Raw genomic sequence first — 57,671 nt, 5'->3', positions numbered from 1 at the left:
CAATCAGCCCGCAATCAGCCGTTGAGTTTGAATAAGGCCGACGGTACACTGCCTCGGATTATCCCGGTGGAACTCGGCGCTTGATCTCTTAATGGGGGGACTCATGAACCGACGAGGCGTGGGTGTAGCGGCGGGCGTGATGGCGGCGGGAATGATGATCTTCGTAGGCGCCCTATCCTTCGGCGCCGAGCCGGTCAAGAGCAAGGATGGTCCGATGATGCAGATTCCCGAAGGGGCCTTTACGATGGGCAGCGACGACGGGCTCCCCAATGAGCGTCCCCAGCATCAGGTGACGCTGGATACCTTCTATATCGACCAGTATGAAGTGACGATCGCCCAATATGCCGCCTTTCTGGAGGCGGCCAAGCGCCGGCCTCCCCCGACCTGGGATGAAGAAGCTGTCACGGCGGCGGGCGATCGGCCGGTAGTCGGCGTCAGTTGGCACGATGCGGATGCCTATTGCAAGTGGGCCGGGAAGCGGCTTCCGACTGAAGCGGAATGGGAGAAGGCGGCGCGCGGCACAGACGGCCGGCGATACCCCTGGGGACATATGCAACCGTTCGTCGATATTGCCAATTACAACCGGGGGCTTTGGGTCAGCGAAGCCATCACGTTGGCGGCGGTCACGAGCGGCGGCGAGGGCATGAGTGTGCGCCATGGCCTCAAGGAAGGGGGCAAGAGTCCCTATGGGGTGGCCCATATGTCCGGGAATGCGGCGGAATGGGTGGCGGATTGGTATGACCGTGAATACTACGCCAAGAGTCCCGCGAAAAATCCTCCCGGTCCGGCTGAGGGAGAAAAGCGAGTGATTCGGGGCGGGTCCTGGGCCGATCTGCCGGTGGCGTTGCGCGTCACTGCCCGAGTGTCGGCGGAGCCGGAATTCAGGGATCGCACCATCGGGTTCCGCTGTGCGGCGACGACGGTTCCCCAATGAGCGGGAGCCGGCCGGGCCCTTCCTCGACGTTGACTCTGGGCTGTCCATCCATGAAGCTCGCAGGCCATGCAGGGCTGAACGGTTGACCGGCTGCGATCGGGCGATCCGATTCAAGCCGAGGCCTTGAGGCAACGTCTGCGATGGGAGAGTCGAGGCGGGAGGGGTTGTGTCAGATTCACCACCGACATCGTCATCCGACAGGGACGCCACATCCGATAGCAAGAAAGCCGCAGCTCGGCGGCGCGAGCGCAGCATCACGGCCTGGCTTGTCGGCGCCGTCCTGCTGTTTGCCCTCTACACGATCAGCCGGACTCCGACGGTGTCGGAACACCCGAAGGATGGAGGAGGCATCACCGGACCGCAGTTGACGCCGGAGATGGTGCCGCTCGTCAGCGGCCAGGAGCCGCTCCAGGTCATGTTCCTCAAGGCCGGTTGTCCGGTCTGTCACACCATCCCGGGGATTGAAGGGGCGCAGGGGCGCGAAGGTCCTGCGCTCAGGCTCGGAACGACGGGGCCGCAGCGGCTGGCTGATCCCAAATATAAGGGAAAGGCGCAAACGGTGCGGGAATATATCGTGGAGTCGATTGTGAATCCCGGCGTGTATATTGTGCCGGGTTATCCGACCCATGCCATGCCGCGTTGGTACGGGCAGAAGCTGAGCGCGGAAGCGCTCGATCAGATGGCTGCCTATCTGGAACAGTTGACGGAGCCGTCCGCCGCCATGCCCTGAGCGCCTGGCGCGGCGGCCCGGCGCTATTTCCTCCGGAGGGTAGGTTCGTTTCCGACAATCTGGAAGGTGGCCTTGCGGTCTCGGGTTTTGTCTTTGTTGTCTCCCTCCAACAGTTTCGAGAGCTGCTCATCTCCGCTCCGCACCCCCTCCAGCTTGATCTTGAGGCGGAGGTTATTGGCGCTGTCGGCGTTGATCAAAGCCTGCTCCAGGCTGATCTTTCCTTCTTTGTACAGGGTAAACAGGACGTAATCGAAAGTCTGGCACCCTTCTTCGACGCCCTGTTCCATCGCTTCCTTCAGCGTGTCGATCTCGGCCTTCTTGATCAGGTCCTTGATGCGGGGGGTATCCAGCATGATCTCGATCGCCGGCGCCCGCCGTCCGTCCAGAGAGGGGACGAGGCGCTGGGACAGGATGGCGCGCAGGTTCAAGGACAGTTGCAGGTAGATCTGCTGGTGTCGCTCCACCGGAAAGAAGTTCATGATGCGTTCGATGGCCTGGTTGGCGTTGTTGGAGTGCAGCGTGCCCAGGCAGAGATGGCCGGTTTCCGCGAACGTGATGGCGGCTTCCATGGTTTCCGTGTCCCGGATTTCGCCGATGAGGATCACGTCCGGCGCCTGCCGCAGGGTGTTCTTGAGCGCGTTGTGGAAGGACAAGGTGTCGAAGCCGACTTCACGTTGGGTGATGAGGCATTTCTTGTGCGGGTGCACGAACTCGATCGGATCCTCAACCGAGATGATATGTCCGGGCGAGACCGAGTTGCGGTGGTCGATCATGGCCGCCAGGGTGGTAGATTTTCCGGACCCTGTGGCGCCGACCACGAGGATCAACCCGCGCTTGGTCATGGCGAGGTCCTTGATGATCGGGGGCAGTCCGAGCTGCTCCACGCTCTGAATCTCCGCCTTGATGTGCCGAAACACGAGGCCCACGTTGCCCCGCTGGCGAAAGACGTTCACGCGGAAACGGCCCAGGTCTTTGTAATAGAGGGCCAGATTCATCTCCATCTTCTCCTCGAACTCGCTTCGCTGCGGTCCGCGCATCAAGGCGAGCGCCAGGGCCTCCAATTGTTCGTTGGTGAAGGGAGGGTCCGACGTGGGGTGCGTCATCCCATGGATGCGGTAGATGGGCGGCGCATCCACGGTGAGGTACAGGTCCGACCCTTCGCGGTCGACCATGGTCTTGAGCAGCTCGCGAATTTCCATTGCTCTCTCCGTCTGTGGCAGGACCGTTCCCGGGATAATGATGCCGATCGTCGATGGTGCTACACGGCGTTGGCAAACAGGTTCGGGTTCATGCTGCGCGATTGGGCCTCGGCCTTGGTGATCACGCCCCGCGTGGCCAGATCGAGCAGGGCCATATCCATGGTCTGCATCCCTTCCTTCTGGCTGGCCTGCATCAAGCCGGGAATTTGGTGGAGCTTCTGTTCTCGGATGAGGTTGCGGATCGCAGTGGTGGCGACCAGAATCTCCACGGCGGCGGCGCGGCCGCCCGTCTTTTTCTTGACGAGCGTCTGCGTGAGCACGGCCTCCAGCGCCTCCGCGAGCTGGGTTCGCACCTGGGCCTGCTGGTTGGGCGGGAAGGCGTCGATGATCCGATCCACGGTCTTGGGCGCGCTGGATGTATGCAGGGTGGCGAAGACCAGGTGCCCCGTTTCCGCGGCGGTCAACGCCAGTTGAATGGTTTCGAGATCCCGCATTTCGCCGACCAGGACAATATCGGGATCTTCCCGCAGAGCGGATCGGAGCGCGTTGGCAAACGACTTGGTGTGCACGCCGAGTTCCCGCTGGTTGACCAGGCATTTCTTGGACTTATGGACGAACTCGATCGGGTCTTCGATCGTGATGACGTGCCCTTCGTAGAGATTGTTCAGGTAGTCGATCATGCCGGCCAGGGTGGTGGACTTGCCTGATCCGGTCGGTCCGGTGACGAGAATGAGGCCCTTTTCACGATCGCACAGTTGGCGGACGATGGGGGGCATGCCTAGCTTCTCAAGTGGAAGGATTTCCGTCGGGATGGTCCGGAACACCGCCGCCAAGCCCCGGTTCTGCAGGAACACGTTCACGCGGAAGCGGGAGATGTCTCCCAGCGCGAAGGAGAAATCACATTCCAGATGCTCTTCAAAGCTCTTCCGTTGGGCGTCGCTCATGATGTCGTAGACCAAGGAATGGACCTGCTCTTGCGTCATGGGAGGCATGTCCACTTTCTTCATGTCGCCGTGCAGCCGCAACATCGGCGGTTCCCCCGCGCTGAGGTGACAGTCCGATGCGCCCTCCTTCACGCCAAAGCTGAGCAGTTGGGAAATGTCCATTGCGCGTCGCCCTCCTTGGAAAAGACGAATAACGAGAAAAGATGATGCCGGCCCGGCCTAGAAGAGGCGGTAGGATCGCCGTCGCTCCAGCTCGTCGCATCATGCCACAGTGAGGTCGGAAAGCAAGAAAATCGCGTCAAGATGCAGCAGCTTGCGAGCACGGATCGTCAGTGGATGTTCGGGCGTCGATGGAAAATGAGGAGAGACGCGGGGAAGCTGAAAACGGTTACGTCAACGAACGCGAGGCGAGAATGTCTTGGAAGGCGTGCAGCACCTGATCCAAGTGCTCGCGGGTATGCTCGGCTGTAACCGTGAGCCTGATCCGGCTGCTTCCCTTCGGAACAGTCGGAGGCCGGATGGCGGGCGCGTAAATTCCTCGCTCCAATAGAGCCTGGGCCACCCCCAGCGCGAGCGCCTCATCTCCGATGATGACCGGAAGAATCGGGCTGGCGGTGGCCGTCAGTCGGAGCCCCATCCTGATGAGACCCTGGAACAGGACCTCGCGATTGGCCCACAAACGCGCGCGGCGGTCTGGCTCTCTTTGGAGCAGCTCCAGAGCGGCGATCGTGGCCGCCGCCATGGCGGCGGGGGGTGAGGTCGTGAAGAGAAAAGTCCGGGCGGTATTCACAAGGAATCGCACGAAGGTTTCGGAGCCGACCACATAAGCCCCACTCGTCCCGAGCGCCTTCCCAAGGGTGCCCATATGAAAGGGCACGTCAGCTTCGACGCCGCAGGCCTCCAGCGACCCTCGCCCATGCGCGCCCATCACGCCGGTGCCATGGGCATCGTCCACGACCAGCAGGCCTTCATACTGGTTGGCGAGCCGTGCCAATGCCGAGAGAGGCGCCAGATCTCCATCCATGCTAAACAGGCCGTCTGTGACGATGAGCGTCCGGCGAACAGCGGGCCGTCGTTTGAGGAGCCGTTCGAGGTGGTCGACATCCGCGTGATGAAAGATGCGGAGCCTTGCTCGGCTGAGGCGGCAGCCGTCGATCACGCTTGCATGGCAGAGCCGATCGGCCAGGATGATGTCCTGAGGGCCGGCCAGGCTGGAAAGGAGGCCCAGGTTGGCGAGATAGCCGGACCCGAAGCACAAGGCCGCCTCGGCGTCCTTCCATTTTGCCAGGGCCACTTCCAAGTCATGGTGCGGTGGTTGGGTTCCGGAGATCAGGCGTGCGGCGCCTGCGCCGATCCCATATTGCCGAATTGCCTGGGCGGCCGCCTCCTTGACGGCCGGATGGTTGGCCAGGCCGAGATAGTCGTTGGACGCCATGAGGATGAGGCGGCGCCCTTGATACACGATCTCCGGCGCGCAGGCGGACTCGATGACACGGCATTGTCTAAGCCAATGCTGTGCGTCAAGTCTGGACAATTCAGGCTCAAAGAGGGGATCGAATTCATTCACGGTGGCCGTACCAAAGCAAGAACGAGATGGCGGATCGGTAACGGCAGGCGCATGGAGCCTATACAAATGGAAGCGGTGGAGAGTCAAGCAGATGATCTCGCGTCCCACCGGTTCGTTGACAACTTGTTGAGACCTTAGTATAAGCAACGGCTTATGGCCGTGAAATCTTGGCGCGATTGATCGGTCTGTGTCGGAGGATGCTTCTTTATGTCGTATCGAATCAAGATCCCGCCCAAATCGATTCCTCTAGATGAGGCCCATCTAGGAACGTGGGGTGATCGTCTGCTCCAGGGTCTGGAGGACAACCGGCGTGCGGTATTGGCCGGGGGGGGCGTGATTATTGCGGCGGTCGGGATTGTCGGCGGGATCCTCTGGTACGACGGTCAGCGCACGGAAGCCGCGTCCCATTTATTGCAGCGGGCGACCAGCTTGTCGCTGGCGCGTGTGCCGGACAAGCCGAAGGAAACTGAAGAGAATGTGAAGCAGGCTGTCGCGCTCTATCGCCAGCTTGTAGAGGCTTACCCGCGCACGCCGTTTGCCGCCATCGGGCTGTACAATCTCGGCAACCTGTTGACTCAACAGAACGACCTGCCGGGCGCCATAGAGGCGTATCAGAAGGCCCTCGTGGCCTATGCGGGCAATCCCATGATGGCGGGGCTGATCCACCAGAGGCTTGCCTATGCCTATCTCGTGAAGGGCGATCGGGAGCTGGCGGCGAAGTCCTTTTCGGCGATCGTCGATATTCCCGGCGCCTTGAACCGAGACCATGCCCTGTTTGAACTGGGAAAGCTTGAGGAAGCTCAATCGAGGCCTGAAGGAGCGTTGGCCCACTATCAAGAGCTGATGAAAACTTATCCGGATTCCCCGCTGGCCAGTGAAGCCGGCGTGAGACTGAAAGTGTTGGACGTGAAAAAATCCTCGGGCGCAGGTTCTCCTCAAGGCAATTCCTCCCCTTCGGCCTCCAGTCAGCCGGCGAAGGATTCATCCAGCTCTTCTTCGAAATAAATCGTTGCCAGGCAAGCGAGGGGGAGGGGTCAGCGGATCGCGAGCAGCTCACCCGCTCGGAGCTGCCGAGCGGAGATGCGGTTGCGATGCTTGAGCGCTTCAACGGAGAGCCCGAAGCGTTTGGCGATCGAGACGAGCGTATCTCCTCCGCGCACACGATACCATTTGCGGGTTGTGGAGGAGGGCGGTTTCGTCTTGACGGAACGGAAGGACCGGGGTTCCGGCGTCGCTTTCCACGTCGGAACTCGCTCTAAGACCGACTCGATCTTGGATTTGGCGCCCAGCGGCACTTTGAGATGGTAGGCCGCTTCCCCCGGGGGCGTGGCGTATCGGCGCAACTCGGGGTTGAGGTTTTTGAGGACTTCGAAAGGCACGCCGCTAGCGGCAGCCAGCGATTGCAGATGAATGGAGCGGCGAACGATCACTTCATCAAAATCATGGGGCGCCACATCCGCCAATTGAAATCCAAACCGCTCCGGGTCTTTGGCAATAATCGTGGCGGCCATGAAGCGCGGCACATATTCCTTGGTTTCCCGTCGAATGAAACGGGTTTGTGAAATCTCGACAAAACTCTCCGATTGGCTCTTCTGAAGGGCGCGCATGACCTTCCCTTCGCCCGCGTTGTATGCGGCCATGGCCAGGGGCCAGGTTCCGAAGAGATCGTACAGATCGCGCAGATAGCGGGCGGCGGCCACGGTCGATTTAATGGGATCCCGGCGCTCATCCACGTAACTGTCGACTCGCAGTCCGTAGACCCGGGCCGTGCCTTTCATAAATTGCCAGGGGCCGGTTGCCCGCGCCCTCGAGTAGGCATAGGGGTTGAATCCGCTCTCCACGAGGGACAGGTAGACCAGGTCTGTGGGCAACTCGAATTCCGAGAAAATGCGCTCGACCAGGGGCCGATAATGACTGAGGCGGAGCAGCCACTTTTCAAATCGATCTCGGATCGCGGTGTTGAAATAACGGATGTGGGATTCGACCTGAGAATCGATCACGATCGGCACATTGTAAGGGGCCGCCTTCTTAAGAGCGACTGCCGTACTAGCTTGCTGCGATTGGTGCCCCAAAGCCTGATGCGCAGCGGCTTGCGAAGATTCTGCCTCCTTGGGAGAGGGACCGGATGCCGGTTGGGTGACAGGTGCGTCCTCCGCTGATTCTGGAAGGACGGCCTCCGAAGGCTGATCCGGGTTAGATAGAGATGCAGAAGAACGGTCGCTGGGTGCAGGATCCGAAGCACTGGGCCCCTGAGGACCCGCGGGAAGCGGAAGGGTTTCCGCATGAATGCTCTGCCGGATGGTCGGAACAACCTCGAACCCCGTTTGGTCCGCTCGAGCCGGTGCCCAATTGCACAGTGCCAGCAAAGGAACGAAGAGGAGAACAGCCCGATGAGCGCACCCGTTCATCATGATGGGGCTAAAGGTATCCGTGTCGCTCCACGATGTCAAGAAAATGTAACATTCACCAATAGGTTAGCGCGCTCCAGTCATCCGAAGACGTGTCGCCGCGGGGCGCAATCACCGCGAAACTCCCTGTAGGCTCTCACTCCCAAACATGACTCAACTCATTGAAAACACGTCCTTACCTTGACTCCCGTCTAGTGGTGTGGTAGCGTGCGCGCTCCGCAATCCGCAAGCCAGTATCATCAATCTTGACGGTAGAGTTCCCCCGGAGGCTAAACCCATGTTAAAGCGTTACCTGCTCGCTCCCGGACCGACCCCGGTGCCCCCTGAAGTGTTGCTCGCCATGGCTCGTCCGATGATCCACCATCGGGCGCCGGAATTTGATCCCATCTTTGCAGAGGTTCGGGAGAACCTGAAGTGGCTGTTCCAGACCAGGAACGATGTCCTTCAGCTTGCTTGCTCGGGAACGGGTGGAATGGAGGGAGCCGTCTCGAATTTCCTATCGCCCGGCGACAAGGCGATTTGCATCAACGGGGGAAAATTCGGCGAGCGCTGGACCAAGATCTGTAAGACGTTTGGTGTGCAGGTTCATGAGATCAAAGTCGATTGGGGGCGCGCCGTCGATCCTCAAATGGTCGCCGAGGCGCTCAAAAAGGATCCGTCCATCAAAGCGGTGTACGTCCAGGCGAGTGAAACCTCGACCGGAGTGGCGCACAACTGCAAGGCCCTCGCGGACATCGTACGCCCGCTCGGCGAAACCATTCTGGTGGTGGACGCCATCACCGCCCTTGGCGTGTTTGATTTGAAGACGGATGAGTGGGGCCTCGATGTGGTCGTGACCGGTTCCCAGAAGGCCCTGATGCTTCCGCCCGGCATGGCGTTTGTGAGCGTCAGCGATAAGGCGTGGCGGCTCGCGGACAAGGCGAAGAACGCCGCGTTCTATTTCAATTTCAAGCGCGAGCGGGAGAATCAGCAGAAAAACCAAACTGCCTATACGCCGGCGGTCTCCATGATTCTCGGCTTGCAAGAAGTGCTGCGCATGCTGAAGGCCGAAGGGTTGGCCAACGTCTTTGCGCGGCATGCCACTCTGGCGCAGGCTATGCGAGAGGGCGTCAAGGCCGCCGGTCTGACGCTGTTCCCGAAAGAATCCCCCAGCGACGCCCTGACCACCGTGACGGCTCCCGAGGGAGTCGATGGGCAGCAGATCTACAAGAACCTCCGGGTGCAATACGGGATTACCGCGGCCGGCGGACAAGACCATCTCAAGGGCAAGGTCTTCCGCATCTCCCATATGGGCTATGCCGATCGGTTCGATGTCATCACGGCTCTGGCGGCGACCGAAATGGTCGTCAAGGGGCTCGGCTATCCGATCACATTGGGAAGCGGGGTCGGACGCGCCCAAGAGTTGTTGATGCCGAAGGCCTAACTCACGTTCTCGACGACCACTTATCTACGATGGCAGGACCCATGAAAATTCTTGTGAGCGACAGTTTGTCGAAACAGGGGGTTGAGCTTCTTGAGAAGGCCGGCTTTCAGGTTGTGGTCAAGACCAAGTTGCCGAAGGACGAGCTGTTGAAGGAGATCCGGGATTGCGACGGACTCATTGTCCGGTCCGGCACGAAGGTGACCGCTGAGGTCATCGCGGCCGGCGAACGGCTCAAGGTCGTGGGCCGCGCCGGCTCGGGACTGGACAACGTTGATAGCCAGGCGGCGACCCGTCGGGGCATCGTCGTGATGAACACGCCCGGCGGCAACACGGTGACCACCGCCGAACATACCATGGCCATGATCTTTGCCATGACGCGGCGGATTCCTCAAGCCACCGCGTCAATGCGAGCCGGCAAGTGGGAAAAAGAAAAGTTCATGGGTATGGAGCTGTACAACAAGACCTTGGGGATCGTCGGAGTCGGACAGATCGGCGGCTATTTGGCGAAACTGGCCCAGGGCATTGCCATGACGGTTATTGCCTACGATCCATACCTTGCCGAGGAGCGGGCCAAGAAGATGGGGATCGAGATCGTCGATCTCGACGAGTTGTACGGTCGAGCCGACATCATTTCCGTGCACACGCCGCTGACGGCGGAAACCAAATCGCTGATCAATGCGCAGGCCATTGCGAAGATGAAACCCGGGGTGATGATCGTGAACTGCGCGCGAGGCGGAATCGTCAATGAGGCGGATCTCTACGAGGCTCTCAAGACGAAACGGGTCTCCGCGGCCGCGTTCGATGTCTTCGAAGAAGAGCCGGCCAAGCCGGATCACCCGTTGCTGATGCTGGATAACTTTATTTCCACCCCGCATATCGGCGCTTCGACAACCGAAGCGCAGGAGAACGTGGCCGTGGGGATTGCCGAGCAAATCGTCGATTACTTCAGCAAAGGCATCGCCCGGGGGGCCGTCAACATTCCCTCGGTGCCGCCGGAGTTGTTGCCGCGGCTTCAACCCTATCTCTCGCTGGCCGAGAAAGTCGGGTTGACCCAGGCGCAACTCTATGAGGGCGGTCTTGAACGGGTGACAGTGGAGTACAACGGCGAAGTGGCCGGCCTCTCCGTCGCGCCGCTCACCATCGCCGTGCTCAGGGGGCTCTTGACGCCGATCCTGGGCAACGACGTGAATTATGTGAATGCGCCAGTCCTGGCTAAAGATCGCGGCATCGAGGTCAAAGAGGTCAAGAGCAGCGATGCCGGCGATTTCACGAGCGTGATTCGGGTGCGGGTCGAATCGGGGAAAAAGGTTCATCACGTGGCCGGCACGTTGTTCCACAAGAAAGACCCCCGGATCATCGAGATCGACCGCTTTCAGGTGGAAATCTTTCCGGAGGGCCACATGCTGTTGATTCAAAATGTGGACCGGCCCGGCGTCATCGGCGCGGTGTCATCGGCGTTGGGTGATCATCAGATCAACATCGCGCGTATGCAGTGTTCGCGAGAAGAACGAGGGGGCAATGCGCTCTTGATCATCGGGCTTGATGCACCGATCGCTCCGGCCATCGTCGAGCGTATTCGAACCTCGCCGAATATTCTTTCCGTCAAAGTCGTCGATCTGTCCCCGGGGCTCTAACACGGGTTCCGTCCGACCGATGCCAGTTCGTCCTTCCAGGCCCAGACCGGTCGTCGGCATGCTCGGTCCGACCACCGGTCGATCGCTCCTGCCCGTCGGTATCACCACGATCCTACCAGAAACCGCTCGACGGGTTCGCCAGTTGGAAGATGCCCTGCTGGCGACGCTCGGTCGATGGGGTTATCACGAGATCATTCTCCCCACGTTCGAATACCTCGATGTGTTGTCACCCGGACTGCAGGCGCGGGCAATCGAAAAGGGGTATCAACTGACGGATCGTACGACCGGCCGGACGCTGGTGCTGCGGCCGGACGCGACGGCCCAGATTGCTCGGACCGTGGCGATGGGGATGTTGGGCGACCGGCTTCCGCTGCGGCTGGCCTATCGCACCACCGTTTTTCGCTACGAGCCCGAGCACTTGGGGCGGGACCGAGAACTGCTCCAGGTTGGGGCGGAACTCATCGGGCTTCCGGATATGGAGGCCGACACGGAGATCATCGCATTGATGATCGAGTGCTTGCGCCGCATCGGGGTCAAATCGTTCAAGATCTCACTGGGGCACGCCGGGTTTTTGCAGGGGCTGTTGCGCCGGACGGGCATGGGGCCGGCGGCTCGAAAAGAAGCCGAACACGCGGCGGCGCGAAAGGACATTCCGAAGCTTGAAGAACTGCTGGCCAAGGAGCGAATCCCATCCCGGCGCGCCAGAGCCGTTCTCGAGGCCCCTGGGCTCTATGGCCGGGAGGAAGTGTTGGAAAGGGGGCGGGCCTTGGCCGGCCGCGATCGAGTGGTCTGTGCCGCCCTCGACCGTCTCGGTGCGGTCTATCGGGCACTTGAAGAGAGCGGGTTCCGTGAGCACCTCCTTTTGGACCTTGGGGAGTTGCGGGGCTTGGACTATTACGACGGCATCGTTTTCGACGTATTTGCCGAGGGGGTGGGATATGAACTCGGCGGAGGGGGGCGCTACGACCACCTCTTAGGACGTTTCGGACGGATGTCCCCTTCCACGGGTTTTGCCTTCGATGTCGATCGGCTTTTTCAAGTTTCCGAACAGATCGAAATCAGCACCTCGGCATCCGAGGCCGAGGTGCTCGTGGTCGCTCCAAAGTCTCAGGCCTCCGCGATGCGGCGCGTGGCCCAGCTTCTGCGGATGCGTGGGGTCTGCGCCATCCTCGGCAGGCCGCTGGCAGCCGGCTCGCGCGCAATCGGTGATGCGATCGACGAAGCCAGGCGTCTTGGGGCTATCAGGCTGATCTTCTTGGGTGTGCCTCCAACCACCCCCGAGCAAGCGGTATTGATCGAGCCGGCCTTGTTGCCGCTGGGTGCCGCCCGTATGCCCAGTTCTGTGCTCACGATCGCCGGGGCACGCGTACTCTCTGTTGATACTGTGGCGGATGCCCTGACCAAAGCCCCTCGGAAATCATGACCGGGATGAGGACAAGGCGATGAGTGCGACCGATATTCTCAACCCGAAGGTGCCCCCTCAGAATATCGAAGCTGAACAATGCATCCTCGGCGCCATCCTTCTGGACAAGGATGCGTTGAATAAAGCCGTCGAGATGCTCACGGAAGAAGACTTCTACCGGTCCGCCCATCGGAAGATCTTTGCCGCAATGATGGATCTTTCAGAGGCCAATGAAGAAATTGACTCTATCACGCTCGCTGAGCGGTTGAAAGCACGGGGCGACCTCGAGGCAGTCGGGGGCGTCGCCTATCTGGCTGAACTGGTTCACATCGTGCCCAGCGCGGCAAATGTTCGGTATCACTGCAAGATCGTTCATGAAAAGGCCCTGGTGCGCGGGTTGATCACGGTCTCGACGGACATCATTACGCGCGGATACGAAGGGGACACGCCCGTCGGTGATCTGCTGGATTCTGCGGAGCAGGCGGTCTTCCGCTTGGCGGAAGGCAAGCTCGGGCGGTCCTTTACGCCGTTAAAGGACGTGATCAAAGAAAGCCTGGACCTTGTCGATCGACTGTCGAAGCGAAAAGAACATGTGACTGGTGTGCCGACCGGCTATCTCGACCTGGACAATATGCTGGCAGGTCTTCAACCATCCGATCTTGTCGTCGTGGCCGGGCGGCCCAGCATGGGGAAAACCAGCCTTGCGCTCGGCATGGCACAGTATGCGGCGATCTCAAGTCATCACACCGTCGGCATCTTCAGCCTGGAAATGTCGAAGCCGCAACTGGTTCTGCGCATGCTCAGCTCGGAGGCTCGCGTCGACTCCCACTCGCTGCGGATCGGTCGCTTGGCGAAAGAAGACTGGTGGCGATTGGCGGAGGCTGCGGGTCGCCTGGAACAGGCTCCCATTTATATTGATGATTCCGGCGCCATGACCGTGCAGCAAATGCGGGCCAAGGCGCGCCGTCTCAAGGCTGAGCGAGGACTGGATCTGATTGTCGTAGACTATCTGCAACTAATCCAAGGCCGGAGTGATGCGGAGTCGCGCCAGCAGGAAATTTCCGATATCTCGCGCTCGCTGAAAGGGCTGGCCAAGGAACTGAATGTGCCAGTGATCGCGCTGTCGCAGTTGAGTCGGGCGGTTGAATCAAGAAAGCCCCCAATCCCGGTTCTGGCGGATCTGCGCGAAAGCGGTGCGATCGAACAGGATGCCGACGTCGTGATGTTCATTTATCGGGAAGAGATGTACGAGCCAGAATCGGAGAAAAAGGGTATTGCCGAGATTCTCATTCGGAAGCATCGGAACGGGCCGGTGGGGGAGTGTCAGTTGTTCTTCCACGACCGGTACGCCAAGTTCGAGAATCTTGAGAATCGCGAAGGCCTTTGACCCTTGTTCACGCCTCTCGTTATAATTCCCCTACATGCTGGTGGGTTCGTGATACAGTAAGATCGATCTCCATGATGCACCACTTTCCCATACTCATCTGCTCCCGCAGCGTCCGCTCTCCCTGGAGGCAACAACGGCTGGATTTCCTGGCGCTCTCGATGTTGCTTGCGTCGATAGCCATCACGGCTTGCGCTGCGACTTCTTCGTCGCCCAAGGCATCCGACCAGCCGGCCGAGTCGGCATCGACGGCCGCCCGCGCAACAGAGCCGATGGATCCGCGTGCTTCGTATCATTTCATGCGCGGGAACCTGGCGGAAATGCAACAAGATTACGAGACGGCCATTCGCGAATATCAAGCGGCCCTAACGGTCGATTCCCACTCGAATCTTCTTAAGACAAGAGTTGCAAGTTTGTATTTCTCGATGGGTGATGTGAACAATGCATTGTTGTACGCCGACCAGGTTCCGGTGGAGGAAGTGAAAGATGCGCAAACGCTGGCGCATTTGGCCGGAATCTATACGGGTGCCGGGAAGCCGGACAAGGCGCTTCGCCTGTACTCGCATGCGACCGTGGCTGATCCCGGAAAATCGGAACTGTATTTTGCGAAAGGGCTCCTGTTGATCAATCTGAAACGCTATCCCGAAGCCGAAGAAGCCTTTCGGGAAGGACTCAAGATTGCTCCTGAGGCTCCGATGGGGCATTATTACCTGGGACGGCTTGCGTTGGAGGCCAGACGGCCGGATCAGGCCGCGACGGAGTTTGAGCGTGCCATCGATCTTAATCCCTCATTTGAGCAGGCCTATCTTGCGTTGGGCGCCCTCCACGAATCCCGCCAAGAAACAGACAAGGCTGTAGCGGTGTATCGGCGGTATCTTCGAGGCAATTACCCACACAGTCGGGAAATGCGCCAGCAATTAGTCCGTGTCTTTCTTCAAGGGCGTGAGTATCAGCGGGCGCTTCACGAGTTGGAGGAACTGATCGCTCAAGATCCGAGCGACCTTGATGCCCAACTCAGGATCAGCCTCGTCTACGGCGAAATGAAGGAGTATCCGAAGGCGATCGAAAAGCTCAAGAATATTCTGCGGGAGAGGCCTGGCGAACTACGCGTGCGCGATTATCTCGCCATGGTGTACGAGGAGAACAAACAGGTTGACCAGGCGGCGTTGGCCTATGAGGAGAACCTTCGAATTGATCCGACCTATTATGACAGCCACTTGCACTATGGATTCCTGCTGTATCGACAGAAGCGCTGGGCAGACGCCGCCCCACATCTTGTTGAAGCAGTTCGCTTGAATCCGAAGCAGCCGGATGGGCATTTGTTGCTGGGATTGACACATCTTCAGGCGGAGCAATTTGATCTCGCATCGCAGGCATTTGAACAAGGGGTTCGGTTCCACCCATCAAACGCCGATCTGCATTTCAATCTTGGGACCGTCTACGACAAAATGGATCGATTTGAGGACGTGGTGCGGGCGATGGAGAAAACGCTCCAGATCGATCCCAAACATGCGGATGCTCTCAATTATTTGGGCTACAGTTATGCGGAGCGAGGTATCAAGATCGAGGAAGCGGTTTCCCTCACTCAACGAGCGGTCGCGCTAAAACCCAATAACGGCTACTATATCGATAGCTTAGGATGGGCTTTTTTTAAGAAAGGAGAAGTGGCCGAAGCATTGATTGAGATCAAAAAAGCCGCGGCGCTTGTCGGAGATGATCCGGTGATCTATGAGCATCTCGGCGAAATCTATCTCAAACAGGGACGTTCGACTGAAGCCCGTGAAGCATGGCTCAAGTCCCTTGAGTTGGATCCTAACAATATTAAGCTGATGGAGCGTTTTCGCGAAGTAGGCCTGGGTGATCCCTCTCACGAGGAGCGAATTCAACAGGCCAAGCGCCGTGTGTCCGAACAGATGTCCTCCCAGCATTCCCCGCGGTAAGCTAGTTCAATCTCTCTGCGAATCCCCGTTTCGTTCTCTCGAAATCAAGGCCGTAATCCGGCTTCTGTCACCAAAAATTGTCTTTTCTGATGGCGGGATCGGTCTATCCGACATCCTTATCGGTTGCTGATCTGCCGAAAAAGTTAATTGATTTTTGTCCGCTTGGAGATCAGGCATATCATATGCTTGCTAGATTTGTGTCAGACCTGCCTGCAGGGCAACACGAAAGATGCTATGAAATTTATCCAATCACGGAACGGATTTACGCTGATTGAATTGATGGTGGTGGTTGCCATTATCGGAATTCTTGCGGCCATCGCTGCTCCGGCCTACATGGCTTGGCGGGCCAAGAGCATTCAATCGGAAGCAAAGAGTAATCTAGCTGGCGTATATGTGACGGAGGTCGCATTTTATGGTGAACATTCACGATATAGCGGGTTTACGGAAACCGGGTACCAGGTGGCAGGAGCGACGCAGCGATATACCTATCGGGCGCAGGTTACTGATAGTGCCGCAACTCCGGGTGTGATCGAGGTGCTCGCTCCTATGTCAGGTCCTTCTGCAGAGAACACAGTTGTCGCTGCCGCCTCCATGACTGCGACCACTCCGGGGTTTACCGCAACCGCTACAGGCAATATTGACAACGATCCCACAATTGATCAATGGCACGTAAATGACTTGAAAAACGGTTTAACGGTTGCCGATGTCAACGACCCGGGATTCTAAGGGAAGAACGTAACAAGATTTGGATCATGGGATATACAAAAAATGGCTCTAAGGAGTGCAAGGCTGTTGAGATTTAGGGAAAGAGACAATCGAAGTGATGGAAAAATAAGTCGATGTCCGAAAAGGTTGATCGGCATGAAACCTGCTCCTGACAAGGCAAGCATCCCAAGAGCGCGGAAACGTCTGCAGCGGCAAGATGATAGTCAGTCGGTGGTCATTAACAACAAGGGAGGCGCACATGTTACAACGGTCTCGAAGTGAGCAAGGTTTTACGCTGATCGAGTTGATGATCGTTGTTGCGATCATCGGTATTCTGGCGGCGATTGCGATTCCTAACTTCCTGCGTTATCAGGCGAAGGCGCGCCAATCAGAGGCCAAGACCAACTTGGGCGCGATCTTTGTGGCAGAAACGTCGTATTTTGGAGAACAATCTCGGTACGGTAGTTTTCAGGAAATCGGCTATGCATTGGCTGGTGCGTCCAACCGGTACACGTACCGGAGCCCGACCACCGGCGGTAATGGTGGCTCAGGCGGCACTGCGAACGTTGATCAGCTTAATCCCCCTGCTCCTCTTGCGGCTACAGCAGAAAATACGGTGGTGGCTTCCAATGCAAGCACGGCCGCAGGCGCTGTTGGTTTCACTGCCACAGCGACTGGAAATCTCGACAACGATCCGAATCCGGACCAGTGGCACGTGAACGATATCAAGCAAAACCTGCAGCAAGCGGATACCGACGACGTGACTGGTTAGTAGCGGCGCTGGAGGGGAAGAGGGAAAGCGTTTCTCCCTCTTCCCCTCATCCTTCTCCACATCTCCCTTTACGCTTTTCCTTCCAACGTAGATTCGAAATTAATTTCAGAAAATTCGTTCTTCAGGATAACATTAGACCGTTATATGGGATCCTCCATCGACCCTCGTTGAGCTAGACTACTAGATTGATACTCATGATGGTGCACAAAGGGGCGGAGCCTCAACATGCTCCGATCATAGGCATTGCCTGTATGGTCGTCTTCTCTCCTCTATTAGACGGAGGAACGACTCATCTGGCAGTCATGGTGATTCGCCTGATGATCCTAAGCTTACTTGGCTTACTGTTCTGGAACAGCGTCACCAACAGACAATTGACGTGGCCTTCGCTGCCGATCGGAATGCCGGTGATGATATTTTTGACTTTAGCCCTGCTCTCGGTGCTTTTCTCCGACTATACGAACCAAAGCTGGCAATGGTTGCTGGTGCTAGCGAGCTACGCATTGTTTCTTTACTTGGTTACATCTTTTGTTACCCAATGGGAACATATAAGGAAAATCGTTGTCGCTATCCTATGTGTGGGCACTGCTGAAGCCGCATGGGCACTATGGCAAGGGCTTATATGGAAAGTTCAACGTTCACACGGGACCTTTTTCAATCCGAATTTTCTTGCCGGATACCTGTGCGTGAGTTGGACTCTTCTCATTGGTCTATTAGTGTGCTTGAGGATCAGATGGCGCTGCGTTTGTTTCCCCAAATCATTCCATGCGATGACCATCCTGGCAATCACGGGGATTTTGGCAATCTTATTAGGCGCCCTTATATGGACAGGCTCGCGCGGCGGTCTCATCGCTATGATGGCAGGCACGGGAGTGGTATTGGCGTTGCGATATGGTTTATGGCGAGCAACAGCCGTGATAGTCATGGCCCTCACATGTCTCATGATGGTCCCTAACCCAATTCGTGAGCGAAGCATTGACGAGCATATGGCCAATACGGCGAGCTATGCACGCTGGCAAATGTGGCAGCGTGCGCTTGCCATCATGGCCGATCATCCCTTGGGAGTCGGACTGGGCCTGTATCAATACATATCTCCCCGATATGGATTTCCCATTGAAGGGGAAATCACACGGTACGGGCGAAGCGCTCAAACCCCTCACAATGAGTATCTCCAGATCGGTGTCGAACTGGGAGTGGCGGCAATTGCTGTATTTGTATGGGCGGTCATTCTGACGGGACGTCATGTTGCTTTTTTGCTTAAGCAGCGACTGACGCGATGGCAGCGAGGGATGATACTGGGTATGAGCGGCGGTGTGGCATCCATTCTGACGCACGCCGCGCTCGACTCCAACTTGCACGAACCAGCGATTGCGATTCTCTTTACGGTCTGTCTTGGCCTTCTTTTTTGTGCCGCAGCGTTCCAACGCAGATATCGACAATCAGTCACAATCGTACCGATGAGGTCGCGTCGTTTATGGGGAGTACTTACGGCGACGTTGGTTCTTACACTGGGATTTGAGATTGTTCGCTTGGGTGTTGCGTGGTCGGCATTCGAAACCGGGTCACGGCACTCCTCGGAGCATCAGATATCTGCCGCCATTGAAAGTCTTCGCCTTGCCGCTTCTCTAGATCCCGGAAAAGCTTTGTATCATCGTGCCTTGGCTATGCAATACGTGAACCAATATGAGCAGGCTGGAAAACATGAAGCGGCCCGAGCAGCACTTCAAGAATTAGAGAGGGCTACCGAGCTCAACCCTCTTGACGGCAGACTTCATGGACTCCTGGGAGATCTTTATTTTCAGTGGTCCTTCCTGCATGAGGCGTTGGGGCAGGAGCAGCGACGAGTCCTGCAAGGGAACTCACTGCGTGCCTATCATCGCGCTGCCGAATTGGCCCCTTTTGTCGCGTACTATCGGTTTAGACTGGCCAAACTGTATTCGTTGCTTGGCGATCCGAGAAGCGCAGAACAGCATGCACGTGAGCTCCTTCTCTTGGAACCAAACTACCTGCCTGCGCGCGGGTTGCTGGCTGGATTGTACGTGGATCTCAAGCGAATAAGTGAGGCACGCCAAGAGTTGCAAGAGATTCATGAGCGTCGGCTGCGTTTCGCCAGTTGGCCGAAGAACCCTCTCGAAGTGTCATTTCTGACAGTGGACGTAGCTCCAATCAGGGTGGTTCTTGATCAGCAACAGACGTCCGGATAATAGCGCGGCTTATTGTCAACTGCATGGTGAAGAAATTATCTGGAGCGTTGTTCCTCCTGGGGGTAGCTTTGACGGGAGCGTATGCCTTGCCTTCTCTGGAGGAGAAGCGCCCTCCCCACGTCAGAGCAGAGGAACTAGGATACCTTCCCAAAGGACAATATTTAAGATTGGCGTCATTGGGTTATCGACAGATAGTGGCTGACATTATCTGGCTGCAAGCCGTGCAGCACCTTGGTGCTCGGACTGACACCAAGCAAGGTTACCGCTGGACCTATCATGCGGTCGATGTGCTTACAGACTTGGATCCAACGTTTGTTCCAGCCTATCAGGCAGCGGGCACTATTTTGGGTGTATGGGCGGGACGAACTCAGGAAAGTATCGCGATCTTGAAGAAAGGAATGCAGCATAATCCTGAAGTGTGGCAACTGCCATTTCTGATCGGCTACGACTACTTCTATGAACTATGCGATCCTTCCAGTGCTGCCCGATACCTTCAAATCGCTGCGATGCTTCCGGGCGCTCCAGAGTACTTGCCTAGATTAGCTGCAAGGATGGCTGTGGAAGCCGGCGACCCAGAAGCGGCTCTTGAATTTCTGGAGGGATTGGTTCGGCAAACCAACGACGAACGATTGCGCACAGTGCTGACCGAACGAATGAAACATGTGATGCAGGAACGGAATCTTCGCTTCCTCGATGCGGCTGTCAGCAGATATTCTGCCTCATATCACAAAGGGCCGGGCACACTCGAGGACATGATTGCCAAAAAGATCATCGATGCGATTCCTGCCGATCCGTTTGGAGGACAGTATGTTCTGAATGCTGAAGGACAGGTCCAGAGCACTGCCCATCGCGAACGTCTGCGCCTTCATCAACAGGGGAGCTGTCAAAGGTGAGATAGCCATGCGGATGGATCGAAGTTGCCGGCGTGGAAGAACTTGTCGTGGTCCGTCCCAGCCGGATAAGTAGGAGGCATGTGTGGACGCGATTACTGTTGAGGGACTTACCAAAACGTATGGATCTGGATGGCCTTGGTGTCCGCCGATCGTTGCACTGGCAAATCTCTCGCTGTCTGTTCCGCAAGGAGAGATTTTCGGATTTCTCGGTCCTAACGGGGCGGGCAAGACTACAACACTCAAGATACTTCTGGGACTCATGCGTACGACAAGCGGAAAGGCCACCGTGCTGGGCAAGCCGGCAGGAGATGTACAGACGCGCGCCAAAATCGGATTCTTGCCCGAGGCGCCATATTTCTACGATTACCTGACCGCAGAAGAATTTCTGGGGTTCTACGGGCAACTGGCCGGCTTAAGCCGATCGAGCATTCATCGAAGAGTGACTGAGCTGATCGAGCTTGTCGGGCTATGCGAGGCTAGAACGAGACAGTTGTGCAAGTTCTCCAAGGGTATGCTGCAACGCGTGGGGTTAGCCCAAGCGCTTATTCATGACCCGGAATTGGTAATCCTTGATGAGCCGATGTCCGGCTTGGATCCTGTTGGCCGCAAGCACGTGCGGGATGTGATTCTCGGATTGCGTGAGCGCGGCAAAACAATCTTTTTTAGCTCTCACATCATTGCGGATGTCGAGGTTATGTGTGATCGGGTAGGCATAGTCGTGAAAGGCAGAATGCTCACCAGCGGCCGTATCGACGAACTCGTTAACCATCAGAACACTCAGTCTGTGGAAATCGGCTTTCGCAATGTTCGGGTGGATGATCTGCCGGTGACGAGGGAGAGGGCGACACGGGTTCTCCAACAAAGAGGGCAATGCCTAGTCGTACTTCCCAATGCGGACCTAGTCGAAGAAACCTTGGCTGAGATTAGAAAACAGGGAGGCAAGCTGGTATCGGTGACTCCTCAGAAAGGCTCTCTGGAGGAGCTCTTCATGCGTCAAGCCGTCGAAGATAGGCTTGTGGTATGTGCCGAATCACGAGCGGCATAGGATATCCACAATGCGGGCAATCTATGTTATTGCTCTCAACACGTTGCGGGAGAATCTGCGGGACAAGATTCTCTACAACCTCATCTTATTTGCGGTTGTGTTGATTGGTCTATCGGTACTGCTTGCCGATCTGACCATTATGGAACATCACCGCATGATCAAAGATATGGGTCTGGCGGCGATTAACCTTGTTGGGTTGATCATTAGCATCTTTGTCGGGATTGGACTAGTGAACAGGGAGATCGAACGACGGACGGTATACACAATCATGGCCAGGCCAATCAGCCGGACGGCGTTCATTCTCGGGAAGTATTGCGGACTAGTACTCACGCTGTTGATCAATTTTATCGTGATGTTGGGGATATTCATGGCAACACTGGGATTGTACGGCGTGCCAATTGCCTGGACACTCTTCCAAGCCGTGCAACTGATGTTCGTGGAGATGCTGTTGATCACGGCGATGGCTCTTCTCTTTTCGACGTTCAGCTCCTCGACACTCAGCGCAATTATTACACTCGCTCTCTACGTGATTGGACACCTGATTGGGGATCTCAAGGGCCTTACGCAGAACAGCCAAGCAGTGGGGTTAAAGAATGTCGTCTCCGCGCTGTCCTATCTGTGTCCGAATCTGGAAGTTCTGAATATTAAAGGACAGGCTGCGATGGGTGTTGCGGTGACTGCGAGTTACGGAGCGCTAGCCTCACTGTATGGGTTGTCATATGCCGCCGCGGCGATCACTTTGGCCTGCATGATCTTTCAACGGCGTGATTTCTAATAATGCCTCTGGAACGTATGTCAGCGCTGCCTAAGGAGCTGAACTGCCTCGGCCTCAGCACGCATGCGAAGCCAATGGCTTCTCAATGAATATCCTTGCATTGCAGACAGGGCAATATGAGCATTTCAGCTCTGCCGTTGAACAGGCGGTTGTGCGATATCCTGATGCGAGGCTCACCGGCCTTATCAAGGCTGATGACCTGGAACGAGCAAGAATCAGCAAGCTATTCAAGGAGATTATTCAAATTCAAGATGACGGCCCTCTGCGGACTCTCTATAAGCTGGGTGTCACCTCTTTCGACTATTGTCTTGTACCATTTGAGGATCGGTTCGGCATTCAATATTGGACCTTTCGGTCCATTCCTATCCGGTTGGGGATCCATCACATCGGTTCCTATAACAGACTCCATCGTTTCAAGGAGGCACCCCTTGCCATCTGGATCCTCGAAAGCCTTTTCGTGAATACCGTCGCGCGAGCGATAGTTCTCGTGATGTGTTTTGGCAAGAGAGTGTGGTGGAGGCTGCGCAGGAATCTATCCATTGCCGTATTGTTTGTTCTGGCGGGATTGGCGTTGCTCCTTCGAGGTTTGGCATCGTTGGGTCTTCATCCCGTGAAATGGGTCATCGAGAAGAGATTACCAACAGGACGCCGAAGAGTGGTGCTCCATATCCCCAGTCTGGGCTTGGGCGGCGCCCAACGCCAACTAGCGATCTTTCTGGAACGAATTGATCGAAGTCTGTGGGACGTAGAGGTCGTTACCGTTGACGCATTGGATAAGTTCTTTGAGCCGACCATTCGGGAGCAGAACATTACGATTCATTATTTGAACCCCCATTGCCAACTTTACGAAGTGGGACTGGTGTGGCAGTTGGTGCGATATCTTTATCGAAGGCCTTGCCATGTATTGCATAGTTGGCTTCACTTTTCTGTCGCAATTGGTGCAGTGGCAGGTACGCTGGTGGGCATTGCAAGAATTATCGGATCCATTAGAAGCGAACAGCCAGCCCGGTTTCCATGGTTTTTCCCCCCTTGGCAACGTGCCATCGATATTGTCACTGCACCGCTGCAAACCGTAATAATCGCCAATTCCAATGCCGTCCGCCACGAGAATCAACAGTGGGCATTCCTGCCTGAGCGGAAAATGGTCACGATCTACAATGGAATCAATGTCCAGGACATTAGACCGCTGCTTCCGGAGCAGGAACGGCAGCTTCGGGAGGAGCTTCATTTGCCGCAAGGGACACCCGTCGTGGGGATCGTGGGGCGTCTTTCTCCAGAGAAAGACCACATCACTTTCCTTCGGGCGGCCCGGTTCGTAATAGATGTTATGCCAACCGCCGTATTTGTGGTAGTCGGCGGCGGCCCCTTGCACGATGCGATTCGAGCAGAAATCGCGGCGCTCGGCCTGGAGGGTTGCGTCGTGATGACCGGTGAGCGTCGAGATGTGCTGTACCTCATCCAACTTATGGATATTCTGGTGCTGACATCAACGAGTGAGGGTCTTCCGAATGTATTGTTGGAGGCGGCGGTCTGTGGTGTTCCCACAGTTACCTGCGCTGCTGGTGGTGCGAGTGAGGTTGTCGTCCACGGGGAAACCGGATTTGTGGTGCCTTGCAAAGATCCTCGGAGTGTCGCAGACAGGGTACTGGATCTCATTCGAGATCGGGCGTTGAGACAGAAGTTTATCGACGCGGCAAAGGCACGAACCCGCATCCTGTTTTCAGCTGAGCGGTTTGCAGCATCTGTCGAGGGATGTTACTGCGAGCAGTATGGCCGCACCTATCAGCAGGATAACAAGCGAAAAAATACTCATGTCGCGGTTGAGCACCCACATGACTGAAGTGAAGGATGCCCTATGAAAGAGAAGCTGGTCTCGTTCCTTGTGTGTCCTGACTGCAAGCACTCGTTGAATCTGGCGACCGCGGATTGGGATGGCCAAGAGATTGTACGAGGTGAACTGCGTTGTACGTCCTGTTCGGCGATGTTTCCCATCGTTAGAGGCATCCCAAGGTTCGTCTCGACCGACGCATATGTCAAAAACTTTTCATTCCAGTGGAATACCCATCGCACAACACAAGTGGACTCTCTCGCAGGGCACGCGGAGTCCGGCAACACGTTCCGCACAAAAACAGGGCTGAACGACGCTGAACTCAACGGCAAGCTGGTTCTAGATGTCGGGGTGGGAACTGGAAGATTTATGGAGGTGGCAAACAACTTGGGAGCGGAAGTCATAGGCATAGATCTCTCGTACGCAGTCGATGCGGCTTATGTGAACATGGGACGTCGGGCAGGTGTCCATGTAGTTCAGGCCGATGTCTTCCGTCTACCGTTTCGTTCTGAAACCTTCGACGTGATCTACAGTATCGGGGTTCTTCACCACACTCCCTCCACAGGAAAAGCGTTCGCTTGCCTTCCGCATCTGTTGAAGCGGACTGGGATCGTAGCCATTTGGGTGTATGTCGAGGCGGGTGAATATTCGAGGCGTTTGGATCGGGTGCGCACCCTTACCGTGCATATTCCCCGTTTTCCACTCTATACGATCTGCTGGATCATAGTGCCGCTGCTGCAAACTATGGCGCGCATGCCAGGTCTAGGACAACTGGCCTTGCATGTGCCGGTCAGTAACCAAGGACGAGGGTTGGTCTGGGACGTATTGGACACGTTTGATGCGTACTCTCCGCGCTATCAGTGGAAACATACAGAAGCGGAGGTGGTCGACTGGTTCAAAGATGCCAATCTGGAGGATATCCGGGTCCTGAACTTCCCAGTCTCGGTAAGAGGCAGGAAGCCTCACACCTAGACGCTCCAATGGAGTAGGCCATGTGCGGCATAGCTGGAAGAATTCAGAGCGATCGACGGCCGGTACAGCGCGAATTGCTCATGGCCATGAGCGCGCAACTGCGCCACCGTGGTCCTGACGACTCCGGTATCTATGTGAAAGGCCACGTTGGTCTTGCACATCAGCGACTCAGTATCTTGGATCTGAGCGCGGCAGGACGACAGCCGATGTCCAATCCGCAAGGTAGTCTATGGATCGTTTTCAACGGTGAGATTTACAACTTTGAGGAATTGCGAGGGTGTCTTCGCACGTCTCGGGAGTTCCGTACCAGAACAGATACAGAGGTACTGCTTTATCTCTATGAAGACTACGGATTGCAATGTCTGCACATGTTGCGGGGGATGTTTGCTTTTGCCATATGGGATGAGCCGGCACAGCGGCTTGTCTTAGTCAGAGACCGCATCGGGAAAAAGCCTCTCTTTTACCGATCAACAGATAGGAGTCTTGCTTTTGCATCTGAGCTCAAGGCGTTACTTGTCGAACAACCAAGGCCGGAAATAGACTCCATCTCCCTCAATCATTATCTGACCTTTCAATATGTTCCCGCCCCACTGACAATTTTTCGAGGCATTCACAAACTGCTTCCAGGTCAGGTGATGGTATACGAGCAGGGAAAGATCTCATTCAGCACGTACTGGTCTTTGCAATACGACACAAAAATACAGATGGGATCCGACGAGGAGTATCGCGCAGCTTTCGAAAATCTTCTTGAGGAATCCGTGCAGCTCCGTCTAATCAGTGATGTCCCGATCGGGGCGTTCCTCAGCGGCGGCTTGGATTCGAGCAGCATTGTAGCTGTGATGAGTAGGCTCATGAAACAGCCGGTGAAGACGTTCTCGATCGGTTTTAAGGAGGAGGATTACAACGAGCTGTCGTATGCGCGCGACATCGCGCAGCGCTTCTGCACAGATCATCATGAATTCATCGTTGAACCGTCTGCTTTGGAGATCCTTCCAAAGTTGGTACGCGTCTATGATGAGCCATATGCTGACTCGTCCGCGATCCCGACCTATTACCTCTCGGAGCTGAGTCGTCGGGACGTCACGGTAATTCTGAACGGTGACGGCGGTGATGAATTGCTTGCCGGATACCCGAGATACAAATACTATGAAGCGGAGCGATGGATGAACCGGTATGGGACGGCTGGGCTGCGGAAGGCGTTCAAGGCTGTCCTTTCGCGAGTGCCGCGCCTGTCCCTAGTGCAAGCGGGGCGGCGAATGGCCGAGCGTGTGTGTGAGCCGTTTGCGGCCACGTATCTGGGCAGAATTTGCTATTTCTCGCCGAACGAGAAAGCATCCTTATACACGCCGGAATTCTGGGAGGCGATTCATCAACAGGATTCGTTTGACCTTCTCAGGAAGTGGTTTGACGAGGCTCCAGCGGTCGAATTGTTGGACCAGTTGTTGGCCGTCGATACGCGTACGTATCTGCCGGATGACTTGCTGGTAAAGGTCGATCGAGCAACGATGGCTCACGGTCTTGAGGCTCGTAGCCCATTCTTGGATCATAAGCTGATGGAGTTCGGGGCCTTGCTGCCTATCGACCTAAAAGTTCGCAAAGGGGAGTCGAAGTACCTGCTGAAAAGCGCCATGCGCGGGGTATTGCCGGACCGCGTTATCGCTCGAAACAAGCAGGGATTCGGGGTGCCGATCGACCGCTGGTTTCGTGAAGAGTGTCGGGATTTTATTCGAGAGACGCTCCTGTCCACCCGTAGCGTGACGCGAGGATATTTTGTCCGCGAGAGAGTACAGGAGCTGATCGATAACCATCAGTATCGTGGGATGACCTGCGGCTATAGATTATACGCGTTGCTTATGCTGGAGCTTTGGCATCGCGAATATGTCGATAGCCAGGCCAGTGCCGATCCTGTCGCGGCATGAGCGCATGCGCTACCGCAACCAAGGTCGGTGGATCCTGAGGGAACTATACCGGGAACCCAGTGGCAAGAGTGCAATGCGATCATCACACCTGATTGCAGCATCCGAACCGGCAAAACGTGCATCTATTCCATTGGGGGCGTATGGGCCGAGCGGCGAAAATGGTGCGGCTGGGAGCACGCTGGCAGGGACGCTCCATGTCTGTGTGCTTTCTCCACTTGGCGCGGGTCTGTACAAATCGGATGTGGGATACTCGGGCGGAGCTGAATTTCAACTATTCCTACTCGCGAGGGCCTTGTCTTCGGAAGCTGATTACCGGGTGTCGGTGCTGACCACCGTGAACGATGGAGCAGGGACTGAACAAGTAGGGCTGGTCACATTGATAAAGCGGCGGGCGGGAGGCCGACTTGACAACAATGGTTGCTGGCCCGCTCCGAAGGTAATCAGGGGCTACGTCTCGGCGTTCCTCGAAATGTTCGCCCTACTCCGGTCGATCGATGCCGATGTGTATATACACGCAGGAGCAGGAGTCGAGGTGGGAGCCTATGCCCTTATTTGCCGGTTGCTCCATCGGCGGTTTGTCTTTGTTGTGGCTTCATCGGCTGATCTGTGCGAGCCCTACGGTAAAGTCAGGTCTCCGCTCCGCTGGCTCTATCCGCTCGGAGTCCGCTTTGCGCATACGGTGGTGTGTCGCTCTGAAGAGCAGCAAGAATGGCTTCATACGCGCTTTCATAAAGTGGGAGTTGTCATCAGATCGGCTCATGCCGAGGTCAAGGCGCAGAGCAGGGATCAAGCACCGTCAGAACGGCATACGCTCTTGTGGGTAGGCAGGGTTACTCCGGTAAAGCGACCGCACCAGTTCTTGGATGTCGTGCGCCACTTTTCCGATGAGCCATGTACTATGGTCATCATGAAAGATGATGGGTATCCGGATCTGTGGCTGGAAATCCGTAAACAGGCTGCCGCGCTGCCCAATCTGCGCGTATGTGAGAATGTGGCCTGGCATGCGATGGACCGTTTCTTCGAAGAGGCAAAGGTGTTGGTCTGCACCTCTGAGTATGAAGGGTTTCCCAACACCTTTGTGCAGGCCGCAATGGCGGGTGCTCCAATCCTTTCATGGTCAGTCGATCCAGACGGCGTGTTGGTGAGGCATGGCATCGGAATGTGTGCGGCTGGGTCATTCGAAGAATTACTCCGCATGCTGCAGCAGCTCCTCTCGTCGCGAAGTCTTCGAGATGAATACGGTCGCCGAGCCTATGCCTACGCAACGGAATATCATCGTCTGTCTGATGCGGTGGAGCGATTTAAACACATGATTCGCTCCCTGTGAAGAAGTGTTCAACGGGCAGGTCGTCTGCGTGAGCCACATACTCCGATGGGATGTTGTTGCGTGCAGATCGGAGGCCTTTCAGTCTTCCTCCCCTGACAGACAATTCACCCATGATCCAACATGTGACCAGGCTGGTTCAGTATCGAGGCTTGCTCTGGAACCTGGCTCTCAGCGAATTGAAAGCCAAGCATCGCCAAACCGCTCTCGGAATGACGTGGGCGTTGCTTCAGCCGGTGTCTCTAATGGCCGTCTATGCAATCGTCTTTTCCGTTGTGGTGAACGTGCCAGTCAAGAATGTTCCATATCCGTTGTTCTCGTTTGTCGGTCTTGTCACCTGGCTATTTTTTTCCACCTCGCTTTCGGCGGGGACGATTAGCGTCGTCGGGCAGATGAACCTCATTACAAAGGCGAACTTCCCGCGAGAAGTGATTCCCCTTGCGAGGTTGGTTGCGAGTGGATTCGATTTTCTGATTGGCTGGGCATGTTTCATTCTCCTTCTCATTTGGTACGGTGTCCCAGCAAGGCCTGCCTGGTTCATTGTTCCCGGGGTTCTCGTCGTTCATGTGCTGTTCACAGCGGGTATGGTCCTCTGGGGAGCGGCGCTTTACGTGCTGAAACGGGACGTGGGAAGCCTCCTTCCGCTCGTATTGCAGGTATGGATGTTTCTGAGCCCAGTCATTTATCCCTCGGACCTGATTCCCGACGGCTATCGGACCCTTTATCTGTTGAATCCCATGGCAGCTATCATCGAATCGTACCGGGGTGCGATGCTGGGAGGAACCGTTCCTCCATTAGGAATCATGGCTTCGGCCACGTTCATCGCGCTGGCGGTCTTTGTGAGTGGATATGCATATTTCAAGTCCATGGAAGTCCGTTTCGCGGACATCATGTAAACATGGGTTTGGGTGAGCATATGATTCAGTTCGACCAAGTCTCGAAGTGTTACGTGAGACAAGCGCGAACATTCCGGGAATCCCTGACTCGTCTGTGCGGGCAGAGTATCGAGCGCGAGCCATCAAGGGAAGCGGGATTCTGGGCGGTGAAGGATGTGAGCTTTGAGGTCAGACGGGGAGAAACCCTGGGAATCATTGGAGACAACGGAGCGGGGAAAAGCACGATTCTTAAGCTCATAGCCGGAATCACGGTGCCGACTCATGGACGAGTGAATATCAAGGGACGCATCAGCAGCCTCATCGAATTAGGGGCGGGCTTCAACCCAGATCTTACCGGGTATGAGAACATCTATCTCAACGGGGCGGTCTTGGGATTGACCAGGCGAGAGATCGACGGCTGTCTGGGACAGATCGTTACCTTCTCGGGATTGGGCAGTTTTTTAGATGTGCCAGTCAAGTACTATTCGTCTGGTATGTATGCGAGATTGGGGTTTGCCATTGCGGTACATGTAAAGGCCGATGTCATTCTGACAGATGAGATTCTGGCGGTTGGAGACACGGCATTTCAACGGCAATGTTTGCGGAAGTTCAAGGAGCTCCAAGCTGTCTCCACGATCATTTTTGTGTCACACGACTTGGTCAGGGTCAAAGAAGTGTGTTCGCGAGTGCTCTGGATAAAGCAGGGACGACTTCACGGCGAGGGGGAATCAGAAAAAGTGATCGAGGCGTATTTGCAAGCCGTTCAGCGAGACCGTGATCACCATCTGAGGGCCGACAAAAATCGAGATCATGCACCAGAGGAACGTCGTCGAGGAACGGGTGAAGTGGAGATTGTTGAGGTTGCGACCTGCGATGGAACAGGGGCACCGCGGATGGCGTTTAGGGGAGACGAAGTGCTGTTGGTCCGGATCAAATACCGTGTCCATAAGCCCTGCTACGATCCGGGATTTGGGATAAACATCATGTCTCATGATGGAGTCTTTGTGCATGGGACGAACACGTTCATTCACGGGATGATATTGGATTTGACCAGGGAATTCGGGACGATTGAGTTGTTCTATCCAAACCTCCCAATGGTCCCTGGTCCATATTGGTTGACGGTAGGAGCCACATCGGACAATGATTGGTCCGTCCCATATGATCTGCGGGAACGCGTGTGCAAATTCGAGGTATTGAGCACGAGACGCGACGGAGGGCTCATCTGTCTGGAACATCGATGGAGCTATCCTGTCGAACACTGATGAGCAGGGCCTTTGCCTATCGATTGAAGAATGTATTTGGAGGGAATCGAGACTGAAAGCCAACCGGCATTGGTGTCACGGCATCAGGCGCTCGATTGTGAAGGGCTGCGGGGTAGCCGCGGTCGGCTTGGAAAGGGCTATGAGGCGACTACGTCTGTGTTTTGTAGGGCCGGCGCAGAACATCACGACCAGACGCTGGGTTCAATGGTTTTCAAGACGTGGACATGAGGCAATACTCCTCACGGTAGAACCAGCCGATCCATGTGACGTTCAGAACTTTTACCAGATTGATTTATCAACACGGGCGATGTCGCACAAGGTGGGACGATTGATTTCCGCTGCCCGGTTGGCTGTGAATATCAGACGGTTTGCTCCGGATATTGTCCATGTCCATTATCTCAGGGGGTTGGCATGGGGCGTCCTGCTAAGTCGATACCATCCCTATGTCGCCACGCCTTGGGGAAGCGATGTATTGGACGAACAGGGGGCATTTCGAGATTGGGCGGGCCGTGTCCTGACCAGGCGAGTTCTTGAAGAGGCGGATCTTGTGACGGCTCACTCACAATACCTGGAAAAGCAAGTTAAAGGATTGGTGTCGGCCGTCACGCCGATCGCGCGTATCGGATGGGGTGTCGATCTGGCCATGTTCCGCCCGGGGCTGGATACGGCGGCGTTGCGTCGGGACTGGAACATCAGCGCCGATCAACAAGTGGTCTTCAGTCCTCGGCTTGCACAACCCTTTTACCGGCACGAGTTAATCATTGAGGCGTTCCAAGAGGTGCGTCGCAAAGCTCCGAGCGCTGTGCTCGTGATGACCGGACAGTTCGCCGACCAGGGCTATGATCGACGATTGCGCGCATTGGTCGAAGCCCTTGATCTGAGTCCATGTGTACGATTCGTCGGCCCTATTTCCTATAACGCCATGCCCCTGTGGCTCAATCTGGCCCAGATCGTGATTATGGTTCCCCGATCAGATGGCATGCCGAATACGCTGTTGGAAGCGATGGCGTGCGGTACGTTCCCTGTGCTGAACAGACTTCCTCAGTATGAGGAAATTATCGAACAAGAGCGAAATGGTCTATTGACGGATTCGTTCCCGGAAGCGATCTCCAAAGCCCTGCTGAAAGCGCTCGCTAATGTGAAGCTGAGACAGGAGGCGGCGCGACGAAACCGTGATCTAGTCGAAGCGATCGGAAATCAAGATTGTGAAATGCTGCGGATGGAGCAATGGTACGATCAGCTCCTCGAAAAGGCGGCATAACGGAGATCAGCGAGACACGGCCATGTGCGGTATTGCTGGCATGTTCCGGTTCGATAGAACGCCTCTGGATGTGAAACTCCTGGAGGCCATGACTCGTTCACTGGCGCATCGCGGTCCGGACGAGGAAGGGTATGTGCTGCTGGCTAGTGATGGGAAGAGCAAGCCGGTTGCCGTGGTCAATAGTTTGTCGAACTCCGTACGGGAGATTCCTCCGGAATATGGCGTCGGCCTCGGTCATCGCCGCCTTGCGGTGCTCGATCTTTCCCCATTGGGCCGGCAACCGATGGCGAGCGAGGACGGCCTGATATGGATTACTTACAACGGAGAGGTCTACAACTATCTCGAAATCCGTCGCGAGCTGATGGCGCTTGGGAGGCGGTTCCGCTCCGTGACCGATACGGAAGTGGTGTTGCAGGCGTACGAGGAATGGGGAATCCCCTGTCTGGAGCGTCTCAATGGAATGTTCGCCTTTGCCGTCTGGGATGGGGGCCGCAATCGACTGTTCTGTGCCAGGGATCGCCTGGGCATGAAACCGTTTTATTATCGGGTGGGCAGCAATCGCTTGATCTTTGCATCCGAAATCAAGGCGCTACTCGAAGATCCTTTGCTCAAGTCATCACCTAATGTCCATATCATTTATGATTTTCTTGTGCTCAATCTTCAGGATCACACAGACGAGACCTTTTTTGAAGGTATCAGGCAGCTCAGCCCGGGACATTTCCTGCTGGCCGAAAGGGACAAGGTGCATGTTGAAGAATGGTGGAATGTTCGCCCCCGACCTTCTCAACGGTGGTCAGGGGAATGCACACCGACAGCGGCGTTCACCGACCTCTTTCGGGATGCCGTCCGCATTCATCTGAGAAGCGATGTCCCCGTAGGAAGTTGCTTGAGTGGCGGACTGGACTCGTCGTCGATCGTTTGCACGCTGCGGCAGTGTCTTCCTTCCAGCGAGATACAAACCTTTTCGGCCTATTTCAAGGATCGGGGCTGCGATGAACGTCCATATATCCGGGCGGTTGCCTCCAAGGCTCGTACGAAGTGTGTGGAAATCATGCCGGATGAACGCCGGTTGCTTGCAGAAATGCCGGCGATTCTTCGGGCTCAGGAAGAGCCCTTTGCTGGGACAAGCTATTTGGCCCAATGGGAGATCATGCGGGCGGCGTCCCAACAAGGCGTCAAGGTACTTCTCGATGGCCAAGGCGGCGATGAACTCCTCTGCGGGTACCCTGGATATTGGGGGTCCTATGTGGGCGATCTGATTCGATCGGGCTTCTGGCGGAAGGCTTGCAGCGAAGGAAGCGCATATATCCGGCAACAAGGGCGGCTGCATCCCACGGTCGTCAGCAATTTGGCACGCGCTGTGCTCCCGGCTCACTTAGTATCGGATGTACGGTTTGGCCTCAAGCGTCACGCGCTTTGGCTGGATCCGGATTTCTGCGCCGCGCATAGAAGTCGCGATCATGCGGGATTGTCATATAGCCGCGAGTGCGGGACCGCGCTGGACAATCACATTGCCTCATACCTTCGAACGCATAGCTTGCCCGCATTGTTGCATCACGAAGACCGAAGCTCCATGGCATTTTCTGTCGAAGCCAGGCTGCCGTTCCTGGACTCAAATGTGGTGGAGTTTTTGCTGGGAGCGCCGCCTGAACTAAAATTGAGCCGGGGTCGGAGCAAGGCAATCCTTCGAGATGCGCTTGCAGGGGTACTCCCTCCCGAGGTGGCCGGCAGAGTTGACAAGATGGGGTTCTCCACCCCGCAGGACCGATGGCTCCGAGAGACATGGCGCCCGGAACTCGAGATCCTATTTAGTTCGCCATCGTTTGAGCAGCGGGGATATTGGGATCCGAAGCAGTTGCGGAAGGCATATGAGCGCTATTGTCGGGGAGAGATAGAGATCGGGTCGAGCGTCTGGCGGTGGGTCTGTCTGGAATTGTGGCACCAACGCTTCTTCTCCTGATATCGGGGTGCGGGGTGCTCCCGGGTGGACACCGTGGAGTAAGTGGAGACTGTGATCGTGTGGAGTGAACGCATCAATCCTTCCCGACGACTGAAGGTGATGATGGTGGCGGTGGGACTTGAGGTTGGCGGCACTGAGAAACAGATCCTCGACATCGCCTCGCGTCTTGATCGCCGGCGCTTTGAAGTCATCGTCTGTGCCTTGAAGGGAATGGGCACGATTGGAAATGAATGTCGTGACCGCGGAATCAGGGTCCTCGCGTTAGGTGGTAGGGGCAAATGGGACGTTCGGGTGTCCTTCAAGTTGTGGCAGATACTCCGCAATGAGCAACCTGACATCATCCATACCTTCCTGTACCTTGCAAATATCCTAGGCCGGATCGTGGGGCGATTCTTAAAGATTCCCGTGGTGATCGGGTCATACAGGGGGGTGGAAATCTGGATGAGTTGGCCCTGTGTGCTTCTTGATCGCCTGACCGCCCGCTGGGTCCATACCATGACCTGCTGTTCGCTTGCGGTTCGGCAGTCCATGTTGTCGCGAGTCGGTGGGGCACCCGAGAAATACGTGGCGATTTACAACGGCATTGATGTCGTGCGTTTTGGAGGACGAACGTCCCTCACGCGAGCCGATGTTGGATTATCGGATGGCATGCCGGTTATCGGAACCGTCTGTCGTCTCGACGAACCGGTGAAAGGCCTCACGAGTTTGCTCCACGCCTTCGCTCTCTTGCTCAAAGAGCCGGAGATGGACGGATGCCGACTATTGATGATCGGAGATGGGCGGTCGCGCGCCAGCCTGGAAGGGCTTGCCCTGGCCCTCGGTATTTCAAAGCAGGTGGTGTTTGCGGGAATGCGGCGGGATGTAGAGAAAGTCCTTCCCCTCATCGATCTCTTCGTGTTGCCATCTCAGTATGAGGGCTTCGGCATTGCCATCATCGAAGCGATGGCCGCCAGCCGTCCTGTTGTGGCTACCGCTGTGGGGGGAATCCCCGAAATTGTCGTCCAGGGCGAGACGGGACTGCTTGTCCCTCCAGGTGATATAGCGGGGTTGGCCGAAGCCATGTCCAGTGTCTTGAATCATCCCGAGCGCGCGAACGCGTATGGGGCCGCTGGCTTGAGGCGGGTGCGGAAACGATTTTCGATCGAGGTGGCCGTGAAACGACACGAAGAACTTTACGAAACGCTCTTCGCCATGTCCGGCCAAGGAGCCATGCAGGAAAGTGATGTGTTGCCTGCAGCGTGAGCTTGGGGTCACACACAAGGTGCCATGTTTGTTCTCATTCTGACTTTTCTCTTCGCATGCCTGCTGTCCCTCTATGGCGTGCCGCTGGCGCGGCGGGCGGCGTTGCTCTACAACATCGTCGACAAACCGGACGGCAAATTGAAGCATCAGCGGGAGCCGGTCCCCTATTTGGGCGGCCTGGCGATCTACTTAGCGTTTCTCATGAGCCTGGCCTTCACGTTCGAGTTCCGGCATGACGTGCTGGGGGTTATTCTCGGGGGGACCATCGTCGTCATGCTGGGACTCATTGATGATTTCGGAGTCCTCTCGCCCATGACCAAGCTGATCGGCCAGGTGCTCACGGTCTTTATTCTCATCAAAAGCGGCATTCGGATCAGCATTGCCGCCCTGCCGGATTGGCTTGATCTGGTCCTGACCGTGTGGTGGATGGTCGGGCTTATCAATGCCTTTAATCTCCTCGACATCATGGATGGTTTGGCGGCGGGGGTCGGCGTTGTCAGCGCGTCCTGTCTCATGATCGTGTCGCTGTTGAACGGCGACCAGGGCACCGCCGTCATGTTGGCGGCGCTGGTCGGCAGCCTGCTCGGGTTTCTTCGCTACAACTGGCATCCCGCCACGATCTACATGGGCGACACGGGAGCCATGTTCATCGGCCTCATGCTGGGGGCCCTCTCCATGATTGGGCAATACGCCGCTCGGCAAGACTTGGCGCTCCTGTCTCCGGTCTTCATTCTGGGGGTTCCAATTTTCGACACCATGTTCGTCATGTATGTTCGATACCGACGCGGGTTGCCAATGTTTCTGGGAAGTCCCGACCACATGCCGCTCCGCCTTCGCCGGTGGGGGCTCAGCGTGACGCAAGTCGTGACCCTGAGCTATGCCGCGTCGGCTGTCTTCGGCGGACTCGGCATCCTGTTGATCTATGCCGATCGCCAGGCGGCGTTTGCCATTTGCATCTTCTCGGGAGCGGCCGCACTGGCCGCCGCCTATGGCTTGCTTAAGGTCGATACCAGAGCGCCGCAGGCCGTTGCGTCGGATCCGGCCCCCGCGGTGACGGTCACACGGAAGGCGGGATCCGCATGATCCACATTGTCGGCGCAGGATTAGCCGGGTTGAGCACGGCCTATCATTTGAAGGGCCTGCCCTATCGCTTGCACGAAAAGGAGACGGAAGTCGGCGGGCTTTGCCGCTCCTATACAAAGGACGGGTTCACCTTCGACATGACCGGCCACCTGCTTCACTTCAGGCAGCCGGACATCAAGGCCCTGGTGGAGGCGCTGCTTGCGGGACGTTTGACCAAGCACGGGCGGCGTTCCTTCATCTATTCACACCGGACCTATACCGAATATCCGTTCCAGGTGAACACTCACGGCCTGCCCCCCGAGGTCGTGCGAGATTGCCTGTTGGGGTTCATTGCGACGCTGACCGCAAAACAGGATGCCGCCGGCGAGCGGTCCCTGCAACAGTGGATTCTCGACAATCTCGGCGAGGGGATTGCGAAGCACTTCATGGTGCCGTTCAACGAGAAGCTCTGGCAGGTCCGACTGGATGAATTGACGGCCGATTGGGTATCCTGGCTCGTGCCGAAACCGGATATCAAGGATATCGTCAACGGCGCGCTTGGGATCAAAGACAAGGCCTTCGGCTATAACCCGTCGTTCCTCTATCCCGTGCAGGGAGGGATCAAGGCGCTTCCCGACGCGTTTCTGCCCTTTGTCGAGAATCTTGCGTTGGGCGAGGAATTGGTCGAGATTCACACCGGGCGACGCCGGGCCCTCTTCCGCAACAGGCAAGGCTGCCGGGAAGAGTCATACGAAAGCCTCGTCTCCACCATGCCCGTGACCGAGCTGGTCAAGCGCTGCATCGATCTTCCGCCGGCCGTCAAGGACGCGGCGGCCGCGCTCCGATGGGTCTCGGTCTACAGCGTGAACTTGGGCATCGACCGCGCCGGCATCACGGACAAACATTGGATCTATTTTCCCGAACCCGAGTATCCCTTCTATCGAGCCGGCTTCCCTATGAACTTTTCGCCGGAACTCGGCCTGCCTGGCTGCAGCTCCTTGTATGTCGAGATCTCGCATCAACCAGCCGTTCGGATACCCGAAGCCGAATTGCTGGGGCAAGTCCGGCTCGGGCTGGAACGGGCGGGAATCCTGCGTGCGACGGATACCTGTATTGTGCAAGACGTGAAGGACATTCATTACGCCTATGTCCTGTTCGATCGGCATCGAGCCCGCGCGCTGCCCGAGATTCTGCGGGAGCTGGAACGGCGCGGCATCCACTCGATCGGTCGGTACGGGCGCTGGGAGCATACGTCCATGGAAGACGCCATCAGTCAAGGCCGGCAGATTGCCGCGCGCCTTATGGAACGGTGGTCACGCGCCGCCTGACGAGAGTATACGGTGCCTCACCCCGTCCGAGTCGCCCATATCATCACCAAGCTCGAACTCGGAGGCGCGCAACAGGTCGCGCTCTTCACGGTCGCGCAACTCAACCGGGCCAAGTTTGCGCCGATTCTGATCACGGGCGAACCGGGACTCTTGGACGAGGAGGCGCAAACCATTGCCGATCTGGGGCGGTACCGGATTCCGTCGCTGGTTCGCCCCATCCGTCCCTGGTCCGATGTGATCGCGCTATATCAGTTGACGCGGCTTCTGAGCCGGCTCCGTCCCGCCATCGTCCAAACACACAGTTCGAAAGCCGGCCTGTTGGGAAGATGGGCGGCGCGGTTGGCCGGCGTGCCGATCATTCTCCACTACGTGCACGGCTATGGGTTTACGCCCGCTCAACCGCCCTGGATGCGCCGGCTGCTCATCTGGGCCGAGCGGCGGACCGGCCGCATCACGACCAAGATCTTGACCGCCTCTTCCGTGAATCTTCGGCAAGGCGTCGATCTGGGACTCTTCACCGACGATCAGGCGATGTGGTTGCCCCCCGGCGTGGATCTGGAAGCGATCCGGAGACGACGTGTCGATGTCGCGCGCAAACGACGGGAACTTGGCCTTGAATCCCCGTGCCCGCTTGTCGGCATGGTGGCGCCCTTCAAGCCGCAAAAGGCGCCGGTGGATTTTATTCGCATGGCGGTGGCGATCCACCGACAGCGACCCGACGTCCGGTTCCTGCTCGTCGGCGACGGCGAGCTTCGCCAGGCCGTCACGGATGAGATTCATCGGACCGGGTTGACCGACAGGGTGCTGCTCACGGGATGGCGTCGTGACGTGCTGGACCTCCTCCGTTGCCTCGATGTGTTCGTGTTGACCTCGCGGTGGGAAGGATTGCCCCGGGTCTATTTAGAGGCCTTGACCAGCGGGGTCCCCGTGGTCGGGACCAAGGTGGACGGGGCACCGGACGCCGTTCACGACGGCGTGAACGGCTTTCTGGTCGAGCCTGGAGATGTGTCGAGGCTTGCAGAGCGGGTCCTCTGGCTCCTGAGTCACCCGGTTCATGCCAAGCAAATGGGGCTCAGGGGGACTCATCTTCCCATCCAGTTTGACTGCCATGAAATGGTCCGCCGGCAGGAGCAGATATACGAGCAACTGCTCGCCGACCTGCACCAACAGCCCTATCCTCGCGCCGCCTAGCCCGTCGTCGAACACGCATCCGAACCGCTCAGCAGAAGGCGAAGCAGGCCGCCGTTCCCGGCGTCTCGAAAAAACTGTTGCCTTCCGGCAGAGATCTGCGCTAAGTCTGAACAATTCGATTCCATCCGTCTGACGAAGGTGGTGCGAAATGAATAAGCAAACGGTTTGGCGGATCCGAATTCTCATCGGCGGACTGGTCGGCATCCTCCTCGGCGGCTGTGCCCTGGATCAGCGGTGGCGGAACGCGATGGAGGAGGGGACCCTCGCGCTGAACGCGCATCAATACGAGAAGGCCCACGACTCGTTGCTCAAGGCGCAGCAGTACGCCGAGAAGTTGGAGCCCCACGACGGCTACTTCACTGCGGCGACGCTGGATAAATTCTGCGAGTGGCATTTTATGCAGGGCCAGTATCAGGAGGCGGAAACTCTCTGCCAGCGGGCCGCGACGATCCGGGAACAGGCCCTGGGGCCGGATCATCTTGAAACCGTGGCAAGCCTCACCCATCTGGCGGAGGTCTATCAGGCCCAGCAGAAATACGCCAAGGCCGAACCGTTGCTCCGGCGGGCCCATGCCATCCGCCGCAAAGTGCTGGGTCCGCAACATCCGGAGACCGCCAACGCGCTGAGCCAATTGGGGGACGTCTATCGGGCGCAAGGACGAACGGAAGAGGCGCTGGGGCTGTACCAGCAGGCGTTGCCGGGGCTCGAGCAGAGCCTCGGGAAAGACCATCCTCGGGTCGGGAGTTTGCTGACGGTGATCGGAGAGGCCCATCTGCTCCAGGGCCAATCAAACGTGGCGAAACCGATTCTGCAACGGGCCTTGGCGATCAGGGAGAAGGCGTTCGGCCCGGACCACCTACTGGTGGCGACGACCTTGAGCCTGCTGGCCCGCGCCTATGTCGGGGAGGGGCAGTTTGAAAGCGCGGAATCCGTGTTCGAGCGGGCCTTGGCGATCGTCGAGCGCAACAAGGGCGCAGAAGACCTTGCGGTTGCCTCGAACCTCACGCAGTTGGCGAAGCTCTATGAAACGCAGGGGCGGAACGGCAAGGCCGAGCTGTTGCACCGGCAGGCGCTTGGGATTCGGGAAGCCAATCTGGGGCCCAAACATCCGCAGGTGGCGACAACGCTCACGCAGATCGCCAAGTTGTGTCAAAACGAAGGGCGGCTGGCGGAAGCCGATGACCTGTACCGCCAGGCGATCCGGATCTACGAAAACGGGAAGGGCCAGTACAAGGCGTCCTACGCGGACGCACTGAAGAACTATGCCGTGCTGCTCAAGCGGAAGCAGCGGCCCGATGAAGCGGAGCAGCTCGAAGCCAAGGCCAGGGGCCTGTTGGAAAAAGTCGCCGCCGAGCCGCCCCATACACGGATGGTTGAAGCAGAGTAGGCCGGAAACAGACAACTCTATCGAGAGGCCGGGCCCTGTGCGCTGTTCCTCGCAGAGCCCTGCCGCCCATCACCTCGGCTCTGTGCTCCTTCACATCGCGACACCTTGTTCCCGGCCACGCCGAACCAGCTCAACTTGTCACGGCTCCTTCCGAAGCCGAGGAGACGTGGCGGGCGTATTTGCCCATGACGCCGGTCGTGTAGCGGGGCACGAACGGCTTCACCTTCTTGAGCCGGGCCGCGATTTCACGCTGGCTCAGCTCGACGGTGAGGGTCCTGGCCTTGATGTCGAACACGATCATGTCGCCGTTCTTGACGGCGGCGATCGGGCCGCCCTTGACGGCTTCCGGCGCCACGTGTCCCGCCATCAGGCCATGCGTGGCTCCTGAAAAGCGGCCGTCGGTCAGAAGAGCCACCTTATCGCCGAGACCGGCGCCGACGATCGCGGCCGTCACGCCCAACATCTCGCGCATCCCCGGGCCGCCTGAAGGCCCCTCATAGCGAATCACGACCACCTCGCCCGCCTTGATCTGATTGGCTTGCACCGCCGCGAACGCGTCCTCTTCCCGGTCGAACACCCTGGCCGGCCCGCTGAATTTCATCATGGAATGGCCGGCGACCTTGACCACGCAGCCTTCCGGAGCCAGGTTGCCCTTGAGGATGACGAGCCCGCCAGACGGCTTGATCGGGTTGTTCAACGGACGGAGGACCTGCTGCCCGGCCGTCTCCTTCGCCCGTTGCGCTTCCTCGCCGATCGTTCGGCCGCTCACCGTGGGTTGATCCTTGTGCAGCAGCCCGGCATCCAACAGGCGTTTGGCCACCAGCGTCGTGCCGCCCGCGGCATAGAGATCCGAGGCCGTGAACCGGCCGCCCGGCTTCAGGTCCGCGAGCAGCGGGACTTTGCGATTGATCCGGTCGAAGTCGTCGATGGTCAACCGCACGCCGGATTCGCGCGCGATGGCCAGCAGATGCAGCACCGCATTGGTGGACCCGCCGGTGGTGGCGACGGCGGCGATCGCGTTTTCCAGCGATTTGCGCGTGATGATCGTGCGCGGGCGGAGATCGCGCTTGAGCAACTCCATCACGAGCTGGCCGCATTCGAAGGCCACGTCGTCCTTCCGCGCGTCCATCGCCGGCACCCCGTTGCGTCCCATCGGGGAGATCCCGAGAAACTCGAAGGCAATGGCCATCGTGTTGGCCGTGAATTGTCCTCCGCAGGCGCCGGGACCGGGGCAGGCATGGTCCTCCAGATCCTTGAGTTCGGCGTTCGTCATCCTGCCGGTCGCGTGTTTCCCGACGGCTTCAAAGACATCCTGAATAGTCACGTCATGTCCCTGAAACGTCCCGGGCATGATTGATCCGCCGTACAGCATGAGAGAGGGCACATTGAGGCGGGCCAGGGCCATCACGGTGCCGGGAATCGTCTTGTCGCAGCCGGACAGGGCCACGACCGCGTCGAACAGATGGCCCCGGGCGACTAGCTCGATCGAATCAGCGATCACTTCCCGGCTGATCAGCGAGGCCTTCATGCCCTCGGTGCCCATCGCAATGCCGTCGGAAACCGCGATCGTGTTGTATTCGATGGGGGTGCCGCCCGCCGCCCGAATGCCGGCCTTGACCCGTTCCGAAAGCCGGCGCAGGTGGTAGTTGCAGGGCATGACTTCGATCCAGGTGTTGGCCACCCCTACGAGAGGCTTGGCGAGGTCGTCGTCGGAAAATCCCACCGCCTTGAGCATGGCCCGTGCCGGCGCGCGGCCCGGACCGTCGGTAAGGTCGTGGCTTTTGTGCTTCAGAGAGGGGGTCATGGACGCTCCTTGTGTCTGATTTGTCCTGTAGGGACGCCACTTTCGCATAGCCGCCGGCGAGGGGTCAATCCGAGACTTGACAGGAATAGAGTGGTGATTACTGTAGGTTATGCCTGCGCATCATGTCGGTGGGAAAGGAGGTGAATCGCGATGGAGTGGATAAACAGCTTCTTTTCCTTGGATTGGATGGACGCGATGGCGGTGATCCTCGGGTTCTCGGCGATCTGTGCTGGCACCATCGGACTCTGGCGCAGATTCACCGAGAACAAGCCGGTGCAGGAGGAACCTCTGCGCAAGGCGGCTTAATTGGCCGGTAATCATCCGCATTCCCTTGCAGCGAGGAGAAGAGGGGTGACACCACCTTCGAGCATGGCGAGCGGGACGGGCACATTTCATGCTTTTTTCCCGTCCCGCTCCGCTCCCAATCGAAGGGGAGTCCTATCAGGCTCTGCGCGCACATCCGGCTATTGTCCTCACTTTGCCCCTCCGCCCTTGTGCGGATCGCCGTGCTCGCGACCCTTGGCGCGGTGCTCCTGCATCATCTTCTCGTGTTCGGCCTTCTCTTTTCCCCGCTGTTCCGGGGTCAGCAGGGCCAGCACCTCGCGGCGGGTCTTGATCGAGGCGAGGCGCAGCGCCACCTGCGAATCCTCGCTCTGCTTCAGTTTGGCCTCGATGGCGCCGAGGTCCGACTTCTCATCCTCCACCAGCGCCTTCAATTCGCGCTCGGCGACTTGAATATCCGCCTCGCTCTTGATCCGCAGCTTGTCGAGGTCGAGTTGCATGGCCTTGAGCTTCGTGACCTGCTCCTCCGTCAAGCCGATGTCCTTCTCGTGCTTGAGCAGGTGGCGGATGAGATGGCCGGTGCTGCTGTGCATCATGCCCATGCCGTGGCCGCCCATGCCGCCTCCGTAGCCATGGCCTTCGCGGCTGTACCCGTCCTTCTTCCCGTGTTCGTAGTCTTTCCCTCCGGGATCGGCGAAGACGGGCGTGAGGGAGAAGCCGAACGCCATGATCAGTGCGAGCGCGCCGGAAAGCATCAATCGAGCCATAATGTCCTCCTCTGTGGTGAAGATCGATTATTCATCTTACCATGGGCTCCGGTCTTGTGAAGAAACCTGGGTCGGAAAAATCGGCGGTCACGATCGGCCGGCCAGCAATCCGATGTCGCGAAGCGCGTTGATGATGAACTGCACCGCGAGCGCGGCCAGCAACAGGCCCATCAGACGCGTGATGATTTTTTCCGCAATCGGGCTGAGCCAGCGCGTGCCCCGGCCGGCCAGCGCCAGAATCAGATAACTGGCCAGACCCACCGCGCCAATGCAGGCGAGCAACACGGCCCGCTGGAGCCAGGACTGAGCCTGGGAGCCGAGCAGGATCGCGCTGGAAATGGCGGCGGGCCCGGCCATCATCGGAATCGCCAATGGCGTGATGGCGACGTCATGCTTATCCACGCCGGCGGCAGTCTCTTCGGCCGTTTCCTGCACGGGAGACCGTTGCGCGCGCAGCATGTCCAGAGAGACGAGGAGCAACAGCAGGCCGCCCGCGACCTGGAGCGCCGGGAGGCTGACGCCGAGAGTGCGGAACAGCGGCTGGCCGATAAACGCAAAGAGGCCCAACAAACCGGCCGTCACCAGACAGGCCATACGCGCGGTCCGCACCCGATCGGGAATGCTGTGGCTGGCCGTCATCGCGATGAAGGCCGGCACCGCAGCGACGGGATCGACGATGACGAACAGTGTGCCGAAACAGAACAGGGCATATTCCGTCAGGTCCATCGGGGCGCCTGCGGGTGAGAGGAAGTCCGGAGAGAGGGCGCGGACGATTCGACCGTCATGCGTGGCGGCGCGTGAGGCGGATCAACTCCGCTCTGGGGTCAGGATGGGAGATGCGGTTGAGCTGTTCGTACAGTTTCCGTTCGTCATCCGACGGTGATGACGGCACGACGATCTGCAACGTGTAAAAGAGGTCGCCGTGCCCGCCGGAGGCGGTGGGCAGGCCTTTGCCTTTGAGCCGGAGCTTGCTGTCGGCCCTGCTGCCGGCCGGCACCCGGACCTTGACCGGATCGGCCAAAGTCGGCGCCGTGACCTCGGCTCCGAGCACGGCTTCCCAGGGCCAGACGGGCAAAGTCACGTGGATGTCGCTGCCCTGCCGGCGAAACACCGGATCGTCCTGAATATGGACATGCAGGTACAGATCGCCGCGCTTCCCGCCGTTGAAACCGGGCTGGCCCTTCCCCGGCACCCGGACCCGCGTGCCGTCTTGTACGCCGGCCGGAATTCGGACATCGATCGTCTTCGCCTCCAGCCGTCCGTTGACACCCTGCTCCATCATCTGGACGCGCTTGGTCGTGCCGTTGAGGACCTCCTGCAGCGTGAGCTGGACGACGGTTTCGGTATCCTGCCCAGGCGCCGAGCCGCGCGGGCCGCCTTGGCGACTCGTCCGCCCGCCTCGACCGAAGAACGACTCGAACAGATCGCTGAAGTCGCCGCCGCCGAATTGGTATTCGAAACCTTCGTCCTGGCGTGTGCCGCCGAAGCCGGATTCGCGGGCCTGTTGCCGGGCCTTCTCATAGGCCTCAGCCTCCTGCCACCGATGGCCGTACTGATCGTACTTCTTGCGCTTGTCCGGGTCGCTCAACACTTCATGCGCTTCGTTCAGCTCCTTGAACTTGCGCTCCATGTCGGTTTTCTTCGTGCCCGTGTGCAGATCGGGATGGTACTGCCGGGCCAGGCGGCGGTAGGCCTTCTTGATCTCGTCGGCGCTCGCGCCGCGCGGGACGCCCAGGATGTCGTAGAAATCTCGTTGGGTCGTGGCCATTAGCGGTTTCCGAGCTCGGATAATCCCCTCGCCGGGGGACGCAATCCGATCTCAATGTACGAACTCTGTTCGCGCTTTGCAAGCAAGGCGGGGAGGGGAGGCACAAGCCGTCCGTCCTTGCCGGATCAGCGGGAATTAGGCCCAATCGGCCCGGCGGTCGTCGATAAAGAGGTGGAGTTTGTCATGGGGCAGATAGAGCGGAATCGTCGTGCCTTCGACTAGGGAGCTGCCCGGGTGCGCGCGCATGATCAGCCGGTGGGGACCGATCGATAGGTGCAGAATGAAATCGGAGCCCAAGTTCTCCACCACCTCAACACGGACTTCGATCTCGGTGACCGGCTCGCCGCTCTTCTCGAGCCGCAGGTCCTCGGGGCGAATGCCCAAGGCCACGTGAGAAATCGGCTCGATCGGCGTCGGCCCTTTCACCGGTGGAATGGCAATCGCGATGGTGCCGGTCTGAAGGGTCCAGTGCGAGCCTTGATGCTGGAGCGAGCCCTCCAACAGGTTCATCGGCGGCGTGCCGATGAACCCCGCGACAAAGGGATCGGCCGGTGTGTCATAGATGCGGCCGGGCGGATCGACCTGCCGGATGCGGCCCCCTTCCATCACGACGATGGTATCGCCCAGGGTCATGGCTTCGACCTGGTCATGCGTGACGTAGATCATCGTGGCGCCCAACCGTTGGTGCAACCGCTTGAGCTCGATCCGCATCGAACTGCGGAGTTTGGCGTCGAGATTGGACAACGGCTCGTCGAAAAGAAAGAGCTTCGGCTGGCGGACGATCGCCCGGCCCATCGCCACCCGTTGCCGCTGGCCTCCTGACAGATCTTTGGGCTTGCGGTCCAGCAGGGAGTGGATTTCTAAGAGCTGCGCGACTTCCTCGATGCGGGGATCGATCACACGGCGCGGCTCGCCGCGCATCTTGAGCCCGAAGGCCAGGTTCTCGCGCACCGTCAGGTGGGGATAGAGGGCATAGTGCTGAAAGACCATCGCGATGTCCCGGTCCTTGGGCGAAAGGCCGTCAACCAAACGATCGCCGATGAAGACCTGCCCCTCGGTCTGGGGCTCCAATCCCGCGATGATCCGGAGCACGGTGGACTTCCCGCAGCCCGACGGCCCCAACAGGATCGTGAAGCTGCCGTCCGGCACGTGCAGCGAGATGTCCTGCAGGATCGTCTGCTCGCCGAATTGTTTCGTCAGGTTGCGCAACTCCAGATCAGCCATGGCAAGACCGTCCCTTAGCCTTTCACGGCTCCCGCGGAGAGTCCGCTGATGATCCAGCGCTGGAACAGGATCACGAGCAGAACCAGCGGCAACGTCGCCAGCACCGATGCGGCGGCGAGTTCCCCCCAGGGCATCGTAAACTCGCCTTGGAACAGGGCGATCCCGACCGGCAGCGTTTGCTGTTCCGGCTGCGTCAGGATGAGCAGGGCGAAGAAGAACTCGTTCCAGGCATAGACGAAAATCAGGATGGCGGCGGTGAAGATGCCCGGCGCCGCGAGCGGCAGCATGATGCGCAGCAAGGCGCCCCAGACCCCGCAGCCGTCCACCCGCGCGGCCTCTTCCAGCTCCGTCGGCAGCTCCTTAAAGAAACTGGCCAGAATCCAGATAGCCAGCGGCAGCGTGAGCGTGACGTAGGGCAAGACGAGGCCCCAATGGGTATTCAGGCCGCCGATCCGTTCCAGGACCTGCCACACGGGACCCGCGATGGCGATTTGCGGAAACATCGAGATGCAGAGCAGCCCGCCCATGATCCAGGACCGGCCCGGCAGCTTGAGGCGCGCCAGCGCATAGGCGGCTGGGATGCCGACGGCCAGCGCCACAAGGGTCGTGGAGCCCGCGACGACGACGCTGTTCAGCATGTAATCCGTGAGGCGATGGTCGATCAGAGCCGAGCGGTAAAAATGCCATCCGCCGCTCGGCCACCACGTCGGCGGGACCGCCTCGATGTCATGTTGGGATTTCAGCGACGTCAGCAGGAACCAGACGAACGGGAACAGGCTCCCCGCCACGATGCCGACGATACCGATCGCGAGGAGAATCCGTTTCGTCATCGGGCCTCCCGTTCCAACAGCCGCGAGCCGACCGCGCGGATGTAGATCAGCGAGAGCGACAGAATCGTCAGAAACACCAGGACGGAAATGGCGGCGCCATAGCCCATCCGGCCCTCCGTGAACAGGGTCTTGTACCCGTAGAATTGCAGCACCTGTGTGGCGTCGCCGGGGCCTCCTTGGGTCATCACGAAGACCAGATCGAAGACGCGGAAGGCATCCATCGTCCGAAACAGCAGAGCCAATAAGATGGCGGGCCGCAACAGCGGCAGGGTGATGTGCCAGAACCGTTGCCAGAGGGTCGCCCCGTCGATCTTCGCGGCCTCGTACAGCTCGTCCGGGATGACCTGGAGGCCGGCCAGCAGCAGAAGCCCGGCGAATGACGAAGTCTTCCAGACGTCGGCCAGGACGATGATCACGAACGCGAAACCTGGGTAGGCGAGCCAGGGTACGTAATGGGCGACCTCGTCGCCGAATAGGAGCAGATTGGCGAAGCCGTATTGGTCGTTGAAGATGTAGCGCCACATTTGGGAGGCCACGACCGTGGGAATGGCCCAGGGAATCAGCGCGGCCGCCCGCACCCAGGCCCGGCCCCAGAACCGCTCGTGAATCACCAGGGCGATGACGAGACCGAGCGCGACCTCCAAGGCCGTCGAGAGCAGCACGAATCCCAATGTGACGCCGAGGGCCTGGCGGACAACCGGGTCCTGGACGAGCAGGCGAAAGTTGTCAAGCCCCACCCACTGTTGGCCTAGAGACGGCACGGCCAGAAACACCCGCTGGAGGCTCAGCAAGAATGATTCGATCACCGGATAGAGCGCGAACACCAGGGTGAAGGCCAAGGCCGGCGCGATCATCCACCAGGCCTGGAGTTGATCGCGCCATCGCGCACGAGCCCGAGGGCCGGTGATCTGATCGGTGGCCGAGTCGATAGCCGGCAGGCTCACGTCGTGCTCCTTGTGAGTTCGAGTAGTCGGGTGATCTGTTCGTCGGCCATGGCGGCCTCGGCGGCTAGGTCGATGGCCGGGTAGGCGAGGGCCCGGCTGAAGAACCGCTGCAGGATGTGGGACAGGGCTGGATAGACGGGCGTCCTGGGCCGCGGCGTCGCGGACTGTAGGACGGTCAATTGGTTGCGCCAATGGGGATGGGCGTCGAGCAGGGTCGGATCGTCGTAGAGCGCTCGCCGCGAGGGCGCAATGCCGGCCGCGAGCGCGAAATGTTTCTGGATGGCCTCGCTCGACAAGAACGAGATGAACGCCCAGGCTTCCCGTTGATGCGCCGACAGCGCGCTGATCCCGAACAGCCATCCGCCGAGCGTGGCGATGCCGCGGTGGTTGGCGGTGCTGGGAAGGGGCGCCACGCCCACGAGCCCGGCAATTTTGGATCGCTCCCGGCTGTTCACCACTTCCCAAGCGTAGGGCCAGTTGCGGTGAAAGACCATCTGGCCCTGGACGAAGGCCGCCAGCGATTCCGGCTCTTGATAGGTGAGCAGGGCGCGCGGCGCCACGCGGCCCATGAGTTGGTCTCGGGCGAAGCGTAAGGCGGCGAGCGTCTCGGGAGCGGCCAACGTCGAGCTCCCGTCCCGTTCGCGGAGCAGCGACCCGCCGTGGCTCCCGACCAGTTCCAGCATGTTGCAGACGAGACCTTCGTACTGTTTGAACTGCGCCGAATAGCCGCGCAGGGTCGGCTGGACCGCCGCTTCTCCCCGCACGATGGCCTCCGCCTGCTCGACCAACTCGGTCCAGGTGCGTGGAGGTTCGTAACCGTACTTGTTCAATAGGTCGGCGCGATAGTAGAGCATGCCCGCGTCGATCCGGCTCGGGACCCCATAGACGTGATCCTGATAAAGCCCGGTCACGATCGTGGCCGGCAGAAAATCAGCTTGTTCCGATTCGGGAAAGAGATCATCCAAGGGCAAGACCCACCCCGCCGCGGCAAATTCCGGCACCCAGATCACATCCATGAAAAAGAGATCGACGGTGCGATCGCGGTTCTTCAGTTTCTGGGTGAGCAGGTCGTGATAGGCGGTGGAGGAATGGGGCGCGATCTCGCGGACGATCGAAATGCCGGGATGTGCTTCTTGGAACCGCGCGATCGCCTCGTCCCAAGCCCGAGGGTGGTCCGGTTTCCAGGAGACAAACCGCAGGGTGATCCGGGAATCCGGTTGCGGCGCGCCCAAGCCGAAGTCCGTAGCCGAGAGCCAGGCGGCAAAGGCCACAGCGCACAGGGCGACCGGGAACAAAGGCGGTCGCCGGCGCAGTGCATTGATCGCCGACCAGCCGGCGATCAAGGATCGTCGCGCCACAGGAGCCATATCATGTCCTGTAACACTGTCAGCCGGCTTATGCCAGCCCGCCCCCGGATTATTCGCCAAGGCTTTATTGGGGCAGTCATTGCAATCCTGGAGGGCACCCATTGCTCTGCAAATGGCAATGGGTCCACGATCCCCGGTGGTGTAATGGCGTCAACCGTCAATCGCGCGTGAATCGCGGAACTGCCTCCTCCTGCCGACTTGTCTCGTTTGACGTTTGGCGAATGACGGCTGACGGCCTTCCGGTTGATGTCAGCGAGGCGCGGCGGCCTTGGCGCGGGCCATCATCTTGCAGTAGGAACAGGTTTCGGCCGTGGTAGGTTGGCCGCAGGTCGGGCAGGGATGCAGGGTGGCCTGATCTTTCTCTGTCATGAACAGGCCGCTCGGCTGGAGCTTGGCTTGCCGTTCGAGGAATTTCCAATAGAAGGATTGCTTGGTGCCTGGGGATTCGGTCTCCAACCGGTTGAGGACCTCTTTATAAAGGAGCATCTTGGAGCCCTTGGCCATCGGACATTCTTCCACCACGTAGTCAATCCCGTTGAGCAGGGCATAGGCAGCCACCTCGCGCTCGGTCAACCGGTACAGCGGCTTCACCTTCTTGGCAAACCCTTCGACCGACGCGGGAAGCGTCGGGCCTTGTTTGTCCAGATACTCCTCCTGCCAGTGCAAGACGTTGCCGAGCAGCCGGGCGGCTTCGTCGTCGAGGTTATGGCCGGTCGCCATGACATCGTAGTCGTGCTCCACCGCGGCCCGGTTGAATTGATAACGTTTGATCGTCCCGCAGGTCGAGCAGGTCGGACGGTTGATCAACTGGGACAACTCGCGGATTCCGGCACCTTCTTCTTCCTGGGTTTGGTGGATGAGGAGCTTGGCGCCCAGAGAGGCCGCATGTGTCTGATGGTAGCCCTCGACCTTTTCCCGCGAGCGGGTCGAATAGCCAGGAATGCCGAGATCGACATAGAGCGCGTCCGCCCGGTAGCCCATCGCAAGGAGCATGTGCCAGAGGGCCAGACTGTCCTTGCCCCCCGACACCGCCACGAGGATACGGTCGTCTGGGCCGAACATCCGCTCGTGTTTGATCGCGCGGGCCACCTGCTCATGGGCATAACCGATAAAGCAGGGCTTGCAGAAGGCGGCATTATGCCGCGGCAGTCCGATGACGGCTTTGGTCTTGCACTTCGCGCATTTCATAGGTGACCGGAAATCATACGGTCATCCGGCGAACGAAAGCAAATGCCGCCAAGCCTCAATGACATGATTGGGCGAGATGCTGCGCGATGCATGCTTCTTTTCTGAAAGTTTGCGTCTTCCTTCTTGCTGCCGATGGAAGCACTGGTCCTCCAGACCACGCAATATGTCCGGGTCGTGGCCAAAGCCAAACGGATCGCCTGTCTGGCGGCCAAGAAGAGCGACCTCGCGGCGAAGGTCGCGGCGGCTCCGCGGTGACCGCCAATCCTACCTCGACCGCGATTCGCATAGTCCGTTCGGCTGGGCCGCGCTCGGCGTGTCCGCCGGTCTCGTCATCGCCCAGGTCTATTACAGTCCTTCGCAGTCGATGAACTCCCATAGCACGGGCGTGGGTGTCCGGCAGACCCTGCAATTGGCCGACACGGTGGAGTCCCAGCCGGCCTCGCCGCCCGAGATGCCGACGCAAGTCAAACAAAAACCGGTTCCGGCCGGCGACAGTATCGTGACCGATAATGTCCCGCCGTTCTCTGGGACCCAGCAACAGACGACGACACCTTGATCCCAAGAGAATGGGGACGGATCCGCCCCCTGAGACCGTGAGCCCTGTCTCTCCCCGCGATAGGTCACACTGGCCTGTCTCCATGATAAGGTACAAAATACCTAGCTATAGGTCCTATATGATGGTATGGTGTCACGATTCATGCGACACACTTGCGCGTGGGAAATCCTCTGCTACAGTTGTCCTATTCCAGTCCGCTTCACGACGTGATCTGAGTTCATTGAAGGACATCATGACCACACTTCAGAATGCTGTTTCGGATTCCCCGCATGCCTCGCGATGCCGGGTCTTTTTGCTATTGGTCTCCGTGGTCCTTGCAGGGATCACCAGTCTCGTGCCCCAGACCTGGGCCGAGACGGTCGGGACCCCAGGTCGGCCGGTGAGTGGGCGGGTCTTGTCGGTCCGGGATGGCAAGCCCCTGGCCGGTGTGTTGGTGAGTTTGGCAGGCCAATCTTCACGGACCGATGCCAGCGGACGCTTTACCTTCGCGCAGCCGCCCAGCGGGTATCAGCTCATTCAGATCGACCATGCGTCGCTCGATGGCTTCCGACGGCCGCTCAAGGACGGCTCGCCCGGCGGCCTCATGCACGCGGATCCCGTCTTGGTGAACGTCTCCAGCGAAACGGCCATCGAACTTCCTGATCCGATCTGGGTCGTGCAAACCCAGCCGGCGACGTCTCCCATTACTCCCGGCCAGCAGACGGATGTGCGGCCCACCCATCTCCCCGGCTTCACGGTCGCCATTCCGAGCGGCACGACGATCATGGGAGCAGATGGACGACCCCACACACGCATCAGCGTCACGGCCGTGCCACCGGATCGGGTCCCCCGCTTGCCCGAGTCGGCCGCGCCGCGGACGGTCTATCTCATCAGTTTCGACAAGCACGGCGGCGGCGTCTCCAACAAACCGGTGCCGGTCATCATGCCGAACGACCTGAATGCCGATCCGGGCAGCCCGATTGCCTTTTGGTATTACGACAAGGTGCCGACGCCGGATCCGACCTCGCACCAGTGGAAACTCGCTGGCTATGGCAAAGTGAGCCAAGATGGGCGGTCGCTCGTCCCGGATCCCAACGTCGGCATGCCGCGCTTCTGCTATGCCTATGCGACCGATGTGAATGCCGTGAATACGCAGACCTGTCCACCCGATGCCGACTGCAAGAAGGCTGACCCGGTGGATGTCACGTCGGGCGTCTTCTCGATGGAGAAAACGGACCTGGTGCTCCCAGGGGTCCTGCCGGTCCACATTACGCGGACCTACCGCAGCAAGTCGGAAGGCATCGGGCCATTCGGCCAAGGCGGCAGCTTCACCTATCACCTGCACCTGTCCGTCGTGGGCACGGCGCTCCGCCTGCAACTGGCGGATCAAAGCCGGTATTTGTTTTCCCAGGACCCCGACGGCAAGTATCGCAATACGAGCTATCCGTTCTTAAAAGGGGCCGCGATTACGCGGCTGGGGACGACCGATGAACTCCGGTGGCGCGATGGCATGGTGTATGTCTTTAACTCGGCGGGCTGGCTCATCGAACAGCGCGATCGGTACAACAATAAGATACAAATCCTTCGCGATGCGTCCAACCTCATTACGGAAATTAAGAACCCGGCCGGCCAAGCCTTGACCTTCACCTACACCACGGTGCGGCGTGGGCATAACTATTTTCCCGTGATTGCGTCGATCACCGACCCGGTGGGCCGCACGGTCCGGTATGCCTACCACGAGTTCCACAATGGCCGCTTGGCGTCCGTGATGGACCCGGCCGGCGGGGTGACCCGCTACACCTACGGCGAGCAGGCACAGACCTATTACTGGAACGAGGGGATGCTCTCGATCACCGATGCGCGGGGGATCACCTATCTCCAGAATCAGTACGATGCCAACGGCCGCGTGGCGAAGCAGATCCTGGCCGATGGGGGCGCCTATACCTTCGCCTATACCTTGGCCGGCCAGACGGTGACCCAGACCACCGTGACGGACCCGCGCGGCAACGCCACGATCTATCGGATGAACGGCTCCCAATACGTGACTGAAGTCGAGCGGCCGGGATCAAACGTGACCACCTATGAGCGGGAAACGGGGACGAACAAGCTCACCGCCGTGGTGGATCCGCTCTCCCGGCGGACCGAGTTTACGTACGACAGCATGGGGAACGTGTTGACCATTCAAGATCCCGAGAACAACACCACGACGTTCACGTATGAAGCGACCTATAACCGCCTCGCGACGATCACGGATGCCCTCTCGCCGGCCAATGTGACGACGTTTAGCTATAACGATACGGCTAGGACGACCACGATCACGGATCCGGAGAATAAGCAGACGGTCATCCAATACAACACGGCCGGCCAGCCGACCAGCATCACCGATCCGCTGACGCACGTGACGAGCTTCGGCTATGACGCGGTGGGCAACCTCGCGACGACCACCGATGCGCTGGGGAATGTCACGACGCGGTACTATGACACGGTGTCGCGGCTGACCCATCTCGTCGATCCCCGCGGAGCCCTCACCCGCTTCAGCTACGACGACGTGAACCGGGTGACGGCCATTCAGGATGCGATGGGTGGTCTCACGCGGTTCACCTACGATTACAACGGCAATCTCCTCACGGTCACCGATGCGAAGAATCAGACGACGACCTACACCTATGACGAGATGGACCGCTTGAAGACCCGGACCGATGCGCTGAGCCGGACGGAAAGTTATGTCTATGACAAGAACGGCAATCTGACCACGTTCACGGATCGCAAGAGTCAGCAAGCGACGTTCACCTACGATGCCTTGAACCGCCGGACGGGGGCCACCTATCCGGATAGTTCCGTGGCCTTTGGCTACGATGCGATCGGACGGCTCACCAGTGTCAGCGATTCCGTCGGCGGCAATATCACCTGGACGTATGACACGGTGAGCAACGGGCATCATCCCCGGGTGCAAGAAGCCACGACGCCCGGCACGGTGACGGTGGAATACGACGAGATCGGGCGACGGGTGAAGCTCAGCGCCACGGGCCAAACGGATGTCACGTACACCTATGATAAGAACTCCCGGCTCAAGACCGTGACCCAAGGCACGCAGACCGTGACCTTGGCCTATGACGATGCGGGACGCCGAACCGGCCTGACCTATCCGAATGGGGTGGTGACCAGCTACGCGTATGACAACGCCAATCGGCTGCTCAGCATTAACCACATCAAAACGCCGACCACCATTGAAGCCTTGACCTATCAAAACGATGCCGCCGGGAACCGAATCAAGCTCACTCGCGCGAATGCGGCAGCGTCACTCATCCCCCAAGCAGTGACGAATACCGCCTTCGATGCGGCCAACGAACAGACCCGCTTTAACAGCGCCTCGACGAACCTTGTCTATGACAACAACGGGAACCTCACCTCCTTCACGGATGCCTCCGGCACGACGACCTACACCTGGAATGCGCGGAACCAGTTGACGGCCATCAGTGGACCAAGTCTTTCCGTCAGTTTCGTGTACGACGGACTTGGACGCAGGACCAGCAAGACCATCAACAGCAGCACAACGGGCTTTTGGTATGACGGAGCTGACGTGCTGGCCGAGCTTTCTGGCAGTACTCCAACCGCAACGTACATCAGAAGCTTGAGCATCGATGAGCCGTTTATTCGGAAGCAGTCCGGGGGGGATGAGTTCTATCAGACGGATGCGCTAGGCACCACGCTAGCGTTGACCGATGGCAGCGGGGCCTCGAACACATCGTATACCTACGAACCATTTGGAAAGACCACCAAGACGGGTGCCTCGACCAATAGCTTTCAATTCACCGGTAGAGACAACGACGCGACCGGTCTCTACTACTACCGGGCGCGGTTCTATTCAACAAGCCTGAATCGCTTTATAGGCGAAGATCCCCTAGAGCTCGCAGGTGGAGACACAAATTTCTATGCTTATGTCTTTGATAGCCCGATCAACTATGTGGATCCGTCTGGACTGTACAGCATGGATGAGTTCGTGGGTGATCTACCAACACTACCTCAAGGTTTAGTGGACTCCGTGGTTGGGTTTGGTGATGCCTTCCTACTACCGGAATTAGTTAGAGACTATCAGGGCCTCCAAGGTTTTGTGAATACGTGTTCAACTGAGTACAAGGCCGGAAAGATCATTGGATTCATTGAAGGCAGCGTGCCGTTCGCACTCCGAGGTGCTGCTGCGGTAGCCACTACTCAGACTCGCATTGGGCATTGGTTGAACCACGGACGGTATTGGCGGATCGGTCCTGGCAGAATGCCCGGTTACAAAGGTGCGCGTCTCGGTCCAGGACCGCAGGTGCCTCGGGTAGTATTTGGACCAGAGAATCCAGGTATTAGAAACCCCTTTCATTATGACTTGCGATCGAGGATTCCCTATGCGCCCCCTCTCGGCGGTACTAAGTGCGGCTGCCAGTGAACGTTTAGCTGAGTTGTCAGACAAATCATTCGATGAGTTGTCTGAACTTCCCGATTATTCCTGGCAGGAGGTTCTCCGTGAAGGATATACGCTAATGATTTCAATCTGGCACGATATCTTGGAGTCCGGTGAACACAGAATAGTCGTTCAAGCCGGAAAGCCCGGAATGCTTGCGTCGTGGCGGTTTCATGCCGAGGGTTTTGCGATCGATAACCGGAATGAACGCCGCGATCTCACTAATGAAGAACTATCATCTTTTAGATAGCCGAGCCCAACTAATGTGTGAGAGTAAAGAATACGTGTTACGGGAGGCCAACCGGTCCAGTAGCATCATCCGTCCGCTCTCCTACGCGACGAGCTTCGGCTATGACGCCCTGGGCAACCTTTCCACGACGACTAATGCCGTTGGCAATGTCACGACCCGGTACTATGACACGGTGTCGCGGCTCACCCACCTCGTCGATCCCCGCGGAGCCCTCACCCGCTTCAGCTACGATGACGTGAACCGGGTCACTACCATTCAGGATGCGATGGGTGGTCTCACGCGGTTCACCTACGATTACAACGGCAATCTCCTCACGGTCACCGATGCGAAGAATCAGACGACGACCTACACCTATGACGAGATGGACCGCTTGAAGACCCGGACCGATGCGCTGAGCCGGACGGAAAGTTATGTCTATGACAAGAACGGCAATCTGACCACGTTCACGGATCGCAAGAGTCAGCAAGCGACGTTCACCTACGATGCCTTGAACCGCCGGACGGGGGCCACCTATCCGGATAGTTCCGTGGCCTTTGGCTACGATGCGATCGGACGGCTCACCAGTGTCAGCGATTCCGTCGGCGGCAATATCACCTGGACGTATGACACGGTGAGCAACGGGCATCATCCCCGGGTGCAAGAAGCCACGACGCCCGGCACGGTGACGGTGGATGTCAAGGGTCACCCAAATTTCCCCAGTTATGGTCATCGAAAACTCCCCACCCTGGTTACGTGGTCGTGGCGGCTTCTTCGACGCGCACCAAACCGGCTTTAAGTTTCTCCTTGAGCCGGTACGAATGACCACGGATATTGATGGTGATGGCGTGGTGCAGGACCCGATCCAGGATCGCGGTCGCCAGCACCCGGTCCCCGAAGACCTCCCCCCAGGCCCCGAAACTCTGGTTACTGGTGAGAATCATCGGCCCCTTCTCGTAGCGACGCGAGATGAGTTGGAAAAACAAGTTGGCCCCGGTGCGGTCAATGGGCAGATAGCCGATCTCATCGATGATCAGTAACCGCGGGATCGTGTAGAGCTTCAGCTTGTCCTCCAGCCGATTCTCCGTCAGGGCTCGAGTCAGTGTGGCGATCATGGCGGCGGCCGTCGTGAACAACACCCGATAGCCTCGCTCGATCGCTTTGAGCCCCAGCCCGATGGCCAGGTGGCTTTTGCCGACCCCGGGCGGCCCCAAGATCACGAGATTCTCGCCGTGCTCGATGAAGTGGCAGGTGGCCACTTGCTGGATCTGCTTCTTATCCAGCGACGGCTGGTAGGCGAAGTCGAAGACCTCCAGACTCTTCACAAACGGAAACCGCGCGAGACTGGTGCGCATCGTAATGTTCTTCTCCGCTTTGGCGGTCACTTCTTCACTGAGGACCTGATCGAGGAAGTCCGCATACGACAGGTCCTTGGCCGCCGCCTCCTGTAAGAGGGCGTCGAGCCGCTCGCGGCTCTTCAGGAGCCGCAGCCGCGTCAGCTGTTCACGGAGCCGTTCCAGTTGCGCCGGGTTCATGGCTGCACCTCGTGCGCCGCCGCGCTCCCGCACACCGCCTCGTAGCACGCCAGATCCCGCACTTCGACCTCCGGGACCGCACCGGGGTGAGTGGCCAGTTCGCTCAGGGTTGACCGGCGCTGGCGCGCAATGCGGGCACTGGCGCCGGGGCCGTGCTCCGGCAGAATGCGGAATTGGTGGCGGCCGGGTAACACGGGATGGGTGGCCACCTCGCGGTCGCGATGGAAGATATGGATGGTGTCGCCCCGCCGTTGCGCCTCAACCCGTTGCCCAATCAGGCGGAAGGGCACGGAATACCGATTCGTGTCGAAGCTGACCAGATAGTCTTCAGCCACGATCCGCGAGACCCGCGCCTCCTGCTGGAAGCCGCGCTGGCCCGCCAGTGGCACGAGGTGCTCGCGTTCTCGCTCAAACCGCGCGATCGGTCGCTCATGAGTCGTGCCGTGCAGGCGCTGGTCGGCGATCGTCACGTTCCATTCGTCGAGCTGGGCCTGGAAGTCCACCACGTCGACAAACGTCCGCCCGGGCAGAAAGTTCCGCTTCACATACTTCACGCCCGATTCCACTTTGCCTTTGGTCTGCGCCCGGTAGGGCCGACACACGCGGGGCTCAAAGCCCCAATAGTCGGCAAAGGCTTTGAACGTGGGATTCCAGAGGCGTCGGCCGGTCTCATCCGCATAGCACACGGTGCGCGGACGATCATAGAGATGCTCGCGGGTGTGCCCGCCGAAATGGGCAAAGGCCCGTTCATGGGCCTCCAGAAATTGCGCCAGGCGCTCATCGGCACACGCGTGATAGAAGCCGCGGCGACTGAACCCTAAGGTGAGCACGAACACGTGCACCACGACGGGACCGGTGCGGAAGGGCACGGTGGCCTGGCCCCAATCAATCTGACTTTGCTGCCCCGGCGGGGTCTCAAAGCGGAGGAGGGCCCGCTCCGCTTGCAGCTGGACCTCGCGCAGCGGCGCCACACACCGCTTCACCGTCTCATAACTGCCGGTGTAGCTCCGGCTCGCCCGCAGTTCCTGGTAGAGAATCCGCGCCGAGTACCCCACCTGCGGGGCGCGGGTCCGCACAAAGTCGGCATGGGCGGTGAGCAGCGTCTCCGCCACCGCTGCCCGGCGATAGGGGTGCCACGTCGTCTGCCGCAGACTGCGCCGGACCGTCTTGCGATCCAGATCCAA

Annotated in this window: 47 protein-coding genes (1 of these 47 only partly in view); 32 read left to right on the top strand and 15 right to left on the bottom strand. The window is 58.5% G+C overall.

What is annotated here, in order from left to right:
* Positions 1 to 103: 103 nt before the first annotated feature.
* Together QWI75_RS17570 and QWI75_RS17565 are read left to right on the top strand one after the other, a co-directional pair.
* Positions 104 to 934, top strand: coding sequence for a formylglycine-generating enzyme family protein (locus tag QWI75_RS17570; RefSeq protein WP_289270210.1), 831 nt, complete (start codon positions 104 to 106; stop codon positions 932 to 934).
* Between the two features lie 166 nt (positions 935 to 1,100).
* A complete protein-coding gene (locus QWI75_RS17565; RefSeq protein WP_289270208.1) occupies positions 1,101 to 1,664 on the top strand; it encodes a c-type cytochrome in 564 nt (187 codons plus the stop codon).
* A gap of 23 nt (positions 1,665 to 1,687) precedes the next feature.
* Here QWI75_RS17565 and QWI75_RS17560 read toward each other — a convergent pair whose 3' ends face one another.
* From QWI75_RS17560 to bioF, 3 genes are all read right to left on the bottom strand, one after another.
* Positions 1,688 to 2,863, bottom strand: coding sequence for a PilT/PilU family type 4a pilus ATPase (locus tag QWI75_RS17560; RefSeq protein WP_289270206.1), 1,176 nt, complete (start codon positions 2,861 to 2,863; stop codon positions 1,688 to 1,690).
* A gap of 59 nt (positions 2,864 to 2,922) precedes the next feature.
* Complete coding sequence (locus QWI75_RS17555) at positions 2,923 to 3,969, bottom strand: type IV pilus twitching motility protein PilT (RefSeq protein WP_289270204.1); 1,047 nt, start codon at positions 3,967 to 3,969, stop codon at positions 2,923 to 2,925.
* A 226-nt stretch (positions 3,970 to 4,195) separates the two neighbouring features.
* On the bottom strand, positions 4,196 to 5,374 hold the full coding sequence (bioF, locus tag QWI75_RS17550; RefSeq protein ID WP_289270202.1) for an 8-amino-7-oxononanoate synthase: 1,179 nt from the start codon (positions 5,372 to 5,374) through the stop codon (positions 4,196 to 4,198).
* Between the two features lie 207 nt (positions 5,375 to 5,581).
* Between bioF and QWI75_RS17545 the strand changes: the two genes are divergently transcribed.
* On the top strand, positions 5,582 to 6,379 hold the full coding sequence (locus QWI75_RS17545; protein ID WP_289270200.1) for a YfgM family protein: 798 nt from the start codon (positions 5,582 to 5,584) through the stop codon (positions 6,377 to 6,379).
* A 29-nt stretch (positions 6,380 to 6,408) separates the two neighbouring features.
* On the opposite strand, the gene QWI75_RS17540 is transcribed toward QWI75_RS17545, so the two are convergent.
* A complete protein-coding gene (locus QWI75_RS17540; protein WP_289270198.1) occupies positions 6,409 to 7,374 on the bottom strand; it encodes a lytic transglycosylase domain-containing protein in 966 nt (321 codons plus the stop codon).
* A gap of 685 nt (positions 7,375 to 8,059) precedes the next feature.
* Here QWI75_RS17540 and QWI75_RS17535 point away from each other — a divergent pair.
* The 24 genes from QWI75_RS17535 to QWI75_RS17420 all read left to right on the top strand — a co-directional run bounded on the left by QWI75_RS17535 (position 8,060) and on the right by QWI75_RS17420 (position 39,567).
* Positions 8,060 to 9,205 (top strand): pyridoxal-phosphate-dependent aminotransferase family protein, encoded by a 1,146-nt coding sequence (locus QWI75_RS17535; RefSeq protein ID WP_289270196.1) that lies wholly within the window; start codon positions 8,060 to 8,062, stop codon positions 9,203 to 9,205.
* Positions 9,206 to 9,246: 41 nt separating this feature from the next.
* A complete protein-coding gene (gene serA / locus QWI75_RS17530; protein WP_289270194.1) occupies positions 9,247 to 10,839 on the top strand; it encodes a phosphoglycerate dehydrogenase in 1,593 nt (530 codons plus the stop codon).
* A gap of 58 nt (positions 10,840 to 10,897) precedes the next feature.
* Positions 10,898 to 12,262 carry an ATP phosphoribosyltransferase regulatory subunit gene (gene hisZ, locus QWI75_RS17525; protein WP_289270193.1) on the top strand — a complete coding sequence of 455 codons (1,365 nt, stop codon included), beginning with the start codon at positions 10,898 to 10,900 and terminating at the stop codon, positions 12,260 to 12,262.
* A gap of 19 nt (positions 12,263 to 12,281) precedes the next feature.
* Complete coding sequence (gene dnaB, locus QWI75_RS17520; RefSeq protein ID WP_289270190.1) at positions 12,282 to 13,628, top strand: replicative DNA helicase; 1,347 nt, start codon at positions 12,282 to 12,284, stop codon at positions 13,626 to 13,628.
* A 71-nt stretch (positions 13,629 to 13,699) separates the two neighbouring features.
* Positions 13,700 to 15,565 (top strand): tetratricopeptide repeat protein, encoded by a 1,866-nt coding sequence (locus QWI75_RS17515; RefSeq protein ID WP_289270188.1) that lies wholly within the window; start codon positions 13,700 to 13,702, stop codon positions 15,563 to 15,565.
* Positions 15,566 to 15,799: 234 nt separating this feature from the next.
* Complete coding sequence (locus tag QWI75_RS22540) at positions 15,800 to 16,291, top strand: prepilin-type N-terminal cleavage/methylation domain-containing protein (protein WP_370693584.1); 492 nt, start codon at positions 15,800 to 15,802, stop codon at positions 16,289 to 16,291.
* A 238-nt stretch (positions 16,292 to 16,529) separates the two neighbouring features.
* Positions 16,530 to 17,042, top strand: coding sequence for a type IV pilin protein (locus QWI75_RS17505; protein ID WP_289270186.1), 513 nt, complete (start codon positions 16,530 to 16,532; stop codon positions 17,040 to 17,042).
* A 194-nt stretch (positions 17,043 to 17,236) separates the two neighbouring features.
* A complete protein-coding gene (locus QWI75_RS17500; RefSeq protein WP_289270184.1) occupies positions 17,237 to 19,243 on the top strand; it encodes an O-antigen ligase family protein in 2,007 nt (668 codons plus the stop codon).
* Positions 19,244 to 19,266: 23 nt separating this feature from the next.
* Entirely contained in the window at positions 19,267 to 20,136 is an 870-nt protein-coding gene (locus QWI75_RS17495; RefSeq protein WP_289270182.1) for a tetratricopeptide repeat protein, read from the top strand.
* Between the two features lie 82 nt (positions 20,137 to 20,218).
* Positions 20,219 to 21,181: an ABC transporter ATP-binding protein gene (locus tag QWI75_RS17490; protein ID WP_289270180.1), complete on the top strand. Its 963-nt coding sequence runs from the start codon at positions 20,219 to 20,221 to the stop codon at positions 21,179 to 21,181.
* Positions 21,182 to 21,191: 10 nt separating this feature from the next.
* Positions 21,192 to 21,956: an ABC transporter permease gene (locus QWI75_RS17485; RefSeq protein WP_289270178.1), complete on the top strand. Its 765-nt coding sequence runs from the start codon at positions 21,192 to 21,194 to the stop codon at positions 21,954 to 21,956.
* An 85-nt stretch (positions 21,957 to 22,041) separates the two neighbouring features.
* Entirely contained in the window at positions 22,042 to 23,796 is a 1,755-nt protein-coding gene (locus QWI75_RS17480) for a glycosyltransferase (RefSeq protein ID WP_289270176.1), read from the top strand.
* Positions 23,797 to 23,811: 15 nt separating this feature from the next.
* On the top strand, positions 23,812 to 24,756 hold the full coding sequence (locus tag QWI75_RS17475) for a methyltransferase domain-containing protein (RefSeq protein WP_289270174.1): 945 nt from the start codon (positions 23,812 to 23,814) through the stop codon (positions 24,754 to 24,756).
* A 20-nt stretch (positions 24,757 to 24,776) separates the two neighbouring features.
* A complete protein-coding gene (asnB, locus tag QWI75_RS17470; protein WP_289270171.1) occupies positions 24,777 to 26,675 on the top strand; it encodes an asparagine synthase (glutamine-hydrolyzing) in 1,899 nt (632 codons plus the stop codon).
* A gap of 4 nt (positions 26,676 to 26,679) precedes the next feature.
* A complete protein-coding gene (locus QWI75_RS17465; RefSeq protein ID WP_289270169.1) occupies positions 26,680 to 28,002 on the top strand; it encodes a glycosyltransferase family 4 protein in 1,323 nt (440 codons plus the stop codon).
* Positions 28,003 to 28,112: 110 nt separating this feature from the next.
* Positions 28,113 to 28,895: an ABC transporter permease gene (locus QWI75_RS17460; RefSeq protein WP_289270167.1), complete on the top strand. Its 783-nt coding sequence runs from the start codon at positions 28,113 to 28,115 to the stop codon at positions 28,893 to 28,895.
* A 20-nt stretch (positions 28,896 to 28,915) separates the two neighbouring features.
* Entirely contained in the window at positions 28,916 to 30,136 is a 1,221-nt protein-coding gene (locus QWI75_RS17455) for an ABC transporter ATP-binding protein (RefSeq protein ID WP_289270166.1), read from the top strand.
* Positions 30,137 to 30,275: 139 nt separating this feature from the next.
* Entirely contained in the window at positions 30,276 to 31,397 is a 1,122-nt protein-coding gene (locus tag QWI75_RS17450) for a glycosyltransferase (protein ID WP_289270164.1), read from the top strand.
* Positions 31,398 to 31,419: 22 nt separating this feature from the next.
* The gene (gene asnB, locus QWI75_RS17445; RefSeq protein ID WP_289270162.1) at positions 31,420 to 33,357 is read left to right on the top strand and encodes an asparagine synthase (glutamine-hydrolyzing); all 1,938 of its coding nucleotides are present in this window, start codon (positions 31,420 to 31,422) and stop codon (positions 33,355 to 33,357) included.
* 57 nt (positions 33,358 to 33,414) lie between these two features.
* Positions 33,415 to 34,599 (top strand): glycosyltransferase, encoded by a 1,185-nt coding sequence (locus QWI75_RS17440; protein ID WP_289270160.1) that lies wholly within the window; start codon positions 33,415 to 33,417, stop codon positions 34,597 to 34,599.
* Between the two features lie 24 nt (positions 34,600 to 34,623).
* Positions 34,624 to 35,682: an MraY family glycosyltransferase gene (locus tag QWI75_RS17435; RefSeq protein WP_289270158.1), complete on the top strand. Its 1,059-nt coding sequence runs from the start codon at positions 34,624 to 34,626 to the stop codon at positions 35,680 to 35,682.
* Positions 35,679 to 36,989, top strand: a complete 1,311-nt coding sequence (locus QWI75_RS17430) for a protoporphyrinogen/coproporphyrinogen oxidase (RefSeq protein WP_289270155.1) — start codon at positions 35,679 to 35,681, stop codon at positions 36,987 to 36,989. The genes QWI75_RS17435 and QWI75_RS17430 overlap by 4 nt, the downstream gene beginning before the upstream one ends.
* 12 nt (positions 36,990 to 37,001) lie before the next feature.
* A complete protein-coding gene (locus QWI75_RS17425; RefSeq protein ID WP_289270153.1) occupies positions 37,002 to 38,180 on the top strand; it encodes a glycosyltransferase family 4 protein in 1,179 nt (392 codons plus the stop codon).
* A 148-nt stretch (positions 38,181 to 38,328) separates the two neighbouring features.
* Entirely contained in the window at positions 38,329 to 39,567 is a 1,239-nt protein-coding gene (locus QWI75_RS17420; RefSeq protein ID WP_289270151.1) for a tetratricopeptide repeat protein, read from the top strand.
* A gap of 130 nt (positions 39,568 to 39,697) precedes the next feature.
* Here the strand turns inward: QWI75_RS17420 and ilvD are convergent, their stop codons facing one another.
* Positions 39,698 to 41,371: a dihydroxy-acid dehydratase gene (gene ilvD, locus QWI75_RS17415; protein ID WP_289270142.1), complete on the bottom strand. Its 1,674-nt coding sequence runs from the start codon at positions 41,369 to 41,371 to the stop codon at positions 39,698 to 39,700.
* A 150-nt stretch (positions 41,372 to 41,521) separates the two neighbouring features.
* Between ilvD and QWI75_RS17410 the strand changes: the two genes are divergently transcribed.
* Positions 41,522 to 41,677, top strand: a complete 156-nt coding sequence (locus tag QWI75_RS17410; RefSeq protein ID WP_289270140.1) for a hypothetical protein — start codon at positions 41,522 to 41,524, stop codon at positions 41,675 to 41,677.
* A 167-nt stretch (positions 41,678 to 41,844) separates the two neighbouring features.
* Here QWI75_RS17410 and QWI75_RS17405 read toward each other — a convergent pair whose 3' ends face one another.
* From QWI75_RS17405 to QWI75_RS17370, 8 genes are all read right to left on the bottom strand, one after another.
* Positions 41,845 to 42,420, bottom strand: a complete 576-nt coding sequence (locus QWI75_RS17405; protein WP_289270138.1) for a Spy/CpxP family protein refolding chaperone — start codon at positions 42,418 to 42,420, stop codon at positions 41,845 to 41,847.
* Between the two features lie 87 nt (positions 42,421 to 42,507).
* Positions 42,508 to 43,146 (bottom strand): MarC family protein, encoded by a 639-nt coding sequence (locus QWI75_RS17400; protein WP_289270136.1) that lies wholly within the window; start codon positions 43,144 to 43,146, stop codon positions 42,508 to 42,510.
* A 55-nt stretch (positions 43,147 to 43,201) separates the two neighbouring features.
* Positions 43,202 to 44,188: a DnaJ C-terminal domain-containing protein gene (locus QWI75_RS17395; RefSeq protein ID WP_289270134.1), complete on the bottom strand. Its 987-nt coding sequence runs from the start codon at positions 44,186 to 44,188 to the stop codon at positions 43,202 to 43,204.
* A 135-nt stretch (positions 44,189 to 44,323) separates the two neighbouring features.
* Positions 44,324 to 45,412 (bottom strand): ABC transporter ATP-binding protein, encoded by a 1,089-nt coding sequence (locus QWI75_RS17390; protein ID WP_289270132.1) that lies wholly within the window; start codon positions 45,410 to 45,412, stop codon positions 44,324 to 44,326.
* Positions 45,413 to 45,426: 14 nt separating this feature from the next.
* The gene (locus tag QWI75_RS17385; RefSeq protein WP_289270130.1) at positions 45,427 to 46,242 is read right to left on the bottom strand and encodes a carbohydrate ABC transporter permease; all 816 of its coding nucleotides are present in this window, start codon (positions 46,240 to 46,242) and stop codon (positions 45,427 to 45,429) included.
* Complete coding sequence (locus QWI75_RS17380; RefSeq protein WP_289270129.1) at positions 46,239 to 47,186, bottom strand: carbohydrate ABC transporter permease; 948 nt, start codon at positions 47,184 to 47,186, stop codon at positions 46,239 to 46,241. Before QWI75_RS17380 ends, QWI75_RS17385 begins: the two co-directional genes overlap by 4 nt.
* A complete protein-coding gene (locus QWI75_RS17375) occupies positions 47,183 to 48,553 on the bottom strand; it encodes an ABC transporter substrate-binding protein (RefSeq protein ID WP_289270127.1) in 1,371 nt (456 codons plus the stop codon). Before QWI75_RS17375 ends, QWI75_RS17380 begins: the two co-directional genes overlap by 4 nt.
* Positions 48,554 to 48,802: 249 nt before the next feature.
* Positions 48,803 to 49,741, bottom strand: a complete 939-nt coding sequence (locus QWI75_RS17370) for a phosphoadenosine phosphosulfate reductase domain-containing protein (RefSeq protein WP_289270125.1) — start codon at positions 49,739 to 49,741, stop codon at positions 48,803 to 48,805.
* A gap of 132 nt (positions 49,742 to 49,873) precedes the next feature.
* Here QWI75_RS17370 and QWI75_RS17365 point away from each other — a divergent pair, with 132 nt between their 5' ends.
* From QWI75_RS17365 to QWI75_RS17350, 4 genes are all read left to right on the top strand, one after another.
* A complete protein-coding gene (locus QWI75_RS17365) occupies positions 49,874 to 49,996 on the top strand; it encodes a hypothetical protein (protein WP_289270123.1) in 123 nt (40 codons plus the stop codon).
* A 58-nt stretch (positions 49,997 to 50,054) separates the two neighbouring features.
* Positions 50,055 to 50,297, top strand: a complete 243-nt coding sequence (locus QWI75_RS17360; RefSeq protein ID WP_289270121.1) for a hypothetical protein — start codon at positions 50,055 to 50,057, stop codon at positions 50,295 to 50,297.
* Between the two features lie 232 nt (positions 50,298 to 50,529).
* On the top strand, positions 50,530 to 54,711 hold the full coding sequence (locus tag QWI75_RS17355; RefSeq protein WP_289270119.1) for an RHS repeat-associated core domain-containing protein: 4,182 nt from the start codon (positions 50,530 to 50,532) through the stop codon (positions 54,709 to 54,711).
* 278 nt (positions 54,712 to 54,989) lie between these two features.
* On the top strand, positions 54,990 to 55,751 hold the full coding sequence (locus QWI75_RS17350) for a hypothetical protein (RefSeq protein ID WP_289270117.1): 762 nt from the start codon (positions 54,990 to 54,992) through the stop codon (positions 55,749 to 55,751).
* Here QWI75_RS17350 and istB read toward each other — a convergent pair.
* Together istB and istA are read right to left on the bottom strand one after the other, a co-directional pair.
* On the bottom strand, positions 55,705 to 56,487 hold the full coding sequence (gene istB / locus QWI75_RS17345; protein ID WP_289266911.1) for an IS21-like element helper ATPase IstB: 783 nt from the start codon (positions 56,485 to 56,487) through the stop codon (positions 55,705 to 55,707). The genes QWI75_RS17350 and istB overlap by 47 nt on opposite strands.
* Positions 56,484 to 57,671 carry the 3' portion of an IS21 family transposase gene (istA, locus tag QWI75_RS17340; protein ID WP_289266912.1) on the bottom strand. It continues 150 nt past the right edge of the window, so 1,188 of the gene's 1,338 nt are visible here — the last part of the coding sequence; the start codon falls outside the window, past its right edge — the gene reads right to left on this strand; its stop codon occupies positions 56,484 to 56,486. Before istA ends, istB begins: the two co-directional genes overlap by 4 nt.

The sequence above is a fragment of the Nitrospira tepida genome (assembly GCF_947241125.1).
In the GTDB taxonomy this organism is placed as follows: domain Bacteria; phylum Nitrospirota; class Nitrospiria; order Nitrospirales; family Nitrospiraceae; genus Nitrospira_G; species Nitrospira_G tepida.
This window is presented reverse-complemented; position numbering and strand designations above follow the sequence as displayed.

Bases quoted from the DNA above. Each gene is read 5' to 3' on its own strand.
- QWI75_RS17480 (WP_289270176.1), top strand. From the start codon at position 22,042: ATGAATATCCTTGCATTGCAGACAGGGCAATATGAGCATTTCAGCTCT.
- QWI75_RS17435 (WP_289270158.1), top strand. From the start codon at position 34,624: ATGTTTGTTCTCATTCTGACTTTTCTCTTCGCATGCCTGCTGTCCCTC.
- dnaB (WP_289270190.1), top strand. From the start codon at position 12,282: ATGAGTGCGACCGATATTCTCAACCCGAAGGTGCCCCCTCAGAATATC.
- QWI75_RS17545 (WP_289270200.1), top strand. From the start codon at position 5,582: ATGTCGTATCGAATCAAGATCCCGCCCAAATCGATTCCTCTAGATGAG.
- QWI75_RS17560 (WP_289270206.1), bottom strand. From the start codon at position 2,863: ATGGAAATTCGCGAGCTGCTCAAGACCATGGTCGACCGCGAAGGGTCG.
- QWI75_RS17385 (WP_289270130.1), bottom strand. From the start codon at position 46,242: ATGACGAAACGGATTCTCCTCGCGATCGGTATCGTCGGCATCGTGGCG.
- istB (WP_289266911.1), bottom strand. From the start codon at position 56,487: ATGAACCCGGCGCAACTGGAACGGCTCCGTGAACAGCTGACGCGGCTG.
- QWI75_RS17420 (WP_289270151.1), top strand. From the start codon at position 38,329: ATGAATAAGCAAACGGTTTGGCGGATCCGAATTCTCATCGGCGGACTG.
- QWI75_RS22540 (WP_370693584.1), top strand. From the start codon at position 15,800: ATGAAATTTATCCAATCACGGAACGGATTTACGCTGATTGAATTGATG.
- QWI75_RS17505 (WP_289270186.1), top strand. From the start codon at position 16,530: ATGTTACAACGGTCTCGAAGTGAGCAAGGTTTTACGCTGATCGAGTTG.
- QWI75_RS17535 (WP_289270196.1), top strand. From the start codon at position 8,060: ATGTTAAAGCGTTACCTGCTCGCTCCCGGACCGACCCCGGTGCCCCCT.
- QWI75_RS17350 (WP_289270117.1), top strand. From the start codon at position 54,990: ATGTGTGAGAGTAAAGAATACGTGTTACGGGAGGCCAACCGGTCCAGT.
- QWI75_RS17410 (WP_289270140.1), top strand. From the start codon at position 41,522: ATGGAGTGGATAAACAGCTTCTTTTCCTTGGATTGGATGGACGCGATG.
- asnB (WP_289270171.1), top strand. From the start codon at position 24,777: ATGTGCGGCATAGCTGGAAGAATTCAGAGCGATCGACGGCCGGTACAG.
- QWI75_RS17555 (WP_289270204.1), bottom strand. From the start codon at position 3,969: ATGGACATTTCCCAACTGCTCAGCTTTGGCGTGAAGGAGGGCGCATCG.
- QWI75_RS17465 (WP_289270169.1), top strand. From the start codon at position 26,680: ATGCGCTACCGCAACCAAGGTCGGTGGATCCTGAGGGAACTATACCGG.
- ilvD (WP_289270142.1), bottom strand. From the start codon at position 41,371: ATGACCCCCTCTCTGAAGCACAAAAGCCACGACCTTACCGACGGTCCG.
- QWI75_RS17405 (WP_289270138.1), bottom strand. From the start codon at position 42,420: ATGGCTCGATTGATGCTTTCCGGCGCGCTCGCACTGATCATGGCGTTC.
- QWI75_RS17500 (WP_289270184.1), top strand. From the start codon at position 17,237: ATGATGGTGCACAAAGGGGCGGAGCCTCAACATGCTCCGATCATAGGC.
- QWI75_RS17475 (WP_289270174.1), top strand. From the start codon at position 23,812: ATGAAAGAGAAGCTGGTCTCGTTCCTTGTGTGTCCTGACTGCAAGCAC.
- QWI75_RS17570 (WP_289270210.1), top strand. From the start codon at position 104: ATGAACCGACGAGGCGTGGGTGTAGCGGCGGGCGTGATGGCGGCGGGA.
- QWI75_RS17450 (WP_289270164.1), top strand. From the start codon at position 30,276: ATGAGGCGACTACGTCTGTGTTTTGTAGGGCCGGCGCAGAACATCACG.
- QWI75_RS17390 (WP_289270132.1), bottom strand. From the start codon at position 45,412: ATGGCTGATCTGGAGTTGCGCAACCTGACGAAACAATTCGGCGAGCAG.
- QWI75_RS17495 (WP_289270182.1), top strand. From the start codon at position 19,267: ATGGTGAAGAAATTATCTGGAGCGTTGTTCCTCCTGGGGGTAGCTTTG.
- asnB (WP_289270162.1), top strand. From the start codon at position 31,420: ATGTGCGGTATTGCTGGCATGTTCCGGTTCGATAGAACGCCTCTGGAT.
- QWI75_RS17375 (WP_289270127.1), bottom strand. From the start codon at position 48,553: ATGGCTCCTGTGGCGCGACGATCCTTGATCGCCGGCTGGTCGGCGATC.
- QWI75_RS17400 (WP_289270136.1), bottom strand. From the start codon at position 43,146: ATGGACCTGACGGAATATGCCCTGTTCTGTTTCGGCACACTGTTCGTC.
- QWI75_RS17355 (WP_289270119.1), top strand. From the start codon at position 50,530: ATGACCACACTTCAGAATGCTGTTTCGGATTCCCCGCATGCCTCGCGA.
- QWI75_RS17485 (WP_289270178.1), top strand. From the start codon at position 21,192: ATGCGGGCAATCTATGTTATTGCTCTCAACACGTTGCGGGAGAATCTG.
- QWI75_RS17515 (WP_289270188.1), top strand. From the start codon at position 13,700: ATGATGCACCACTTTCCCATACTCATCTGCTCCCGCAGCGTCCGCTCT.
- QWI75_RS17370 (WP_289270125.1), bottom strand. From the start codon at position 49,741: ATGAAATGCGCGAAGTGCAAGACCAAAGCCGTCATCGGACTGCCGCGG.
- hisZ (WP_289270193.1), top strand. From the start codon at position 10,898: ATGCTCGGTCCGACCACCGGTCGATCGCTCCTGCCCGTCGGTATCACC.
- QWI75_RS17460 (WP_289270167.1), top strand. From the start codon at position 28,113: ATGATCCAACATGTGACCAGGCTGGTTCAGTATCGAGGCTTGCTCTGG.
- QWI75_RS17430 (WP_289270155.1), top strand. From the start codon at position 35,679: ATGATCCACATTGTCGGCGCAGGATTAGCCGGGTTGAGCACGGCCTAT.
- QWI75_RS17455 (WP_289270166.1), top strand. From the start codon at position 28,916: ATGATTCAGTTCGACCAAGTCTCGAAGTGTTACGTGAGACAAGCGCGA.
- serA (WP_289270194.1), top strand. From the start codon at position 9,247: ATGAAAATTCTTGTGAGCGACAGTTTGTCGAAACAGGGGGTTGAGCTT.
- QWI75_RS17365 (WP_289270123.1), top strand. From the start codon at position 49,874: ATGGAAGCACTGGTCCTCCAGACCACGCAATATGTCCGGGTCGTGGCC.
- QWI75_RS17395 (WP_289270134.1), bottom strand. From the start codon at position 44,188: ATGGCCACGACCCAACGAGATTTCTACGACATCCTGGGCGTCCCGCGC.